General features: G+C 67.9%; 52 protein-coding genes and 2 riboswitches (2 of these 54 running past the window's edge). Of the genes, 22 read left to right on the top strand and 30 right to left on the bottom strand.

Going from position 1 to position 56,881, the window contains the following annotated elements; genetic code table 11:
- Both DX03_RS02155 and DX03_RS02150 read left to right on the top strand, forming a co-directional pair.
- Positions 1-628 carry the 3' portion of a DUF4124 domain-containing protein gene (locus DX03_RS02155; protein ID WP_244880167.1) on the top strand. 179 nt of this gene lie to the left of the window's left edge, so only the last 628 of its 807 coding nucleotides appear in the window; its start codon lies off the left edge, out of view; its stop codon occupies positions 626-628.
- A 53-nt stretch (positions 629-681) separates the two neighbouring features.
- Positions 682-1,449, top strand: a complete 768-nt coding sequence (locus DX03_RS02150; RefSeq protein WP_244880166.1) for a hypothetical protein — start codon at positions 682-684, stop codon at positions 1,447-1,449.
- 75 nt (positions 1,450-1,524) lie between these two features.
- Here DX03_RS02150 and DX03_RS02145 read toward each other — a convergent pair whose 3' ends face one another.
- Positions 1,525-2,301, bottom strand: a complete 777-nt coding sequence (locus DX03_RS02145; protein ID WP_038691757.1) for an SDR family oxidoreductase — start codon at positions 2,299-2,301, stop codon at positions 1,525-1,527.
- A gap of 161 nt (positions 2,302-2,462) precedes the next feature.
- On the opposite strand from DX03_RS02145, the gene DX03_RS02140 reads away from it, so the two are divergent.
- The gene (locus DX03_RS02140) at positions 2,463-2,693 is read left to right on the top strand and encodes a hypothetical protein (protein WP_038685968.1); all 231 of its coding nucleotides are present in this window, start codon (positions 2,463-2,465) and stop codon (positions 2,691-2,693) included.
- A gap of 222 nt (positions 2,694-2,915) precedes the next feature.
- Here the strand turns inward: DX03_RS02140 and sppA are convergent, their stop codons facing one another.
- From sppA to DX03_RS02120, 4 genes are all read right to left on the bottom strand, one after another.
- Complete coding sequence (sppA, locus tag DX03_RS02135; RefSeq protein ID WP_038685967.1) at positions 2,916-4,820, bottom strand: signal peptide peptidase SppA; 1,905 nt, start codon at positions 4,818-4,820, stop codon at positions 2,916-2,918.
- Positions 4,821-4,905: 85 nt separating this feature from the next.
- Positions 4,906-6,276: an MATE family efflux transporter gene (locus DX03_RS02130; RefSeq protein WP_038685965.1), complete on the bottom strand. Its 1,371-nt coding sequence runs from the start codon at positions 6,274-6,276 to the stop codon at positions 4,906-4,908.
- A gap of 176 nt (positions 6,277-6,452) precedes the next feature.
- The gene (locus tag DX03_RS02125) at positions 6,453-7,031 is read right to left on the bottom strand and encodes a DUF3106 domain-containing protein (protein ID WP_038685962.1); all 579 of its coding nucleotides are present in this window, start codon (positions 7,029-7,031) and stop codon (positions 6,453-6,455) included.
- Positions 7,024-8,028, bottom strand: coding sequence for a hypothetical protein (locus DX03_RS02120; protein ID WP_038685960.1), 1,005 nt, complete (start codon positions 8,026-8,028; stop codon positions 7,024-7,026). The genes DX03_RS02125 and DX03_RS02120 overlap by 8 nt, the downstream gene beginning before the upstream one ends.
- A 495-nt stretch (positions 8,029-8,523) precedes the next feature.
- Between DX03_RS02120 and DX03_RS02115 the strand changes: the two genes are divergently transcribed.
- On the top strand, positions 8,524-10,698 hold the full coding sequence (locus DX03_RS02115) for a primosomal protein N' (RefSeq protein WP_038691755.1): 2,175 nt from the start codon (positions 8,524-8,526) through the stop codon (positions 10,696-10,698).
- Between the two features lie 209 nt (positions 10,699-10,907).
- On the opposite strand, the gene DX03_RS02110 is transcribed toward DX03_RS02115, so the two are convergent.
- Positions 10,908-11,528 (bottom strand): glutathione S-transferase family protein, encoded by a 621-nt coding sequence (locus DX03_RS02110; RefSeq protein WP_038685958.1) that lies wholly within the window; start codon positions 11,526-11,528, stop codon positions 10,908-10,910.
- Positions 11,529-11,630: 102 nt separating this feature from the next.
- On the opposite strand from DX03_RS02110, the gene DX03_RS02105 reads away from it, so the two are divergent.
- Complete coding sequence (locus DX03_RS02105) at positions 11,631-11,840, top strand: hypothetical protein (RefSeq protein WP_038685955.1); 210 nt, start codon at positions 11,631-11,633, stop codon at positions 11,838-11,840.
- 18 nt (positions 11,841-11,858) lie between these two features.
- On the opposite strand, the gene DX03_RS02100 is transcribed toward DX03_RS02105, so the two are convergent.
- On the bottom strand, positions 11,859-12,620 hold the full coding sequence (locus tag DX03_RS02100) for an NYN domain-containing protein (protein WP_038685954.1): 762 nt from the start codon (positions 12,618-12,620) through the stop codon (positions 11,859-11,861).
- 162 nt (positions 12,621-12,782) lie between these two features.
- Here DX03_RS02100 and DX03_RS02095 point away from each other — a divergent pair, with 162 nt between their 5' ends.
- A complete protein-coding gene (locus tag DX03_RS02095) occupies positions 12,783-14,087 on the top strand; it encodes an NAD(P)/FAD-dependent oxidoreductase (RefSeq protein ID WP_038685952.1) in 1,305 nt (434 codons plus the stop codon).
- 13 nt (positions 14,088-14,100) lie between these two features.
- Here the strand turns inward: DX03_RS02095 and DX03_RS02090 are convergent, their stop codons facing one another.
- The 7 genes from DX03_RS02090 to DX03_RS02060 all read right to left on the bottom strand — a co-directional run bounded on the left by DX03_RS02090 (position 14,101) and on the right by DX03_RS02060 (position 17,383).
- Complete coding sequence (locus DX03_RS02090; protein ID WP_185753441.1) at positions 14,101-14,658, bottom strand: hypothetical protein; 558 nt, start codon at positions 14,656-14,658, stop codon at positions 14,101-14,103.
- A 110-nt stretch (positions 14,659-14,768) separates the two neighbouring features.
- The gene (locus DX03_RS02085) at positions 14,769-15,218 is read right to left on the bottom strand and encodes a hypothetical protein (protein WP_038685948.1); all 450 of its coding nucleotides are present in this window, start codon (positions 15,216-15,218) and stop codon (positions 14,769-14,771) included.
- Positions 15,218-15,541, bottom strand: a complete 324-nt coding sequence (locus DX03_RS02080) for a DUF2004 domain-containing protein (protein WP_038685946.1) — start codon at positions 15,539-15,541, stop codon at positions 15,218-15,220. The genes DX03_RS02085 and DX03_RS02080 overlap by 1 nt, the downstream gene beginning before the upstream one ends.
- An 89-nt stretch (positions 15,542-15,630) precedes the next feature.
- Complete coding sequence (locus DX03_RS02075; RefSeq protein WP_051598712.1) at positions 15,631-16,080, bottom strand: hypothetical protein; 450 nt, start codon at positions 16,078-16,080, stop codon at positions 15,631-15,633.
- Between the two features lie 3 nt (positions 16,081-16,083).
- On the bottom strand, positions 16,084-16,524 hold the full coding sequence (locus tag DX03_RS02070) for a nuclear transport factor 2 family protein (RefSeq protein ID WP_038685944.1): 441 nt from the start codon (positions 16,522-16,524) through the stop codon (positions 16,084-16,086).
- Positions 16,525-16,555: 31 nt separating this feature from the next.
- Positions 16,556-17,035 (bottom strand): hypothetical protein, encoded by a 480-nt coding sequence (locus DX03_RS20345; protein WP_051598711.1) that lies wholly within the window; start codon positions 17,033-17,035, stop codon positions 16,556-16,558.
- An 84-nt stretch (positions 17,036-17,119) separates the two neighbouring features.
- Positions 17,120-17,383: a GIY-YIG nuclease family protein gene (locus DX03_RS02060; protein ID WP_038685942.1), complete on the bottom strand. Its 264-nt coding sequence runs from the start codon at positions 17,381-17,383 to the stop codon at positions 17,120-17,122.
- Between the two features lie 44 nt (positions 17,384-17,427).
- A riboswitch (glycine riboswitch) is annotated at positions 17,428-17,522 on the top strand.
- 8 nt (positions 17,523-17,530) lie between these two features.
- A riboswitch (glycine riboswitch) is annotated at positions 17,531-17,622 on the top strand.
- A gap of 90 nt (positions 17,623-17,712) precedes the next feature.
- Between DX03_RS02060 and DX03_RS02055 the strand changes: the two genes are divergently transcribed.
- The 4 genes from DX03_RS02055 to DX03_RS02040 all read left to right on the top strand — a co-directional run bounded on the left by DX03_RS02055 (position 17,713) and on the right by DX03_RS02040 (position 25,958).
- Positions 17,713-18,330 carry a trimeric intracellular cation channel family protein gene (locus DX03_RS02055; RefSeq protein ID WP_038685940.1) on the top strand — a complete coding sequence of 206 codons (618 nt, stop codon included), beginning with the start codon at positions 17,713-17,715 and terminating at the stop codon, positions 18,328-18,330.
- 286 nt (positions 18,331-18,616) lie between these two features.
- The gene (locus tag DX03_RS02050) at positions 18,617-19,792 is read left to right on the top strand and encodes an MdtA/MuxA family multidrug efflux RND transporter periplasmic adaptor subunit (RefSeq protein WP_038685938.1); all 1,176 of its coding nucleotides are present in this window, start codon (positions 18,617-18,619) and stop codon (positions 19,790-19,792) included.
- Positions 19,789-22,896 (top strand): MdtB/MuxB family multidrug efflux RND transporter permease subunit, encoded by a 3,108-nt coding sequence (locus DX03_RS02045; RefSeq protein ID WP_038685937.1) that lies wholly within the window; start codon positions 19,789-19,791, stop codon positions 22,894-22,896. Before DX03_RS02050 ends, DX03_RS02045 begins: the two co-directional genes overlap by 4 nt.
- Positions 22,893-25,958, top strand: a complete 3,066-nt coding sequence (locus tag DX03_RS02040; protein ID WP_038685936.1) for an efflux RND transporter permease subunit — start codon at positions 22,893-22,895, stop codon at positions 25,956-25,958. The genes DX03_RS02045 and DX03_RS02040 overlap by 4 nt, the downstream gene beginning before the upstream one ends.
- Positions 25,959-26,282: 324 nt before the next feature.
- On the opposite strand, the gene DX03_RS21035 is transcribed toward DX03_RS02040, so the two are convergent.
- The 8 genes from DX03_RS21035 to DX03_RS02010 form a co-directional block, all read right to left on the bottom strand.
- A complete protein-coding gene (locus DX03_RS21035; protein ID WP_185753440.1) occupies positions 26,283-26,678 on the bottom strand; it encodes a hypothetical protein in 396 nt (131 codons plus the stop codon).
- 29 nt (positions 26,679-26,707) lie between these two features.
- A complete protein-coding gene (locus DX03_RS02035) occupies positions 26,708-27,226 on the bottom strand; it encodes a hypothetical protein (RefSeq protein WP_038685934.1) in 519 nt (172 codons plus the stop codon).
- Positions 27,227-27,261: 35 nt separating this feature from the next.
- A complete protein-coding gene (locus DX03_RS21030; RefSeq protein ID WP_185753439.1) occupies positions 27,262-27,780 on the bottom strand; it encodes a hypothetical protein in 519 nt (172 codons plus the stop codon).
- Positions 27,781-27,942: 162 nt separating this feature from the next.
- Positions 27,943-28,479, bottom strand: coding sequence for a hypothetical protein (locus tag DX03_RS02030; RefSeq protein ID WP_038685932.1), 537 nt, complete (start codon positions 28,477-28,479; stop codon positions 27,943-27,945).
- Between the two features lie 421 nt (positions 28,480-28,900).
- Positions 28,901-29,974, bottom strand: a complete 1,074-nt coding sequence (aroG, locus tag DX03_RS02025) for a 3-deoxy-7-phosphoheptulonate synthase AroG (RefSeq protein ID WP_038685930.1) — start codon at positions 29,972-29,974, stop codon at positions 28,901-28,903.
- Positions 29,975-30,242: 268 nt separating this feature from the next.
- Positions 30,243-30,590, bottom strand: a complete 348-nt coding sequence (locus DX03_RS02020) for a DUF6616 family protein (protein WP_038685928.1) — start codon at positions 30,588-30,590, stop codon at positions 30,243-30,245.
- A 13-nt stretch (positions 30,591-30,603) separates the two neighbouring features.
- Positions 30,604-31,344, bottom strand: coding sequence for a DNA alkylation repair protein (locus DX03_RS02015; protein WP_038685926.1), 741 nt, complete (start codon positions 31,342-31,344; stop codon positions 30,604-30,606).
- On the bottom strand, positions 31,341-31,835 hold the full coding sequence (locus DX03_RS02010) for a MarR family winged helix-turn-helix transcriptional regulator (protein ID WP_038685925.1): 495 nt from the start codon (positions 31,833-31,835) through the stop codon (positions 31,341-31,343). The genes DX03_RS02015 and DX03_RS02010 overlap by 4 nt, the downstream gene beginning before the upstream one ends.
- A gap of 130 nt (positions 31,836-31,965) precedes the next feature.
- Between DX03_RS02010 and DX03_RS02005 the strand changes: the two genes are divergently transcribed.
- Positions 31,966-32,250, top strand: coding sequence for a hypothetical protein (locus DX03_RS02005; protein WP_038685924.1), 285 nt, complete (start codon positions 31,966-31,968; stop codon positions 32,248-32,250).
- Between the two features lie 41 nt (positions 32,251-32,291).
- Here DX03_RS02005 and DX03_RS02000 read toward each other — a convergent pair whose 3' ends face one another.
- Both DX03_RS02000 and DX03_RS01995 read right to left on the bottom strand, forming a co-directional pair.
- On the bottom strand, positions 32,292-33,341 hold the full coding sequence (locus DX03_RS02000) for an LLM class oxidoreductase (protein ID WP_102100595.1): 1,050 nt from the start codon (positions 33,339-33,341) through the stop codon (positions 32,292-32,294).
- 16 nt (positions 33,342-33,357) lie between these two features.
- Positions 33,358-33,993, bottom strand: a complete 636-nt coding sequence (locus DX03_RS01995) for a glutathione S-transferase family protein (protein WP_038685922.1) — start codon at positions 33,991-33,993, stop codon at positions 33,358-33,360.
- Positions 33,994-34,087: 94 nt separating this feature from the next.
- Here DX03_RS01995 and DX03_RS01990 point away from each other — a divergent pair, with 94 nt between their 5' ends.
- The gene (locus DX03_RS01990; RefSeq protein WP_244880165.1) at positions 34,088-35,065 is read left to right on the top strand and encodes a LysR substrate-binding domain-containing protein; all 978 of its coding nucleotides are present in this window, start codon (positions 34,088-34,090) and stop codon (positions 35,063-35,065) included.
- Positions 35,066-35,197: 132 nt separating this feature from the next.
- Here the strand turns inward: DX03_RS01990 and groL are convergent, their stop codons facing one another.
- Both groL and DX03_RS01980 read right to left on the bottom strand, forming a co-directional pair.
- The gene (groL, locus tag DX03_RS01985; protein ID WP_038685920.1) at positions 35,198-36,847 is read right to left on the bottom strand and encodes a chaperonin GroEL; all 1,650 of its coding nucleotides are present in this window, start codon (positions 36,845-36,847) and stop codon (positions 35,198-35,200) included.
- Between the two features lie 111 nt (positions 36,848-36,958).
- A complete protein-coding gene (locus DX03_RS01980) occupies positions 36,959-37,243 on the bottom strand; it encodes a co-chaperone GroES (protein ID WP_038685917.1) in 285 nt (94 codons plus the stop codon).
- Positions 37,244-38,009: 766 nt separating this feature from the next.
- Here DX03_RS01980 and DX03_RS01975 point away from each other — a divergent pair.
- From DX03_RS01975 to DX03_RS01960, 4 genes are all read left to right on the top strand, one after another.
- The gene (locus tag DX03_RS01975) at positions 38,010-39,803 is read left to right on the top strand and encodes an endonuclease (protein WP_038685916.1); all 1,794 of its coding nucleotides are present in this window, start codon (positions 38,010-38,012) and stop codon (positions 39,801-39,803) included.
- A gap of 70 nt (positions 39,804-39,873) precedes the next feature.
- On the top strand, positions 39,874-40,212 hold the full coding sequence (gene cutA / locus DX03_RS01970) for a divalent-cation tolerance protein CutA (RefSeq protein ID WP_038685914.1): 339 nt from the start codon (positions 39,874-39,876) through the stop codon (positions 40,210-40,212).
- Entirely contained in the window at positions 40,212-42,584 is a 2,373-nt protein-coding gene (locus tag DX03_RS01965) for a protein-disulfide reductase DsbD family protein (protein ID WP_185753438.1), read from the top strand. Before cutA ends, DX03_RS01965 begins: the two co-directional genes overlap by 1 nt.
- Complete coding sequence (locus tag DX03_RS01960; RefSeq protein WP_038685911.1) at positions 42,581-43,138, top strand: TlpA family protein disulfide reductase; 558 nt, start codon at positions 42,581-42,583, stop codon at positions 43,136-43,138. The genes DX03_RS01965 and DX03_RS01960 overlap by 4 nt, the downstream gene beginning before the upstream one ends.
- Before the next feature lie 54 nt (positions 43,139-43,192).
- Here the strand turns inward: DX03_RS01960 and DX03_RS01955 are convergent, their stop codons facing one another.
- Positions 43,193-45,826 carry an excinuclease ABC subunit UvrA gene (locus DX03_RS01955; RefSeq protein ID WP_038685909.1) on the bottom strand — a complete coding sequence of 878 codons (2,634 nt, stop codon included), beginning with the start codon at positions 45,824-45,826 and terminating at the stop codon, positions 43,193-43,195.
- Positions 45,827-45,897: 71 nt separating this feature from the next.
- Positions 45,898-48,465 carry a methyl-accepting chemotaxis protein gene (locus tag DX03_RS01950; RefSeq protein WP_425598319.1) on the bottom strand — a complete coding sequence of 856 codons (2,568 nt, stop codon included), beginning with the start codon at positions 48,463-48,465 and terminating at the stop codon, positions 45,898-45,900.
- 236 nt (positions 48,466-48,701) lie between these two features.
- Here DX03_RS01950 and DX03_RS01945 point away from each other — a divergent pair, with 236 nt between their 5' ends.
- The 4 genes from DX03_RS01945 to DX03_RS01930 all read left to right on the top strand — a co-directional run bounded on the left by DX03_RS01945 (position 48,702) and on the right by DX03_RS01930 (position 53,755).
- Positions 48,702-49,523, top strand: coding sequence for an arylamine N-acetyltransferase family protein (locus DX03_RS01945; protein ID WP_038685907.1), 822 nt, complete (start codon positions 48,702-48,704; stop codon positions 49,521-49,523).
- 161 nt (positions 49,524-49,684) lie between these two features.
- On the top strand, positions 49,685-51,736 hold the full coding sequence (locus tag DX03_RS01940; protein ID WP_038685905.1) for a TonB-dependent receptor: 2,052 nt from the start codon (positions 49,685-49,687) through the stop codon (positions 51,734-51,736).
- A gap of 68 nt (positions 51,737-51,804) precedes the next feature.
- Entirely contained in the window at positions 51,805-52,635 is an 831-nt protein-coding gene (locus DX03_RS01935) for an AraC family transcriptional regulator (protein ID WP_038685903.1), read from the top strand.
- A 10-nt stretch (positions 52,636-52,645) separates the two neighbouring features.
- Positions 52,646-53,755, top strand: a complete 1,110-nt coding sequence (locus DX03_RS01930; protein WP_038685901.1) for an alpha/beta hydrolase family protein — start codon at positions 52,646-52,648, stop codon at positions 53,753-53,755.
- A gap of 11 nt (positions 53,756-53,766) precedes the next feature.
- Here the strand turns inward: DX03_RS01930 and DX03_RS01925 are convergent, their stop codons facing one another.
- Entirely contained in the window at positions 53,767-54,369 is a 603-nt protein-coding gene (locus DX03_RS01925) for a M23 family metallopeptidase (protein WP_051598710.1), read from the bottom strand.
- Between the two features lie 368 nt (positions 54,370-54,737).
- On the opposite strand from DX03_RS01925, the gene DX03_RS21025 reads away from it, so the two are divergent.
- Complete coding sequence (locus DX03_RS21025) at positions 54,738-54,911, top strand: hypothetical protein (protein WP_185753437.1); 174 nt, start codon at positions 54,738-54,740, stop codon at positions 54,909-54,911.
- 28 nt (positions 54,912-54,939) lie between these two features.
- Here the strand turns inward: DX03_RS21025 and DX03_RS01920 are convergent, their stop codons facing one another.
- A complete protein-coding gene (locus DX03_RS01920; RefSeq protein WP_038685897.1) occupies positions 54,940-55,827 on the bottom strand; it encodes a LysR family transcriptional regulator in 888 nt (295 codons plus the stop codon).
- 184 nt (positions 55,828-56,011) lie between these two features.
- Here DX03_RS01920 and DX03_RS01915 point away from each other — a divergent pair, with 184 nt between their 5' ends.
- Positions 56,012-56,881, top strand: the 5' portion of a protein-coding gene (locus DX03_RS01915; protein ID WP_244880164.1) for an alpha/beta hydrolase. Its footprint extends 102 nt past the window's final position; 870 of the gene's 972 nt are visible here — the first part of the coding sequence; its start codon is at positions 56,012-56,014; the stop codon falls past the right edge of the window.

The following is a 56,881-nucleotide window of genomic DNA, read 5'->3' as shown; positions in this document are numbered from 1 at the left end:
GCGCGACCCCGCCCCGCGCGTGGTGCGCAGCGACCGCGATCCTACTGCCACGCCTGCACCAGCCGCGCCGCAGCGCGAGGTGCGCCACGTCTACGTGCAGCCGCCACAGCCGTTGTACGAGTGCGTGCGCGACGACGGCAGCCGCTATACCAGCGACAGCGGCGAGGGCAATCCGCGCTGGGTCCCGATCTGGACCAGCGTGTACCTGCCGTATGGCGGCGGCCATCGCCCCCCCGGGGGCGGCCGTCCGCCCCGTCCCCTGCCGCCGATCGCCCCGATGGGGGCCGGCACGGGATCGGGCTCGGTGAGCGCCAGCGGCGGCTCGCTGTCGATCTCCGGCGGCGGCCCGCACGTGGGCGGCAGCCTCAGCGTGGGCAGTGGCAGCACGCACTGGGAAGGCAACCGCGAGGCCTACCCCGGCACCTACACCGACACCGTGGTGCCCACCGGCAACGTGCTGGTGCGCGACGCGTGCAACGCCCTGCCGCAGCAGGAGGTCTGTGCGCGCCTGCAGGACCGTCACTGGGAACTGGTGCGCCAGTACAACAGTGCGCTGCAGGGCCAACGCGACGCGCTCAACCGTGAGCAGCGCAGCGTGGATGCGCGACTGGAACGCGACTGCCGCTAGCACGTGCTTCAATGCGCACTTCGCTACGCCTTGCCGCTTGCTGCCACGACCTGATGCACATCGATTCCCTGCCCCTTTCGTCCTTGATGCGCCGTGTCGCGCCGCGCGGCGGCGTGGCACTGCTAGCGGTGTGGCTGTGCCTGCCCGCCCCGGCGCACGCCGAGGACGTGGTGCTGTTCCGGTGCACCGCCGCCGATGGCGGCCTCACCGTGCAGAACGCACCCTGCCCGCCGGGCACCCAGCAGCGCATCCAGCGCTTCGTCGCGCCGGCCAGCAACGCCGTACCGGCGGCCCCGCCCCCCGCCCCGGTGGCGGCCGCAGTGCCAGCCAGCGCCGATCCGGCCATTGCCACCGGCACCCTGGCACACGCGCCGCTGCCAGTGCTGCAGGCCGGCGATGTGCAGACCTCGGTGGAGGCCGAGGGCACGGCCATCCTGGACAGCGACGTGGTACGCCGCCAGGCCGAGCAGCAGGCCGAAGCAGACGCCGTGGCCAAACAGCCGCTGCCGGAGATCTACGCCTGCCAGGGCCGTGACGGCGGCGGCTACCTGCACGAACGCGAACCGGCGCCGCCGCACTGCGAACTGATGACCGTCACCGGCCTGGGCGGCAACACACCGCTCAACGCGGCCGGTTGCGAAGTGATCCGCGACACGTGCGAGCCCATCGCCGACGCACAGCGCTGCAACAGCTGGCAGCAGCGCTTCCGCGATGCGCGCGGACGGGAGCGCTTCGCCACGCCGGCAAACGCGGCCCTGGCAGCGGCCGAACGCGAACGCCTGCAGGCCATCCTCGCCAGCAGCGAGTGCCCCATCCCGTAACCGTTGGTCGGCTGCGCTATCCCATCCCGGTAGAGCCGACCGTTGGTCGGCTGCGCTATCCCACGTGGGTCGGCCTCAGAACCCGTACCGCAGGAACCCGCCGTCCACCGCGATGCATTCGCCGGTGACATAACTGGACGCCGGCAGACACAGGAACCCCACCGCGGCCGCCACTTCCTCGGGCTCGCCGATGCGCCGCATCGGGGTGCGGTCGATCACTTCTTCGTAGTAGTCCGGGTCGGACAGGGGGCCCGACGTGCGCCGGGTGCGGATGTACCACGGCGCCACCGCGTTGACCCGGATACCGTCTTCGGCCCATTCCACGGCCAGGTTGCGGGTCATCTGGTGCATGGCCGCCTTGGTCATGCCGTACACCGCGCCGCTGCGCACGTGGGTCAGACCGGACACGCTGCCCACGTTGACGATCGCCGAGGCGGCGTGCCGGGCCAGCAGCGGGTGCGCGTAGCGCGACAGCTCGAAAGCCGAGAACAGGTTGGTCTCGAAGATGCCGCGCCATTCGTCTTCGGTGTATTCGGTGGCCGGCTTGGTGATGTTGCCGCCGGCGTTGTTGATCAGCAGGTGCAGGCCATCGCTGTGGTCTTCGACCCAGTCGAGGATCTCGCGGCGGTCTTCGTCGTCGGAGACGTCGGCGGCCAATCCATGGATCTCGCGGTCGGGGAAGGCATCCACCAGTTCATCGCGGGCCATTTCCAGCGCGTCGGGATCGCGCCCGACGATCAACAGGTCCGCGCCGAAACCGGCCAGCTCCCGGGCAATCGCCAGTCCGATGCCGGCACTTGCACCGGTAATCAACGCGGTCTGCCCATCCAATCGCCAACGTTGCGCGCTCACCTGTTTCTCCTGCGGGGGACCCTGCCCCGTGATGCTGCGCACTGCACCATGCGGTGCGCTGGACGCAGGATAGCGCAGCCCCTGCACGCGGTCCGCCCTGCATGCACGCCGGCGGCGACGGTGCGACACTGTCCTCCCCGGCCCATCAAGGTGCGCTTGCCATGAACATCCGTGTCGTCCTGCCGCTGACCGCGCTGCTGGCCCTGGCCGGCTGCAACCGACCGGTTCCACCGGCGCCGGACAAACCCCCGGAGCCGCAGGCCACTGCACTGCGCGACACCATCCAGCAGCCGCTGGACAAGGCCAAGGCCGCACGCGACCTGCTGGAAAAGGCGCCGGACACCCGCGCCGCCGACGAAGCCGCCAGCGACGACACCCCCGCCGACCGGTAGAGCCACCCCACGGGTGGCTGCCCATGGCGCTGCATCACACCGGTAGAGCCACCCCATGGGTGGCTGCGCGTGGCGCTGCATCAGACCGGTAGAGCCACCCCATGGGTGGCTGCGCGTGGCGCCGGATCGGAGAGCAGCCACCCATGGGGTGGCTCTACCGGGTCTGGAACCAAAAAAAACCCGGCCTTGGCCGGGTTTTTTCATCGCGTGCGCGTCAGCGCATCAGAAGCCGCAGAAGCAGTACGCCAGTGCCTTCACCGGTGCGCTGCCGCGCGGATCGCGGGCCGCGTCTTCGACGAAGCGCAGCTGGGTATCCAGCTCCGGCATCGAACGGGCCAGCATCAGCCGCGCCATGCCCGACTCGCCCAGCATCCACGCACCGGCGTGGCTGCCGGCAAAGCCGCTCATGAACTGTGCGAACGGCGTGGCGCCCTTCTCGATGTAGCGCACGCGGACCTTGTCCACCTCGCCCAGCTTGGCGCGCTTGGCCGCATCGGCGACGGCAGCCTTGAGCCCACCGAATTCGTCGACCAGACCGCGTTCCTTGGCCTGCGCACCGCTCCACACGCGACCGCGGGCGACTTCATCGACCGCCTCGACCGGCTTGTTGCGTGCATCGGCCACCTTGCCGGTGAAATCGGCGTAGCCCTTGTTGATCACCGACTGGATCACCTGGCCCACGGCCGGGTCCATCGGACGGGTCATGTCGAACGCGCCGGCGAAGCGCGTGGTGCCCACGCCATCGGTGTGCACGCCGATCTTGTCCAGCGAACGGGCCACGTTCGGGATCATGCCGAAGATGCCGATCGACCCGGTGATGGTCGACGGATCGGCGTAGATCCGATCGGCGTTCATGCTGATCCAGTAACCACCGGAGGCAGCCAGGTCGCCCATCGACACCACCACCGGCTTGCCGGCCGCCTTCAGCGCCACCACTTCGCGACGGATCTGCTCGGAGGCGAACACTTCACCGCCGGGCGAATCCACGCGCAGCACCACCGCCTTCACGTCCTTGTCGTCGCGGGCTTCGCGCAGCAGGGCCGAGGTCGACACGCCACCCACGCGACCGGCCGGCAGGTCGCCACCGGCGATTTCACCGGCGGCCACGATCACCGCTACCTGCGGACGCGAATCCACCGGCGAGCGGCGGCTGTCCAGCGCGGACAGATAGGCATCGAGGTTCACGCTGCGGAAGCCGCCGTCGGCGTCTTCGTCAGCAACGCCGCGATCGGTAAGCAGGTCGTCCACTTCCTCGCGCGTTTTCAGCCCGTCCACCAGCTTCTGCTGCAGGGCGAACTTGGCCAGGTCGCCACCGGCGGCGGCGATCCCTTCGGGCATGGTGTCGATGCCGGCGGCCAGCTGCGCGGCGTCAAGCTTGCGCGCCTTGGCGATGTCGGCCAGGTAGCGCTGCCACACATCGTTCATCCAGAACAGGTCGGCTTCCTTGGCCTGCGGCGAGGCGGCGTCGAGCACGTACGGCTCGGCGGCGGACTTGTATTCGCCCACCTTGAACAGGTGCACGTCCACGCCCAGCTTGTCCTGCAGGCCGGTGCGGAAATACTGGCGGTAACGGCCAAGGCCTTCCAGCACCACGCCGCCCATCGGGTCCAGGTAGACCTCGTCGGCCTGCGCGGCCAGCAGGTACTGCGACTGGCTCATGTTCTCGCTGAAGGCCACCACCTGCTTGCCGGCGGCGCGCAGTTCCTGCAGTGCGCCAGCCACTTCACGCATCGAGGCAAAGCCGCTGGGCTGCAGCTTGTCCAGCTCCAGCACCACGCGCTCGATCTTCTTGTCGGTGCGGGCCGCGTCGAGGGCGCGGATCAGGTCGCGCAGCTGCACTTCCTCGGCGCTGTTGTCACCGATCGCCTTGGACAGCGCGCGGCTGACCGGGTCGGCGCTGAACTGCTCGACCAGCCGGCCTTCCGGCGCGATCACCAGGGTGGTGCGGTCCTGCAATGCATTGCCAGAGCTGGCGCCCTTGCCCATCGCCACGACGAACAGGATCAGGATCAACAACAGCAGGCCGAAGAAGACCAGGTTGAGGATCAGCCTGCGGGTAAAGTTCATCACATCCCACAGCCCGATGAAGAAGCTGGCGACGGGATTGCGACGCGCGGGTTGGTTCATGGGGAAAACTCCAGTTGGCTTCTTGCCGTAATGCCAGCATAGCCGGTGCCGGGCAGACCGGCATCGGACACAAGTAAGGGGGTCGTCAGGCGACGGGCGGCAACGCCAGGCCGACCCGGCGGCTGCTGACGCGCAGGCGCCAGGCCATCAGGATGGCGGCGGCGGTCAGGCCCAGGATCAGGCCCAGCCACATGCCCTGCGGTCCCATGCCCAGGCCAAGGCCCAGACCGGCACCGAGCGGCATGCCCAGGCCCCAGTACGAGAACATGGCGATGAACATCGGCACGCGGGTGTCCTTGAGCCCGCGCAGCGCGCCGGCCGAGAGCACCTGCACGCCATCGGGGAACTGGAACGCCGCGGCGTACAGCAGCAGCGTGGAGGCCAGCGCGGCCACGCCCATGTCGGCGGTGTACACCCCGACGATGGCGTCATGGCCGAACAGCAGCACCAGGGCCGACAGCGTCTGGGTGCCCAGGATGATCACCAGCCCGGCAATCGCCGCCCGGCGCACGCCCAGCCCGTTGCCGCTGCCCACCGCATGGCCCACGCGCACGGTGGTGGCTTCGGCCACGCCCATCGGGATCATGAAGCACAGCTGCGCCACGTTGATGGCGATCTGGTGCGAGGCCGCTTCGGTGGCCCCCAGGCGACCGATCAGCAGCGCGGTGACGATGAACAGCCCGCCTTCCATCAGCACGGTGATGCCGATCGGCAGGCCGGTGCGCAGCAGGTCCCAGATCGCGGCCCAGCGCGGCGGCTCGAAGTGCGAGAACAGCTGCAGGTGCGCGAACCGCTTGGTTTTCCACAGGTAGCCGGCAAAGCACAGCGCCTGGATCCACATCATGGTTGCCGAGGCGATACCCAGCCCTTCGGCGCCCATTTCCGGGAAGCCGAACTTGCCGTAGCAGAGGATGTAACCCAGCGGCGCCAGGATCACCAGGCCGCCGAAGCCCAGGATCATGGTCGGTAGCGTCCAGTGCATACCCTCGCTGAGGTAGCGCATGCAGAAGTACAGCGTCAGCGCCGGACCGCCCCAACGCACGGCATGCAGGAACGCGGTGGCACCGGGCACGATGTCCGGGGCGATGCCGAAGGCCGGCAGCAGCGGCGGCACCACCGTGAGGAAGGTGAACATGATCAGGCCCAGGCCGAGCGCCAGCCACAGTGCCTGGCGGAACAGCGGGCCGATCTCGCGCTCACGCCCAGCGCCATGCAGCTGCGACACCGAGGCGGTGAGCGAGATCAGGGTGCCGATCGGGATCAGCATCGGCAGCCACAGCAGCGCGGTGCCGATGGTGACGGCAGCCAGCGTCTGGGTGCCGTGGTGGCCGGCGATGACGTTGTCGACGAAGGAGATCAGGCCGGTGGAAACATGGCCCAGCACCAGCGGCAGCGCGAGCAGGCCGGTGGCGCGCACTTCCTGGGAAAGGCGCGGCGTAGGAGAAGCGATGGACATGGGGATCACGTACGGCAACTGCGGCAGCGCGCGGAGGGCACAGGCACCGGGTTGCGGCCGGTCATCTTACGCGCGTGGCACGGCAAAACCCACGACCGGGGGTGAATGTGCGGTTTGCGACACGATGGCGCCGCCGCCACGCTCGCACCTGGCGATGCGCGGCGGCGGGAATGCGCTCAATGCCCGACGTTCTGCTTCAACCACGCGTCGCGGGCGCCGGGGGCGAGCGCGAGGAACTGGCTGCGGACCTGGTCGCGCTCCTGCGGCGGCGTGCGCTGGGCCACCAGGCTGAGCTGGGCCAGCTGGTCCAGGCTGAGCTGGCGCAGGATGGCCAACGCCGGTTCGCGCTGCTCGGCCGGCAGGTAGCCGAACAATCCCTGCAGCTTGGGGAAGGCCTGGCCCAGTTGCGGTCCCAGCAGCCAGCCGTCGCGGAAGCGCTGGTCCTGCGCGTCGAAACGCGCGCGCAACGCCTGTTGCTGGGCCGGTGGCAAGGCGGCCATGCGCTGCGCGGCATCGCGGATGCGCGCCCGCTCCGCCGCCGGCAGGCCCTGCCAGGCGGCGTAGCGACGGCGCAGCTCCTGCAGCTGGGCCGGGTCGAGCGCGGCGCGGGTGGTCGGAATGGCCGCCGCGGTGGCTGGCGTGGCGACGGCCGGCGCCGCCGTGTCGCGGTCGGGCAACGGCAGCGGTTGCGAGGCGGCGTTGGCCAACGCGGGCAAGGCCAGCAGCAGCGCCACGCGCAGGAGGAGTTTATTCATCGGTGCTGGTCTCCAACCCGGCCGCCGCCGCTTCCGGGCGGCTGGGCTGCGGCTGTGATTCATCCACCGGCACCGGGCCGCCAGCGGCCGACCAGGCATACAGGTCGGCATCGCGCGCCAGCGGCAGGTCCGGGTCGGCCAGCATGGCCGCGTCGGTGGCGGCATGGGCCGGGTCGGCCGGCGCGGTCACGGGCACGTCGTCGGCCGGCAGGGCTTCCACCTGCACCGGGCCGGTGTCTGCAACGGCGCCGTCGGGTGCGCTGGCGGCCGGGTCGGTCGCGGTGCGGGCATGTTTCCACCAGGCTGCCCCGCCCAGCAGTACGCCGGCGGTGACCGCCACGATCAACAGCCCCTTCCAGGGGAGCCGGCGCCCGCCCTTGCGGCGCGCACGGGCACGGGCCGGCGTGGCGTCGGCCTTGTGCGGGGTGCGCCAGGAGGCGGCATCGTGGTTGGCTGGGGGCGGCGCGGCCACCGGCTGCTGCAGCTTCTGCAGGCGTGACAGCGGCAGGTCGCGCAGGCGCTGCTGCACCTGTTCGGCCAACGCGCGCCAGCCGGCCGCATCAGGATGGCCGTGCGCATCGCGCGGGCAGGCGTCGGCCAGTGCCTGCTGGTAGTCGGCCACGGGCAGGTCGAGGATCTGCGCGGCAGCCGCTTCGTCCAGCCCACCGCCGATGCGCAGCAGCAGCGCAAGCCGTGCTGGCGGCGGCAGGGCCTGCAGGTGGCCAAGCCCTGCCTCCCAGCGCCCGCCCTCGGCCGGCATGCGGATGGGGGTGCGGTGGGCCAGCAGGATCCAGAAACGGTCGGGCCATTGCGCCATCGGCACGTCGCTGGCGATACCGGCGAACGCCCGCATCACGGCCACCAGGGCCTGTTCGGCCACGGCCGGGTCACCGCACTGCAGCTCGGCCACCACCAGGGCACGGCGTTCAACGCCGCGCAGGAACGCCGACAGCGCGCCGGCTGCGGTAGAAGAAAGGGGGGCCGTCGCAGCCGTCATAGCAACTCCATCATTTGCGGAAATGATAGCGATTGCGCGGCCGATCCGGCGTGCCGATATGGGCAGCGTGTGAAGACGGGGCAGCCAGATTGCCGCTCTCATGGGCGCAGGTTGTGCACAGCATCAAGGAAAACCCGGGTACAACAGGGTGTGATAGCTATGAGATGCATGTTTCAGCTTTGTTTCACAGCTATCTTGTTGAATTAAATGAATATTGTTGTGTGGCTATTTTTTGACCAAGTTGAGGGAGAGGTCGGAACTTCCTGACGCACGGCCCGGAGATCAAGAGTGGCACACAGACTTATCCACAGAAGATGTGGATAAGCCTGAATCTCTCGACAGGACAGATATTTAGCCGCTATTTAGATTCGCGCAGAGAGATCCGCACGCGTGTTCATGGTCGCTGCCGAGGCGTGGGCGGGCCGCTACACTGCTGCGATGCCCAGTTCCGATCCGGCCCCCATCCTGTCGCTGACCCGTGGCCCCGCGCCCCAGCTGAATGCGCCGACCGTGCAGGTTGCGCTGCCACTGCCCCTGCCCCAGTGGTTCGATTACGCCCCGCCGCCGGGCGAGCCGCCGCATGCCGGCATGGTCGGGCGCCGGGTGCGGGTGCCGTTCGGTTCGCGCGAGCTGGTCGGGGTAGTCGCGGGCATCGGCGTGGTGGCCGATGGCGGCACGCTGCGCACCACGCTGGACTGGATCGATGCCGAACCGCTGCTGGGCGGCGAGGTGTGGACCTCGTTGCAGTGGCTGGCGCGCTACACCCATGCCCCGCTCGGCGAGGTGGTCAGCACCGCCCTGCCGGCACCGCTGCGGCGTGGCGAGGCGGTGCCCGCCACCCACCGCTGGGGCTGGCAGCTGACCGCCGACGGCCACGCGCAGCGCGCGCGCCTGCGTGCCGGCACCCGGCCGCAGCGGTTGGGCGCGCTGCTGGCCGAGGGCGTGGTGGATGAAGACGTGCTGGACGCCCGCATGGAGGACTGGCGCAGCGCGGCCCGTGCCCTGGCCAAGCGCGGCGTGGTCGAACGAATCGCACTGGACCATCAGGTGCCCGTTGCGCAGGCCAGCGACGGACCGCCGCCCAACCCCGAGCAGGCAGCCGCGATTGCGGCGATCACCGGTGCCCGTGGCTTCGGCGCCTATCTGCTGGACGGGGTGACCGGCAGCGGCAAGACCGAGGTGTACCTGCAGGCGATCGTGGACTGCCTGGCACGCGGCCGACAGGCGCTGGTGCTGGTGCCGGAAATCGGCCTGACCCCGCAGACCCTGTCGCGCTTCCGCACCCGCCTGGGCATTCCGGTACACGTGCTGCATTCCGGATTGAACGACAACGAACGCGCACGCGTGTGGGCCGCGGCCACACGCGGCGAGGCGCAGGTGATCGTGGGTACGCGCTCGGCGATCTTCACCCCGTTGCCCAACGCCGGGCTGATCGTGGTGGATGAAGAACACGACGGCAGCTACAAGCAGCAGGATGGCATCCGCTACCACGCGCGCGATTTCGCCTTGGTGCGGGCCAAGGCGCTGGATGTGCCGGTGGTGCTGGGCAGCGCCACGCCGTCGCTGGAATCGCTGCACAACGCGCAGGCCGGCCGCTACACCCACCTGCGCCTGAAGGTACGCGCCGGCGATGCGCGCCCGCCGCGGGTGCGCGTGCTGGACGTGCGCAAGCGGCCGCTGCGTGATGGGCTGTCGCCGGAGGTGCTGCAGGGCATTGCCGAGCACCTGCAGGCCGGCCACCAGGTGCTGGTGTTCAAGAACCGCCGCGGCTATGCGCCGGTGCTGCTGTGCCACGACTGTGGCTGGACCGCGCCGTGCCAGCGCTGCGACGCGCCGATGACGGTGCACGCCGGCGGCCGGCGCCTGCAGTGCCACCACTGCGGCGCGCGCCAGTCCGCGCCGTTGGCCTGCCCCGATTGCGGCAGCCTGGCGCTGCAGCCGCAGGGCATTGGCACCGAGCGCCTGGAAGAACATCTGGTCGAGGCCTTCGCCGATTACCCGGTGATCCGCATCGACCGCGGCACCACCAGCCGCCGCGACGCGCTGGAAACCCAACTGGCGGCGCTGGGCGACCGCGCCGGGATCCTGGTGGGCACGCAGATATTGGCCAAGGGCCACGACCTGCCCAAGCTGACGCTGGTGGTGGTGGTGGGTATCGATGAGGGCCTGTTTTCGGCCGATTTCCGCGCCAGCGAGAAGCTGGCCCAGCAGTTGATCCAGGTGGCCGGGCGCGCCGGGCGCGCCACCGATCCGGGCGAGGTATGGCTGCAGACCCACCACCCCGGGCACCCGTTGTTGGAAACGCTGGTCAATGGTGGCTACCACGCCTTTGCCGAAGCGGAGTTGCAGCAGCGCGAAGCGGCCGGCTTTCCGCCGTTCGCGCACCTGGCGCTGCTGCGCGCCGAGTCGCAGCAGGTGGAGCATGCCAACGCGATGCTCAGCGCGGTGCGCGGGTTGATTCCCGACGATGCCGCGGTGGAGCGTTACGGCCCGATGCCGGCCCCCATGCCGCGCCGCGCCGGGTACCAGCGCACGCAGCTGTTGTTGTCAGCGCCCGCACGCCGACCGCTGCACGGCGTACTGGACCTGATCACCCCGCAGATCCACGCGCTGCCGCAGGCACGCAAGGTGCGCTGGTCGCTGGATGTGGATCCGACGGATCTCTACTAGGTAGGTGCCGACCGCTGGTGGGCACGGCGCGTTCGCCATCGCGCATGCGACGGCCATGTGCGGACCAACGGTCCACACCTATCACGTACCGCCTCCGACCGGGTCGGTGCGCCGTGTCCGCCTTCGTTGCATCGCATGCGCGGGCCACGTGCGGACCAACGGTCCGCACCTACCACTTACCGCCGCCGACCGCTGGTCGGCATGGTGCGTCAGGTCAACGCGGTCATGACGCCGCGCTGGTACGCCGGGCGCTGCTTGAGGCGCTCGTACCAGGCCGCCAGGTGCGGCAACTGCGGGCGCTGGATCGGCATTTCGAACCAGGCATAGATGAAGGCGCCCAGCGGGATATCGCCCATGGCGAAGTCATCGCCGGACAGCCACGGCTGCCGCGACAACGCGTCGTCAGCCATGGCCAGCAGGTCGCCCGAGCGCACCAGCGCGGTAGCGATGCGCGCTTCATCGCGGTCGGCCGGGGCGGTACGCAGGGTGCCCCAGAACAGGTCGCGGAATACGCCGGAGAAGGCGGAGGTGGTCCAGTCCATCCACTTCTCCGACTGCGCGCGCGCCACCACGTCTTCGGGGTACAGCGTGCCCAGCGCATAGCGCGCGGCCAGGTAACGCACGATGGTGTTGGATTCCCACAGCGGCAGGCCATGGTCTTCGATCAACGGGACCAGGCCGTTGGGATTCATCGCCCGGTACTCCGGCGACTGGGTGCCGCCAAACGCACCGCCGACCTGGATCGACTCGTAGGGCACGGCGATTTCCTCGGCACACCAGAGGACTTTGCGCACGTTGCTCGAATTGTGGCGGCCCCAGATCTTCAGCATGGTTGGTTTCCCGGTTCGGACAGAAGCGGTGCCACAGCACCGCGCAGTGGCGCTACGATACGCCGGTCGGCGGCGTGGCCGTCACCTCATGGACGAAATGCAATGTTTGCGCAGATCCTCGAAATCAGTCTGTTGTGCCTGGGTATCGTGCTGCTGGTCGTGGGCTACCGCCGTCATCATCGCAACCTGATGCTGGCCGCCGCGCTGGTGCTGATGTCGTTCGGCACGCTGCAGGATTTTGGCCGCGGCGTCATCGACGGCTACCAGCAGTCCGACGCGCGCACGCTGTCAGTGGTGCACGCCACGCACTGACCGGCACCTCGCCCGGCATCACTTGGCCGCCTTGGCCGCGCCCTTCTTCGGCAGCGCGCGCACGTAGGTGGATTTGCCGTCCTTCTTCATCTCGAACAAGCCGGTGGCGGCCAGCAGTTCACTGAGCTTGCCGTAGCCGTAGTTGCGCGAATCGAACGAAGCCTGGTTGCCGATCTGGCTGCCCACCGGGCCCAGGTGCGACCAGCCATCGTCGGCTTCGGCCGAGGCCACCGCGCTGCGCAGCATCTGCACCAGACGGGTGTCGCTGCGCAGCTCGGGGCCACTCTTGCGCGGCCGGGTTTCCTCGTTGCCGTGCTCCACCTCGGGGTCGGCGGCCAGGTCCTGTCCCAGCGCTTCCAGGTAGGTGAACTTGGAGCAGGCATTGACGAAGGGCTCGGGGGTTTTCTTCTCTCCGAATCCGTACACCTTGACCCCGTCGGTAAGCAGGCGCATCACCAGCGGGGTGAAGTCGGCATCGCTGGATACGATCGCAAACCCATCCAGGTTGCGTGCGTACAGCAGGTCCATGCCATCGATGACCATGGCCATGTCCGAGGCGTTCTTGCCCCGGCTGTAGGCGAACTGCTGGATCGGGCGGATCGCGTAGGCATGCAGCACCGATTCCCAGCCTTTCAGCGCCGGGCTCTTCCAGTTGCCATAGGCACGGCGCACGTTGGCCACGCCATAGCGCGCCACCTCGGCCAGCACCACGTCGATCTTCGACGACGGCGCGTTGTCGGCATCGATCAGCAGGGCGATGCGCTTTTCCGGTTCGGTCATGTCAGCCTCCACAGCGATGCGACCACGGCCATGCGCCAGCGCGACGGCCCCTGAACCCAGTATCTGTCATCCGCGTGAACATCGTGCTTCACGTGCGACGATATGCCGCGTCGACCATGAACCCATGGGCCGGACGGCCGGCCCCCGCCAAGGAGTCCCTGCATGACCCGCGATACCCTGCCCCACCTGGTGATCATCGGTGGAGGCTTCGCCGGCCTCTGGGCCACCCGGGCATTGGCCAGCGCGCGCGTGCGCATCACCCTGGTAGACCGTCGCAACCACCATCTGTTCCAGCCGCTGCTGTACCAGGTGGCCACCGCCGGGCTGTCGGCACCGGATATCGCCGCGCCCCTGCGCCACATCCTGGGCGACCAACGCAACGTGGAAGTGCGCCTGGGCGAAGTGACCTCGATCGACAAGCAGGCCCGGCAGATCACCCTCGCCGATGGCAGCGCGCTGGGCTATGACACGCTGATGCTGTGCACGGGCGCCACCCACGCCTACTTCGGCCACGACGAATGGGCCGCCGATGCGCCCGGGCTGAAGACCCTGGACGATGCCATCGCACTCCGCCGCAAGCTGCTGCTCGCCTTCGAGCGCGCCGAGGCCGAGCCCGATCCGGCCCGCAAGGCCGCCTGGCTCAGCTTTGCGGTGGTCGGTGGCGGCCCCACCGGGGTGGAACTGGCCGGCACCCTGGCCGAGATCGCCCGGCACACGCTGCGCAACGAATTCCGCCACATCGACCCGGCCAGCGCCAAGGTGCGCCTGGTGGAAGCCGGCCCGCGCGTGCTGTCGACCTTCCCCGAGGTGCTGTCGTTGAAGGCGCGCCGCCAGCTGGAAAAACTGGGCGTGGAAGTGCTCACCGGTACGCCGGTCAGTGACATCAACGGCGACGGCTTCCAGCTGGGCAACCAGTTCGTGCCGGCGCGCACCGTGGTGTGGGCCGCCGGCGTGGCCGCCTCGCCGCTGGCACGCACGCTCGAGGTGCCGCTGGACCGCGCCGGCCGCGTGCCGGTACAGCCCGACCTGACCATCGAAGGCCACCCGGAGATCTTCGTTGCCGGCGACCTGGCCGCGCTCAGCCAGGCCGACGGCCGGCCGGTGCCCGGCGTGGCACCGGCGGCCAAGCAGATGGGCAAGCATGTGGCGGCGATCATCCGCGCGCGGTTGGACGACAAACCGGCGCCGGTCGCGTTCAAGTACCAGGACTTCGGCAACCTGGCCACGATCGGGCGCATGGCGGCCATCGTGCACCTGGGCAAGCTGCAGTTGTCCGGCGTGCTGGCCTGGTGGTTCTGGCTGGCCGCGCACGTGTTCTTCCTGATCGGCTTCCGCAACCGCATCGTGGTGCTGCTCAACTGGGCGGTGGCGTATTGGAGCTACCAGCGCAGTGCGCGGATCATCTTCGGGGATGACCGTGAGGACCGCAGGCCGAAGCTGCCCAGCGACACCTCGCCGCCGCCCTGACCCTGGCCGATGCTCACCCCGCCGGCAGACGGGAAACGGAGATGGGCGGCTTGCGAAGGCGGCGCAGGCTGGCGGCGATGGCGTCCGGTTCCGTACACGGCATGCCCGCGTCAACCAGCTCCCCGCGCCAGATCGCCAGGCTGTCGAACAGACGCTGCAGCAGGAAGGCGCAGGCCTTGGGCGCGTCGAAACGGCCGTTCACGTCGTGTTCGTCGAAGCCACTCGTGTCCGCTGCCAGAAGCGCGTCCACGCTGATGCGCGAACCGCGTAGGGCTGCGTATTCACGGAAGAAGCCCTCCACCTGGCGCTGGATGGTACGTGCCCACAGCGTGCGGTGCAGGGTGTGCTCACCGTCGCCGACCAGCGCCGCCGTCAGTGGCTGCATGTACGGCACGCAGTTGCCGCTGGTCCAGTTGCCCAGGATTGCTTTCACCAGCGCGGTGTATTCCTTGCTTGCCAACCAGGCGTCCCTGACGGCCTCGTAAGCCATCTGCATGCGCTGGGCGTGGTCATGTTCGTCGCCGTCGCGCATCACTGCGCCCATTTCTTTATAGAATCTCGCTGTTCCCACTCCCGCCTCCCTGGCGCGTCGTCATTGGATTGCCACACGCATGGTGTGGCGGCGAAGCGACGGTGAGCCACCGCTGGCTGCGCCAGGATGTTGCCTGCACGCAGCGTCACTCAGGAATCGATGCTCCCCAGCTCGGCCACCCCATTGCAGAACGCCACGGTGAAGATCGGCCCCTGTTCCGATACCAGCTGGATGTCCCATGGGTTGCCGGGGTCGGCGTCCAGCGGCACGCTCACCGAGCAAAGCTGCATCACCAGCGGCCACGCACGGGGCAAGGGTTCTCCGAAGTACTGCGCATAGGCCGGACCGATCACCGCCTGCACATCGTCCAGTATCCACGTTGGCTCGTCGATGAGCCGGCGCAGGAACGCGATCTGCGCCTCACTGGGGGGCGCCTTGCCGATGACCTGGAAACTGGCCAGTACGACCCCGTCCTCCTCCTCTTCGGGCGCCTGTATCCAATGGTGGCTGTCATTGGAACCGGTCAGCAGTTCAAGCCGGCCCAGTTGAGGGTGCTCGAGGAATTCGGGGCCGCGGAACAGGCGCGAGAACAGGCCCATCAGCTTTCCATCGCGATCGTGTCGACCTCGCCGGCTTCATCGAAGTGCACCGACACCACGTAGTTGGTGACGTCGCCCGGCAGGGTGAAATCGAAATACTCGCTCTCGTTTTCGCCCCAGGCCGACTTGAATTCCAGCAGGCCGATGATGGCGGCCGACGTCGGCGCAACATCGCCGAGGTGCTGCTGCCAATAGCTGGCCGGCAGCGCGTCGCGGTGATGGTCAGCGAACAGATCCACGCCGTCTTCGCCGGCTTCGGTGCCCACGGCCTGCTGGATGGCGGCCAGTGCCTGCGCCTGTCGTTGTGCGGTTGTATCGGTCATGTGGCGTCCTTGTCTGTAGGGTGCAATGCGGGCTTGCATTGTGGAAACGCGCGGGGCGCAGGGCATGATCGCGGTGATGCCACGGGCGGTCAATCGCGCGGCGTTCTCAGGCTATTTGGAACAGCAATGCGGTCCCGACAATAGTGCTCTGCATGCGCGGTGGCTGCGATCTGGGTTGCGCTCCAGTGCCGGGTAATCCAGATCGTCAACGCGGCATTGGCAAGGTGCCAGCTGACCATGCCGCCGCGTCGCTCGCGCAACAAATGCCTGGCCGCCACCCACGACGCTTGACGATGCGCCAATACATCCTGCCCAAGCGGCGCGATGAAGAGCGCGGCGGTGAAGCGCCAGGGGTCCAGCCGCGCGACCGGTTCAAGCGGCTCACCATCGCACACCGCCTGGGGACTTTTCGGCACTGCTGCCGGCAGCGGCACCGCCTGAATGCTGGCCAAGCCCAGCAGGTAGAGCACACCCGGTAGCGCACCCACCAGAACAGCCAACAGCAGCAGAGACGTCCACGCCTTGGCGGAGGTGCTCATGTGTCACGCCCCCTTCGGCTTGCTGTACCACAGCGCATTGACGATGACCCAGCGCTCCCCGAACCGACCCATGTGGAAGTAGTCCACGAACCACGGTGTTTCCAATCGCACCGAGGCGGCGTTGCCGGTGACGTCGAGCACCTTGCAGCTGCGGTTCCACTGCGCCTTCGGGGTTTTCAACGCGCCCTGCCGGGTGAGCTCCACCAGCTCTTCCTTCGACATCCGGCGCAGGCCGAGGCGCTCGTCCGGGGTGTCACCCAGGATCGCGCGTTTGGCCAGGTCCGGGTGCAGCGAGCGTGCCACGCGGGCCGGATCGCCCTCGAGCTGACCGTCCACGTAGTCCAGGCAGGTGGCTTCGATCGCGGCACGCGTGGCGGGATCGATGGCGGGGGCGGCAGGTGTAGTAGCGCCGGCAAGGGCGAGCAACAGGGCAAGCGGGGTCATCGCAGGGTTTCCCTCGGGTAGGTGGCGCAGCTCATTCCTCGCGGTACAGCTCCAATTCGGTCAGGCCCAGCTGCATGTACATGAAGGCGGCCGCCTCGTCGCTCATCGGCTCAGCCGTGCGAAGACCGTCCAGCCAGGCCGTGATTGCCGCATTGTGCGGGGTGACCGCATCGGCCATTGCCTTCTTCTTCGCCGGGCTCTCCCCCTCCTGCATCATCTCGCGGAGGACGTCGTCGCCGATGCCCCAGTATTCGGCCAGCGGCACCAGGCCACGCAGGCTGGCGGGCACCTTGGCCGGGTCGAGCGGCGTGCGCGCGGCCGCGATGGCATCGGGGGCGTAGGCGGCGCGGAAGGCGTCGGCCGGGGCGATGTCGCCATGACGCAGTGCGTTCACGGGCCTGGCCGCCGATGCGGGCGCGGCGATCACCAGGCCAACCAGCAGCAGCGCGGGGAGCGACAGGAGCCACGTCGTGCGCGTCCGTGTCAGCGGCTTTCGTTGGAGATCGAACATCCTGGTTCCCTCCCGGTGGTCGGCTGATTGTGGCCTACGCCGTGACGGCGAGCCAGCGTCACGCGCAGCCGGGCAGATCCGGCGCTACGGGGTGGCCTGCAGCCACGCCAGCTTGCGCGCCCGCGGCTGGCGCTTGAGCTGCCATTCGGCCTTGGAGGCGGTCGCACGGTCCGGGTAGGCGCGCATGGCCAGCAGCTTCACCGGCGGGTGGGCGCGGGTGTACTTGGCGCCCCTGCCGGCCAGATGGGCCTGGAAGCGGGCGTCCACGTCGTTGCTGATGCCGGCGTAATAACTGCCGTTGCGGCATTCCAGCAGGTACACATACCAGGGGGCGGGTTCAGCGGGCATACCGGGATTATCCACCGGAGAGCGCCCGGCGGCTGCTAGAATCCGCCCCGGATGCAGGAGAGAGGTGCCACGCTGGCACCCGCCGAAGGCGCAGGCTCCCATAATCGCTCAGGCCGGTGGCTCGGAACGCCACCAACCATGCATCCAGCACGCCGATCTGGAGAGAGGTCTTCAATGACCCGCCGAAGGGGCACGTGGCCTTGGCCACCGAACTCTCAGGCAAAAGGACAGCGGGAGCGGCAACGGAATCCCACCCTCACGACAGTGCCCCGCGCTGGCGTGCGATGTGCGTGCTTCCGTCCCCGCCTGACGTCCCCGGAGCCTCCCCCATGCTGCTCTCCCTGATCTACCTCATCGCCATTTCCGCCGAAGCCATGACCGGCGCGCTGTCCGCCGGACGGCGGCGCATGGACCTGTTCGGCGTGGTCATCATTGCCTGCGTCACCGCGCTGGGCGGTGGCTCGCTGCGCGACATCGTGCTGGGCCACTACCCGCTGGGCTGGGTGAAGCACCCCGAGTACCTGGGCTTCACCATCTGCGCGGCGTTGATCGCCACCTGGGTGGCGCGCTGGATGCACCACTTCCGCCGCACCTTCCTGGTGCTGGATGGGCTGGGGCTGATCTGCTTCACCCTCATCGGCTGCGCGGTGGCGCGCGATGCCGGCCACGCCGCGCCGATCGTGCTGATCTCGGGCATGTTGACCGGTGCCTTCGGCGGCGTGCTGCGCGACGTGCTGTGCAACGAGGTCCCGCTGATCTTCCAGAAGGAACTGTATGCGGTGATCACGCTGTTCACCGGTGCGGCCTACCTGGGCCTGCTGGAGCTGGGCGTGTCGATCAACGCGGCCACGCTGTGGTGCCTGGGCGGCGGCTTCCTGCTGCGCCTGCTGGCGATCCACTTCAAATGGGAAATGCCCAAGTTCGTCTACCGCGACGAGGTGCATTGAACGGAACGTTCAATGCACCGGTAGCACCCGACCGTTGGTCGGGTGGCCTGACACACGTTCAATGCACCGGTAGCACCCAACCGTCCCCGCCCCATGACCAAGGGCATGTGAGTGCAGGCACCCACACGCGGTACCATGACGCCCCCGCCCCTCCCGGGTCGGTATCCAGCCACGCTGCGGCATTCGACCAGCGGCCCCGCCAGACAACCCCACTTCGCCTCGCCTGCCCCCACGGGCCGGTAAACCATGGACGCGTTCGCCGTGTGGCGCACGCGCAGGATGCCCCATGTCTGCCCCGCTCCCCTCGCGTTCCCGTCGTCTGTTCAAACCGCTGTTGGTCGTGGCCGTGCTGGCCGCCGCCGTGATCGCCTGGCGCGTGTTGTCGCCCGCGCCGGCCGCCGAAGCCGCACCCGCGAGCACCGCAACGCCGGTGCGCGTGGCCACGGTGGTGCGCGAAGACCTGGTGGTGCGCCTGAAGGCGCTGGGCACGGTGACGCCGTTGCATACCGTGAGCCTGCGCAGCCGCGTGGACGGCGAACTGCTGCGGCTGTCGTTCCGCGAGGGCGAGCACGTCAAGGCCGGCGACCTGATCGCTGAGATCGACCCGCGCCCCTACCAGGTGGCGTTGGCGCGTGCGCTGGGCACCCAGCAGCAGAACCTGGCCGAACTGGACAACGCGCAGACCCAGCTCAACCGCTACAGCGAACTGCAGGCCAAGCACTTCGTGTCGGCCCAGGACCTGAGCGACCAGCAGAGCAAGGTGCGCCAGCTGCAGGGCCGGCGCCAGACCGACCAGGCTGCGGTGGATGAAGCACGCTTGCAGTTGCAGTACACCCGCATCACCGCGCCGGTGGCCGGGCGCATGGGCCTGCGCAACGTGGACGTGGGCAACCTGGTGCGCAGTGGCGATACCGAGCCGCTGGCCACCATCACCCAGACCACACCGATCAGCGTGCTGTTCACCGTGCCCGAGCCGGACCTGCCGGCGGTGGTGGCCGCCGTGCGCGCCGCGCCCGACCTCACGGTGGAAGCATGGGATCGCGAAGAGCGCCAGGCACTCGGCAGCGGCGTGCTGTCCAGCCTGGACAACCGTATCGACACCGCCACCGGCACGCTGAAGCTGCGCGCGCAGTTCGCCAATGCCGACGAGGCGCTGTTCCCCAACCAGTTCGTCAACATCCGCCTGCAGGTCAGCAGTGCCGATGCGGTGGTGATTCCCAACGCCGCCGTGCAGTTCGGCAGCAAGGGCAGCTATGTGTATGTGATTGCCCCGGACAACACCTCGCACCTGCGCAACGTGGTGCTGGGCCCGGCTGATGGCGAGCGCGTCTCGGTGCGCGAAGGCCTCAAGGCCGGCGAGCGGGTGGTGGTGGAAGGCATCGACGGCCTGCGCGAAGGTGCGCCGGTGGAGGTGGTGCCCACGCCGGGCACGCAGGTGGACGCGCCGCGGACCGGCGCATGAACCTCTCGCGGCCCTTCATCGAGCGCCCGGTAGCCACCACGCTGCTGATGGTGGCGCTGCTGCTGTCCGGCATCCTGGCCTACCGGCTGCTGCCGGTGGCGGCGCTGCCGCAGGTGGACTACCCGATCATCCAGGTCACCACGCTGTACCCGGGCGCCAGCCCGGGGGTGACCACCAGTGCGGTGACTGCGCCGCTGGAGCGCCAGCTCGGCCAGATTCCCGGGCTGAAGCAGATGTCCTCCACCAGCTCGGGGGGCGCGTCGGTGATCACCCTGCAGTTTTCGCTGGAGGTGGCCCTGGGCGTAGCCGAGCAGGAAGTGCAGGCGGCCATCAATGCCGCCGACAGCTTCCTGCCCGACGACCTGCCGGTGCCGCCGGTGTACCGCAAGGTCAACCCGGCCGACACCCCGATCCTCACCCTGGCGGTGACCTCGCAGGGCCTGTCGCTGCCGCAGGTGCACGACCTGGTGGATACGCGCATGGCCCAGCGCCTGTCGCAGCTGCCGGGCGTGGGCCTGGTCAGCCTGGCCGGTGGGCAGCGCCCGGCGGTGCGCATCCAGGTGAATCCGTCGGCGCTGGCCGCCAACGGGCTGAGCATGGCCAGCATCCGCACCGCGATCGGCGCGGCCAACGTCAACATGCCCAAGGGCAGCTTCGACGGCCCCACCCGCGCGATCATGCTCGATGCCAACGACCAGATGCGCTCGGTGGCCGAATACCAGGCACTGATCCTGGCCTACAAGGACGGCGCGCCGCTGCGCCTGGGCGATGTGGCCACGATCGAAGACGGCGCGGAGAACCGCCAGCTGGCCGCGTGGTCGGGCACCACGCCGGCGGTGCTGATCAACATCCAGCGCCAGCCCGGTGCCAACGTGATCGCCGTGGTGGACCAGGTGCGGGCGCTGCTGCCGCAGCTGCAGGCGTCGCTGCCCAAGGGCGTGGACGTGGCGGTACTGAGCGACCGCACCGAATCGATCCGCGCCTCCATCCGCGGCGTGCAGCACGAACTGCTGATCGCCATCGCGCTGGTGGTGATGGTCACCTTCGTGTTCCTGCGCAACATTCCGGCCACGATCATTCCCAGCATCGCGGTGCCGCTGTCGCTGGTGGGCACCTTCGGGGTGATGCTGCTGGCGGGGTTCTCGCTCAACAACCTCACCCTGATGGCGCTCACCATCGCCACCGGCTTCGTGGTCGACGATGCGATCGTGATGCTGGAGAACATCGCCCGCCACCTGGAACGCGGCGCCACGCCGATGCAGGCGGCACTGAAGGGCGCCCGGCAGATCGGCTTCACCCTGATCTCGCTGACCCTGTCGCTGATCGCGGTGCTGATCCCGCTGCTGTTCATGGCCGACGTGGTGGGCAAGCTGTTCCACGAGTTCGCGATCACCCTGGCGGTGGCGATCGGCATCTCGCTGCTGGTGTCGCTGACGTTGACCCCGATGATGTGCGCGCGTCTGCTCAAGGCCGGGCATGCCACCCGCCGTGATGCTGACGGCCAGGAATCGGCGCAGCAGGGCGACCCGTTCGACCGCGTGGTGGCGATCTACGACCGCCAACTGCACTGGGTGCTGCAGCGCCAGCCGCTGATGCTGGGCGCCACCGTGGCCACCCTGCTGCTTACCGCCGCGCTGTACGTCTGGGTGCCCAAGGGCTTCTTCCCGGTGCAGGACGCCGGCCTGATCCAGGGCATCAGCGAAGCGCCGCAGTCGATCTCGTTCCAGGCCATGGCACAGCGCCAGCAGGCGCTTGCCGCGGCGCTGCTGGACGATGAGGACGTGGCCAGCCTGTCCTCGTTCATCGGCGTGGACGGCAACAACGCCACGCTCAACAGTGGCCGGCTGCTGATCGAGCTGAAACCGCATGCGCAGCGCGATGCCGACGCGCAGGCGATCATCGCGCGGCTGCAGCAGCGCGTGGCGCACGTGCCCGGCATCACGCTGTACCTGCAGCCGGTGCAGGAACTGGGCATCGAGGACCGGATCAGCCGCACCCAGTACCAGTTCACCCTGACCAGCCCCGACAGCGACCAGCTCGCGCAGTGGACGCCCCGGTTGCTGGCCCACCTGCAGCAGTCCGCAGCCCTGGCCGACGTGGCCAGCGACCTGCAGGACCAGGGCCTGCAGGCACACGTGCTGATCGACCGGGTGGCCGCCGCGCGCCTGGGCATCAGCGTGGACGCAGTGGCCGATGCGCTGTACGACGCGTTCGGCCAGCGCCAGATCTCCACCATCTTCACCCAGGCCAATCAGTACCGCGTGGTGCTGGAAGCGCGCCCGGACGTGGCCTTCGGGCCGGACGCCATCGCGCGCCTGCACGTGGCCGGGCCGGAGGGCAAACAGGTGCCGTTGAATGGCATCGCGCGCATCGAGCAGCGCCCGGCGCACCTGTTGATCAACCACGTGGGCCAGTTCCCGGCGGTAACGTTCTCGTTCAACCTGGCACGCGGCGCGTCGCTGGGCGAAGCGGTGCAGGCCATTGAAGGCGCGCGTTCGGCGATCGGCCTGCCCACCGGGGTGGAGCTGCGCCTGCAGGGCGCGGCCGATGCGTTCCGCGCCTCACTGTCGAGCACGCTGTGGCTGGTGCTGGCCGCGGTGGTGGTGATGTACCTGGTGCTGGGCGTGCTGTATGAGAGTTTCATCCACCCCATCACCATCCTCTCCACCCTGCCCTCGGCCACGGTGGGCGCGCTGCTGGCGCTGCTGCTGAGCGGGCGCAGCCTGGACCTGATTGCGGTGATCGGCATCGTGCTGCTGATCGGGCTGGTGAAGAAGAACGCGATCATGATGATCGACTTCGCGCTGGAGGCCGAGCGTGAGTTCGGCCTGGGCCCGCACCAGGCGATCCACCAGGCCGCGCTGCTGCGCTTCCGTCCGATCCTGATGACCACCCTGGCCGCGCTGTTCGGCGCCATTCCGTTGATGTTCGCCAGCGGCTCGGGCGCGGAACTGCGGCAGCCGCTGGGCGTGGTGATGGTGGGCGGGCTGATCGTCAGCCAGGTGCTCACTCTGTTCACCACGCCGGTGATCTACCTGTTCTTCGACCGCTTCCGCCGGCGCCCGGCCGAACGTGCCGACGACGCGGCCGAGGCCCACGCGTGAGTCCGCTGGCGCGGGCGATCGGCTGGTTCGTGCAGCATCCGGTGGCCACCCTGCTGCTGTCGGTGGCGGTGGTGCTGGCCGGCCTGCTCGGTCTGCGGCTGCTGCCGGTGGCACCGCTGCCGCAGGTGGACTACCCGGCCATCAACGTCAGCGCCAGCCTGCCCGGGGCCAGCCCCGAATCGATGGCGGCCAACGTGGCCACGCCGCTGGAACGGGCGCTGGGCACGATTCCGGGATTGAGCCGGATCGACTCGGCCAGTACCCAGGGCTCCACCCAGATCGAGCTGCAGTTCGAACTGGGGCGCGACGTGGACAGCGCCGCGCGCGACGTGCAGGCAGCGATCAACGCCGCCCGCGCGCAGCTGCCCAGCGGCATGCCGGGCATGCCCCAGTACAACAAGGTCAATCCCTCGCAGGCACCGATCCTGGCGCTGGCGCTGAGTTCGGACAGCCTCTCGCCCGGGCAGATCTTCGATGTGGCCTCCACGGTGATCGCGCAGAAGCTGGCGCAGATTCCGGGCGTAGGCGAAGTGCAGGTGGGCGGCAGTTCGCTGCCGGCGGTGCGGGTGTCGCTGGACCCCAATGCGCTCAACCAGCAGCGCATCGCGCTCGATGACGTGGCCGCGGCCATCCGCACCGCCAACGCGCTCAAGCCGCTGGGCACCGTGGCCAGCCAGAGCCGGCAATGGCAGCTGGAGGCCAGCCTGCAGCTGCGCACCGCCGCCGAGTACCGCGACCTGATCATCGCCATGCGCGAGGGCCGCCCGGTGCACCTGCGCGACGTGGCCCAGGTCAGCGAGGGCGTGGAAGACCGCTATGCCAGCGGCTTCCACAACCAGCGCCCGGCGGTGCTGTTGATCGTCAGCCGGCAGCCGGACGCCAACATCATCGAAACCGTCGACGCCATCAACGCGCAGATGGACACGCTGCAGGCGCTGCTGCCGGCCAGCATCGACATGCAGGTGGTGATGGACCGCTCGCCGGTCATCCGCGCCACCCTGCACGAGGCCGAGCTGACCCTGCTGTTGGCCATTGCCCTGGTGGTGCTGGTGGTCCTGGCCTTCCTGGGTCACTGGCGCGCCGCGCTGGTGCCCACCCTGGCCATTCCGGTGTCGCTGCTGGGCGCACTGGCGGTGATCGCGCTGCTCGGCTTCTCGCTCAACACGCTGTCGCTGATGGCGCTGATCGTGGCCGCGGTGCTGGTGGTGGACGATGCCATCGTGGTGCTGGAGAACATCGCCCGCCATCGCGAGAACGGTACGTCGCCGATGGACGCGGCCCTGCGTGGTGCCGGTGAAGTGGGCGCCACCCTGTTGTCGATGAACATCGCACTGGCGGTGGTGTTCGTGTCGATCCTGTTCCTGGACGACTTCGTGGAGAAGCTGTTCCGCGAGTTCTCGCTGACCCTGGTGGCGGCAATGGGCGTGTCGCTGCTGGTCTCGCTGAGCCTGACCCCGATGCTGTGCGCACGTCTGCTGGGCCGTGAGCGGCCCGGTGCGGGCAACGTGCTGCAGCGGAGCGGCACGGCGTTGTTCGAGCGGCTGCGCGGCGGCTACGTGGCCAGCCTGCAGACGATGCTGCGCTGGCTGGCCGTGCCGTTGCTGCTGTTCGGCGCGGTGATCGGTCTGAACGTGTGGCTGTTCCAGCAGGTGCCCAAGGGCATCGTGCCCAAGCAGGACACTGCGCAGCTGCGTGGCTTCGCGCGCGGCGACGACGGGCTGTCGTTCCAGGTGATGCAGCCCAAGATCGATGCGTATCGGAAGTTGCTGCTGGCCGACCCGGCCATCAGCGACATCATCGGGTACATCGGCGGGCGCAGCGGGGTCAACAACGCCTTCATCATGATCAAGATGAAGCCGCTGGCCGAGCGCAAGGTATCCAGCCAGCAGGTGATCGACCGCCTGCGCAGCAACATGCCGAAGATTCCCGGCGGCGGCATGTTCCTGTGGGTGGACCAGGACATCAAGCTGGAAGGCAGCGGCGACAGCGGCCAGTACGAGTTCCAGCTGCTGTCCGGCGAGCTGGAACCCCTACGGCAATGGGCCCCCAAGGTGGCCGACGCACTGCGCGCCCTGCCTGAGCTGGTGGACGTGGAATCCAAGGGCGACGAGGGCATGCGCCAGGTGGTGCTGGACATCGACCGCGACGCCGCCGCACGGCTGGGCGTGGACATGCGCATGATCGCCTCGGTGCTCAACAACGCCTTCAGCCAGCGCCAGGTGGCCACGCTGTACGACACGCTCAACCAGTACCGCGTGGTGATGGAACTGGACCCCCGCTACACCCAGGACCCGTCCACGCTGGACCAGATCCACGTGATCGGCAAGGACGGTCAGCGCCTGCCGCTGTCCTCCATTGCCAGCTGGTCCTACGGCATGGCACCGGACCGCATTTACCACAGCCAGCAGTTCGCCTCGGTCTGGATCGAGTTCGCGCTCGCACCCGGCGTGACCCTGGACCAGGCGGTGAAAGCCGTGGACCGCGCCATGGCCGGCATCATGCTGCCCACCCATGTGCAGGCCAAGCTGAGTGGCGAGGCCGGTGGCTTCGAGAAACTGCGCGAGCGGCAGCTGTGGCTGATCGTCGGCGCGATGCTGGCGGTGTACCTGGTGCTGGGCGTGCTGTACGAGAGCTTCGTGCAGCCGCTGGCGATCCTGTCCACCTTGCCCTCGGCCGGCGTGGGCGCACTGCTGGCGCTGATGGCGTTCGGCAACGAATTGAACCTGATCTCGCTGCTGGGATTGTTCCTGCTGGTAGGCGTGGTGATGAAGAACACCATCCTGATGATCGACTTCGCGCTGTCGGCCGAACGCGAGCGCGGGTTGTCGTCGTACGACGCCATCTGCGAGGCGGCGCGGCTGCGTTTCCGGCCGATCCTGATGACTAGCGTGGCGGCGTTGCTGGGCACGTTGCCGTTGATGCTGGCTACTGGCGAAGGGTGGGAGATGCGCCAGCCGCTGGGGATCGCGATCGTGGGTGGGTTGCTGGTGAGCCAGTGGTTGACGTTGTATACGACGCCGGCGATCTATCTGGCGTTGGCGCGCTTGCGGCGCACCGCGTGATCAACGGGCAGGCGACCCACTGCCGTTAGAGCCACCCCTTGGGTGGCTGTTCTTCGCCATGGCCTACGGTGCAGCCACCCATGGGGTGGCTCTACCTTGCCAGCGTGGCCGCGTTGCGGCATCTCTTGAGCTGGCGCGGGTTGGGATGGTCGCAATGCATCATGCACCGCAGATTCTGCGTCACCGCCACCTCTCAACCACGGCTGGCATCACTCACATCGCCCACCGGCTGCAAGAGCCGAGCTTTACCCCTTCCCTCAGGTATAAATCCTTCCCTTTGGCATGACTCAATTTCCAGCCCAGGAGATCAAACGACGCGCTCACCTAAAACTCAAAGCGCCCATGGAAATGTTCCGAGGCAACTTCAAATCCGTTCGCATTGCCAGTCGGAGACATGAAAACACACTCCCGAACAACACTGAAGCGAAATGATTCATAAGCCCATTGCCGATCAACTTCCAGAGCAACAAGAGGATCGAGGTGAAGAGTAAAATACTTGGAATTAATACAACCCACTGACGGAGAGAGCTTGCCACAATCACCAAGGACAAACGAGTCACTCGACATGATCAATGACCCTGATTCGGCATCAATGATCGCAACCATTCCGTCGCCTTTTCTTACTCCATCAATAGAGTAGACGCTCCAGGCGCCAGCACCGCTTGCACCGCATGAAATCATCATGATCAGAACAACACCAATGCACTGCATCTTGCGCATCTGAGCACCCTTCCATCCGAAGCTGGCAGCTACTTCCGCGCGTTGGCTGGTGATATGAGCAACTGGGACATCGCCCAACTAGCGGTTTGCAAGCGGTCGTCTGCGATACCCAGCCTTTGCTGGATTGCAGTCATTGCACCTGCAGCGAAGGCGCCTGGCGTATCGATCAAAGCGCCTTGCACCCAGAACTGGTAAGCACAACGCTCGGGCACTACCTTTCTGGAAAGAAGCACTTCAGAGAAAGCGCTTGACCGGTCCCCATCCGTTCCCGCTGCGTCCTGCCTCTTCCAAACCTCGCGGATGAGCGACGCAAACAGGGTGGCCCGGTCATCTACGACTCTATCCCGGGTAGCGGCTATATCATCACTGATGCTGCCGCCGTGCGCTACCCATTCGTCAACGACGGGCTCCCACGCAGCATTGCATACATTGTTTTCCTCAAAATAGGCATCAAGTATTTGGTGATAATCCTCCGGATCACTCCTCCCCTTTGCCAAGGAGCATCCGGCGACCAGCGCCAAGATAATAAATGCTGAAATCAATTTCATAATCCGTCACCTGAAATTCGCGTCCGCCGGTGCACTCAATCCACCTGATGGTCGATGTGATCATAAGCGCAAGTTTCAGCTCGCACACCTTCCTTGAAGTACCGGTACTTTCCATCGGGATATGCGATTTCCCAACCCAACAAGCCTCCGGAACGGGCTACATAGAACGTCAGCACCTTTCCAGCCTGTGGCGACCTGATCACATAAGTGGACACCGTTTGGGCGCCTGTCGAAAGCGCGCACTGGCCCACCAGCGCAAAATTTACGCCCTCACTCTCCCACTGCGGCGCCAAGGATGAAGGCATATAGAAATAGAAGTAAGAAGAATTCACACACGCCCTGGAGGGGGGATTGTCACCGCAGGCAGAAAGCGAATTACGCTCTCCCAGCACCCTCATAGTCGCGCCCGAGTAATTAATGAACGAACTCATCCCATCGCCATCATCAACACCATCCTTGAAAAAAACGTCCCCTTGGACGTCCTTGGCAATTACCGAACAAGATAACGATCCAAGAAGAATCAGCAGGAAGCACCCTACTTGCATGTTGCGCATTTTATTGACCTTTTCTCGAATGAGGAAAGCTTTCTGTACGCAAGGCCATTCCCCATGGGCTCACGCTGATCGGGCCCACTGCCTTGTCCACGTATCCAGTTCCAGATCGTCGGCCATGACCTCCGACCAACCATGATGCAGCCCATGAAGGGCCATCCAGGTCTACGGTGTCCGCTGCGGGTGCCTCGGCGCATTCGCCGGTGAAATCAGCAGCTGGGACATCGCCCAACTGGTCGCTCTCACTCGGTCATCCTCAATACCCAGCTTCTTCTGAAGGGACGTGATCGTGTCAGGAGAGATCGCCGCTGGTGAACTGGCCAGGACCTCTTCCGCCCAAACCAGAGGTGTGCAACTTTCTGGCACGACATTTCTTGATTCGAGCGCCTCCATGAACGTATACGATCGGTCTAGATCCGTTCCAGCCGCGACCTGCCTGCTCCAGACACTCCGGATCAGTGCCGCGAAGGTGCTGACGCGGTCACCGGCGATTCGTTCGCGGGTCGAATCAATGTCCTCGTCAATGCGGCCACCTTGCTCGACCCAGTCGTCAACGATGGGCTGCCATGCGCCTACGCAGAGATCGATCTGGTCGGAATAGGCGCGGAGTGCCGTTTCAACGTCCTGCTGCGGCGCCTTGACCTGCCTTGATGAGCAGCCGACAGTCAGAATCAGGATGACGGAGAGAAAAAGACATCTCATAGCGCACCTCCAAAGATATGGATGCTGTCGGATCGGGGGACGTTCCTGGTCCAGGTGCTGGTGCAGGCGCTCGGGCACTCGTGGAGGACATGCATTGTCGCCACACGCCACACCCACGCACCCAGCCCCACCGCCCCTCCCAAGTTACTTCCAGCCAACTTTACTGCTGGGCGGCCAGCGTGTCCGCGTTGTATCAACGGATTTCACTGGCTGTAACACAGCTGGCTCAGCCACACGGGACCATGCGCCCCTTACTTGACCACCTACCGGGCCGCCCTCTATTGAACGTCACAACGAAACTGAATCACTGTCAAAAACAACGCATTGCAACAGAGGGGCCAGGTCCGCGTGCGGCCACCCATGGGGTGGCTCTACCGGGACAGGCCGGGTGTACCGGCGTGCCGTGGGCGCGTCAACCGCGTTACGCCGCTTCGCGCACCCGCGCTGCGCGGCGCGCGCGCACCGCTTCGGCCAGGCTTTCCAGCACGGCCAGCGAGCTGTCCCAGCCGATGCAGCCATCGGTGATGCTCTGGCCGTAGGTCAGCGGCTGCCCTTCGACAAGGTCCTGGCGACCGGCCACCAGGTGGCTTTCCACCATCACCCCGACGATGCGCTCTTCGCCGTTGGCCAGCTGCGCGTTGATGTCGGCGATGACCTTGGGCTGGTTCTCCGGGTTCTTGCTGCTGTTGGCGTGGCTGGCATCGATCATGATGCGCGCGGCCAGGTGCGACTTGGCCAGGGTCTGGCTGGTCGCTTCCACATGGGTGGCGTCGTAGTTGGGCGTCTTGCCGCCGCGCAGGATGACGTGGCAATCCGGGTTGCCGGCGGTGGCGACGATGGCGGTGCCGCCTTCCTTGGTCACCGACAGGAAGTGATGCGGATTCGACGCAGCACCAATCGCGTCGGCAGCGATCTTGATGTTGCCGTCGGTGCCGTTCTTGAAGCCCACCGGGCACGACAGGCCCGAGGCGAGCTCGCGGTGCACCTGGCTCTCAGTGGTGCGCGCGCCAATCGCGCCCCAGGCCACCAGGTCGGCGATGTACTGCGGCGAGATCACGTCGAGGAATTCCACGCCGGCCGGCAGGCCGAGCTTGTTGATGTCGCGCAGCAGGCCGCGCGCCACGCGCAGGCCCTTGTTGATGTTGAAGCTGCCGTCCAGGTCCGGGTCGTTGATCAGGCCCTTCCAGCCCACCGTGGTGCGCGGCTTTTCGAAGTACACGCGCATGACGATTTCCAGTTCGTCAGCAAAGGCGTCACGCAGCGGCTTGAGGCGCTGGGCGTATTCGATGGCGGCCACCGGGTCGTGGATCGAGCACGGGCCGATCACCACCGCCAGGCGGTCATCGCGGCCGTGCAGGATTTCGTGCAGGGCCGCGCGCGAGGCACTGACCGTGTCGGAGGCTTCATCGTCGCAGGGCAGCATGGCCAGCAGCTGGGCCGGCGGGGTCAACGGTTCGATCTTGCGGATGCGCAGGTCGTCGGTGTGCGGGGGCATGGGGGAAACTCCTTGGAAGTGGGGGTCCCCAGCGCGGCGGCAACAAAAAAGCCGCCAGGTGCGCTGGCGGCTTTCGGGAATGCGTCTGAAGGTTTCTTCAGGGTGAGCGCATGCCTTCCTCCGCCGGTGGCTTCGGAAAGTAATACCAAAAGTAGGAATTGGCGGGGCGTGCGTTCATTGGGGAGTATTGATAGCACAGCTTTTGTGCGGCGCAAAATGTTTCATTCGCAACTGCGACGGCGGTGTTCAGCCACCGTGAGCGCGGGCCTCATGCCTTCGGCAGCGCCGCCAGTTCGGCCAGATGCTGCTGCAGCCCACCCGATGCGCCCGCGATGTGGGTGGTGGTGAAGTAGGTGTGCCAGCCGGTGCCATCAATGGCGGCCAGCAGCGCATCAGCGTCCGTGCGGTCGCTGCATTGCCACACGGCGTAGAACTGCTCTGCGCTGCTGCGCGGCACGTCCGTATCCAGCGGGCCCATGGCCAGCGGTTTGATCCGCGCCGGATCGACATGCTGCATGCCCGCGCCGATGCGGGCGAAGAGCGCCCCCCGCGATACCGGGTCCAGCGCGGTCCAGGCGGGGGTGGCGGTGTAGAGCTCGATCAGCATGTAAGACATGGCATTCCTTGGGTCAGAGCGAGCGCAGGGCGCGCTTGCGGATGTAGCTATTGGCCGGATCATCGGCATGGCGCTGCTGCCATTGGCTGCACAGCGCGCGGACCCAGTCGGGCTGGCTTTTGCCGGCGTCGTTGAGCCAGTTGCCTACCGAATCCTGCACGTAGCGCGCTTCATCGCAGCACAGTGCGTCCAGCAGGTCCCGTGCATGGTGGGGTTCCTGCTTGAACAAGGTGATATGCGCGGCCCATACCCCGCGTGGGCGCAGCGCTTCGCAGGCGAAGCGGCGCACGTTCGGCGACGCATCCTGGACCCAAGCCTGCAGGTGCGCGAGCACCCGCAGCGGCTCGGCGGCGATGTGGGGGCGCACGGCCAGCCAGGCCCATTCGCGTACGCCAAAGTGCGGGTCGTCGGCCAAGGCGCGCAGGGCATCCAGCTTGCGCTCCAGGGTCAGCGCCGGATCGCTGCCGATCAGGTAGCAGGCCCAGCCGCGTACGGTGTCGCTGGCGTGTCGTGACCAGTGGGCATGATCGCCGTGCCCATGCGCGCGCAGCAGCGTGGCGGCGCCCTGCATGCGCAGGGTGATGCCCAGCTTGGCGGCGTTGCGCATCGGGGCCAGCGCCGAGGCCGGCAAGGTCGGCGCGACATGGGCCATCAGCCGGGCAAAATCGACGGCCAGCACTTCGGCCAGGTGGGCCGCTTCGGCCTCGCCCCGATCCAGCTGGCCGCGCCGCTCGCGGGTGATCGGCTTTTTCATGAGGTGCGCCCCGCATCGGTGCGCGACCACACGCGCTGCAGCAGCGTGCCAAGCACCTGGCGTTCGGCGGTGCTGATGTCGGCAAACAGCGAGGCGATCCACTGCGTCTGCTGGTCGAACAGGCGCGCCGACAGTGTCTGTCCCGACCGGGTCAGGCGCACGTGGATGCGCCGCTTGTCATCGGGATCGCTGTGACGGCTCACCAGCTGCTCGCGCTCCAAGCCATCCAGCAGGCCGGTCACGGTGGCACGGGTGACGCCGGCGCGTTCGGCCAACTGGTGGGGCGACAGCACTGTATCTGCCCCGCGCAGCAGGAACAGCAGCACAAAACGCCCTTCGCTCAAGCCCAGCGGTGCCAGACGACTGGCGCAGTCCTGGTCGATCGCGCTGGCCAGCGACAGCACCTGGAAACACAGCGCCAATTCCCCCGCGTCCGGCTGGCCACGTCGCGCCAGTTCGGTCAGGAAGGCCTGATGTTTGATTTCCAGCATGCAGGCGGATCCGGAATAGTACGGCGGCTAACTATATCATTACTGCGACGCATCTGGAACCCCGCCGCACTTTACATACCCCAGGTGACAGGCAAAGATCCGGGACAGGATCACCCACAAGGACGCGTAGATGACCCCTTCCCAAGCTGACGCGATTGCTCAGGCCATCCTGCAACCGGACAACAAGCGCGAGGCCATCCAGCACCGTCAGCGCGCGCAGGCGCAGTACCTGGCGCGGCAACGCGTTGCCGTCGCCGCCGGCCTGGCTGGCATGGCGCTGGGTGCGGCGGCAGCGATATGGCTGCCCATGGCGTACTCGCAGGGAATGATGGTGGGCGGCGCGCTGTGCTTCCTGCTTGCGCATCTGGGCCTGGCGTGGCGCGACCGTCGGCGGGCAGCGCGTTCTCGGGCCTGACAGGTGCCGCGCCGCCACTCATGACGGAGCGGTGGGCATGCCTACCAGCGCATCTCGGCCGGTAAAGGCCCCGCATGCGACGGAAACAGCGGCAGCACATACTCGGCCAGTTCCTGCAGTACCTCGGCGGCCGGCCGTTGCGAGAACTGGATACCGAGCGCGGCGTGGTTGACTCCGGCCTGCTGCCACTGCCCAAGCAGATCGATCAGCCCGTTGCGGCCGGTCCTCAACGTGTAACCGCCATTGAGCGGCGTGCGCGGATGGTTCGGATCGTCGACCAGATCCAGCCATTCGTTGGTGACGTGCGGACGGAAGCCACCGTCGGGAATCGAACGACGCCACGCCTGGATCTTGGCCGCCAGTCGCTTCGGCCCGGCCGCATCGTGGGTAGCCTCGGGATAGGTCAGCCAGCCATCGGCATGCTGCCCCACCCAGTCCAGCGTCTGCCGCGAGGTGCCGGTGACCAGCAGCGGGATCGCGCCGGCCACCGGCTTGGGCAGCAGCTCCACGCCCTGCAGTGCGCCCAGTGCCGAGTCGATCTGCAGGGGCCCGTGCTGCATCAGCTGGCGCACGTACGCCACCGATGCGGCGAAGCGCTCCCCGCGGTCTGCATGCTCCAAGCCATAGGCCGGGAACTCCACTGGGCGATCACCGGACGCGATGCCCAGCACCAGGCGTCCGCCGGAGAGCTGGTCGATGGTGGCAGCCGATTTGGCCAGGTCGATCGGGTGTCGCAACGAGAAGATCGCGGCGCCGGTGGCCAACGCCAGCCGCTCGGTGCGCGCGGCCAGGTAGGCCAGGTAGGTGAACGGATCGAACACCTGCCCGGCATCGCCGAACAACGGGTCATACAGCGGCACATCGCGCACCCAGGTGGCGGCGAAGCCGTCGCGGTCGAGCTGGCTCACCAGGTCGGCCTGGCCGGCCAGCACCTGCATGTCGCCGTGATAGAAGCGCAGGGGCAGGAACACACCCAGCGTCAGCGCCCCCTCGCGGAACATGCGCTGGTAGCCGGCGTGGCGGGCGAACATCGGTGCGGATGCGCCCGTCAGCGGCGCCTGCATCGGGGTGATATCAGTCAACAGGGTCATCGTGGTCGTTCCTGGGTCAGGGGCCGGTGGCCGGTTCGGGGAGCAGCACGCCGCGCTGCACCGCAGGCCGCTGCGACATGCGCAGGTGCCATGCACTCAAGTTCGGGTACGCGCTGAAATCGAAGCCGATGAGTCGTGCGATATGCATCCACCCATAGCCGGCGATATCGGCGATGGAGTACGCCTCGCCGGCCAGCCACGGTCGGTCGGCCAGGCGCTGGTCGAGCGTGGCGAAAAACTCTGTGCTCAAGCGGCGGTAGCGTGCGATGGAAGGCGCATGCGGCGCGTCAGCGAACATCTCCGCATGGACGCGCTGGCCCAGGATCGGGCCGACACTGGCAGAGTGGAACATCAACCAGGTGATGGCGTCCCAGCGCGCGCGTGACGCGTGGGGCAACAGCCGCCCGCTCTGCTCGGCGAGGTACAGCAGGATGGCGGCCGATTCGAACACCGTGATGCCACGTGGCGCATCCACCAGCACCGGAATGCGGCCATGGGGATGCAGCTTGAGAAAATCAGGGTGGCGATGCGCGCCATCGTCGATGCGGACGTGGTGCAGCACATAAGGAAGGCCCAGCTCTTCCAGCGCAATGGTGATCTTGAAGCCGTTGGGCGAGCTGTCGGTGTACAGGTGCAGCGAAGCTGGGGACACATCGGTCTCCTTGGCGGGCGATGGATAACGAGAGGGATGTGGTCGCGGTATCGGGGTCCGCTGATACAGCTGGACTAAACACCCCCGACTCAACATGATCACGATGCTACGCAGCGCCGTACGCCGTGTAGAACGATTATTCCTTCGCTACCAAGAGAGAAAAACTAAGGTCATGGGTGCTGTTCTTCCCCTGCTCGCCCTGCGCGCCTTCGTTGAAACCGGCCGCCATGGCAGCCTCAAGGCGGCCGCCGATGTCATGGGCGTCACCCCCGGCGCGATCAGCCAGCAACTCAAGCTGCTGCAGGCGCGTACCGGGGTGAGCCTGTTCACCCGCAGCCGCCACGGGGTGTCGCTCACACCAGAGGGCGCACAGGTACACCCGGCACTGGCGCGCGCCTTCGACCAGATCCAGGACAGCATGGCCACGCTGGAGGCGATCCACGCGCGGCAGACGTTGACCATCAGCACCGTGCCCAGCTTTGCCGCGTCATGGCTGGTGCCGCGGCTGGGGCGGTTCAGCGAACGTCACCCGGCGATCGAAGTGCGCGTAGAGGCGTCATCGGCCTTGGTGGATCTGCGTCGCGACCGCATCGACATCGCGATCCGCCACGGTCTGGGCCAGTACCGTGGGCTCACCGCCCGTCACCTCGCCGCGCCCGTGCTGCTGCCGGTCGCGTGCCCGGGATTGCTTGCCAGCGGTCCGCCGATCCGAACGGCGGCCGACTGCCTGCGGTACCCGCTTTTGCAGGATTCCGATCGCAGCGATTGGACGCTGTGGTTGCGTGCGCTCGGCCTGCCCGCCGACGAACGCAGCGAACGGGGCGCGGCCTTCGACGATGACGTGTTGTTGATCCGCGCCGCCGAAGCCGGCCAGGGCATCGCGCTGGTGCGCGATATCTACGTGCAGGCCGAGATTGCCAGCGGGCGCTTGGCCATCGCGTTCGACCAACCGTGGCCCGCCCGGTTTGCGTACTACGCCGTAACCCTGCCGCAGGCCGAGGGGAACCCGGCCATCCACGCCTTTCTGCACTGGTTGCAGGAGGAAGCGGACGCAGCGACGCACGTGCTGTGAGGCGGTGATGCGCGCACAAAAAAACCCCGCCTTCCGGCGGGGTTTTTTGTCGTACGTTGGCGGGTGGCGGGTACCGACCAACGGTCGGTACCTACCGCTCCGATGTGTGCCGACCGATGGCCGGCATCTACATCAGAAGTCCATGCCGCCCATGCCGCCCATGCCACCCATGCCGCCGCCAGCTGCGCCAGCGCCGTCATCCTTCTTCGGGGCTTCGGCAACCATCGCTTCGGTGGTGATCATCAGGCCAGCGATCGAGGCAGCGTTCTGCAGCGCCGAACGGGTCACCTTGGTCGGGTCCAGGATGCCGAATTCCAGCATGTCGCCGAATTCGCCGGTGGCCGCGTTGTAGCCGAAGCTGCCGGTGCCTTCCTTGACGCGGTTGACGATGACCGACGGCTCTTCGCCGGCGTTGGCCACGATTTCGCGCAGCGGGGCTTCCATGGCGCGCAGGGCGATCTGGATGCCGTGGTTCTGGTCTTCGTTGGCACCCTTCAGGCCGCTCAGCGCGGTGACTGCACGGACCAGCGCAACGCCGCCGCCCGGGACCACGCCTTCTTCAACGGCTGCACGGGTAGCGTGCAGGGCGTCGTCGACGCGATCCTTCTTTTCCTTCATTTCGATTTCGGTCGAGGCACCGACCTTGATCACGGCAACGCCGCCGGCCAGCTTGGCCACGCGTTCCTGCAGCTTTTCACGGTCGTAATCGGACGAGGTGTCTTCGATCTGGGTCTTGATCTGGGTGACACGCGCTTCGATGTTGGCCTTCTCGCCGGCGCCATCGATGATGGTGGTGTTTTCCTTGGAGACCTGCACCTTCTTGGCGCGGCCCAGATCCTTGATCGTCGCCTTTTCCAGCGACAGACCAATTTCCTCGGAGATCACGGTGCCGCCGGTCAGCACGGCCATGTCTTCCAGCATCGCCTTGCGACGATCACCGAAGCCCGGTGCCTTGACGGCCACGACCTTGACGATGCCACGGATGGTGTTGACCACCAGGGTGGCCAGCGCTTCGCCTTCGATGTCTTCGGCGATGATCAGCAGCGGCTTGCCGGCCTTGGCGACGCCTTCCAGCACGGGCAGCAGGTCGCGCACGTTGGAGATCTTCTTGTCGTGCAGCAGCACGTACGGATCGTCCAGGTCAGCGGTCTGCGACTGCTGGTTGTTGATGAAGTACGGGGACAGGTAGCCACGGTCGAACTGCATGCCTTCGACGACGTCCAGCTCGTTGTCCAGGCCCGAGCCTTCTTCAACGGTGATGACGCCTTCCTTGGTCACGCGGCGCATGGCTTCGGCGATGATGTTGCCGATCGACTCGTCCGAGTTGGCCGAGATCGTGCCGACCTGGGCAATGGCCTTGTCGTCAGCGGTCGGCTTGGAGATGTTCTTCAGCTCGGCGACGGCGGCGATGACGGCCTTGTCGATACCGCGCTTGAGGTCCATCGGGTTCATGCCGGCAGCAACGGCCTTGGCGCCTTCGCGGATCAGGGCCTGGGCCAGCACGGTGGCGGTGGTGGTGCCGTCGCCGGCGTCGTCGTTGGTGCGGGAAGCAACTTCCTTCACCATCTGCGCGCCCATGTTCTCGAACTTGTCAGCCAGTTCGATTTCCTTGGCAACGGACACGCCATCCTTGGTGATGGTCGGGGCGCCGAAGCTCTTTTCGAGCACGACGTTGCGGCCCTTCGGGCCCAGGGTTGCCTTGACGGCATTGGCGAGAATGTTGACGCCGCGCACCATGCGCGAACGAGCGTCTTCACCGAAACGAATATCTTTGGCAGCCATTGCGATTACCTTTTATATAGAGCCGGGCCATGCCCGGCTGCTGGAATGGGGGGTACGGTCGGCCGGTCAGTCCGGCTACCGCGCAGCGGGGCAGAGCCCCGCTCTACGTCATCAGATGATGGCGAGGATGTCGTCTTCGCGCAGGACCTTGTACTCGACGCCTTCGGACTTGTAGCTGCTGCCGGCGTACTGGCCGTAGATGACCTTGTCACCGACCTTCAGCGACGGCGCGCGCACGCTGCCGTTGTCCAGGGGCTTGCCCGGGCCGACGGCCACGACTTCACCCTTGGTGGACTTTTCCTTGGCGGAATCCGGAATCACGATGCCGCCGGACGAGATTTCGTCGGCTTCGATCGGCTTGACTACGACGCGGTCATGAAGCGGCTTGATGCTCATGTGAGACCCTTTTAAGTTGTTGATTGGTCTGGAAAAGTCTGGCGATGTTAGCACTCGCACAGGGCGACTGCCAGCCACGCTCACGAAAAAACCCGACGGTGCGGGTACAGAGCAGAGATGGTGCTGGGCACTTCCCTTTCAAGGGGCGAAGACGAAATTTTTCCGGCCGGCGGCCGGTGGGGCCCGAGGCAAGATCAAGGGCAACTGCGAAGCGAAGCCTGCGGGCGTGGCGCGCTGGGCTGGTGGGGGCGGGGGTGCGGGACACGCCGTAAACCCATCCCTGGGGGCTCCGCGGCGCCATCCATGGCGCCGAGGGTCCCGCACCCCCACCCCCACCACCCCTAAGACACTCTGCCGTTGCTCACGGAAGAGCAGAGCCAAGAGCCTTTGCCGCCAGGCGTGGCTGGGCATTGCACCCGCTCTCCCCAGGCCCCCAGCCAAGTGTCTGGGGTGGGGGTGTGAGGGTTCACGGGACCCTCCACCGCATGGATGCGGTGGCGGAGCTTACAGGGACGTACTTGCAGCGTGTCCCGTGAGCCCTCACACCCCCGCCCAGCCTGGAGGACCGGCCAACCGAGGCTCTGGCTTCACGGCTCCAGCTCTGGCTCCTGCTTTTGCCCCGGCTTTTCAGCTTCTAAAAAAAAAGAACCCCCGCCAATTCCTTGACGCACGTCCCACTGCGGAACCTAAGTCCCGACATATCGATAGATGTGTCATCTGGATTGATTAGATTCGGCCAGCAATAACCAATCACAAGGAGACGTAGATGAGGTTGCTCACACCGCTGTCCCTGGCGTGCCTGCTGGCATTGGCCGGCACCGCCCAGGCGGATGTATTCATCAATGAACTGCACTACGACGACAGCACGCCCGCCGGCGACGTCGGCGAAGCCATCGAAGTCGTTGCCACCGGCGGTGAAGACCTCAGCACCTACCGCCTCTACCTGTACAACGGCAGCAGCCCCTCGGCCGCCACCGTGTATGCCAACAACCCGGTCCCCGCCGGCACCGCCGCCGCGTGCGGCAAGGCCACCCTCGCCACCGTCACCTACCCCACCAACGGCCTCCAGAACGGCGCCAACGACGGCATCGCCCTCGTCGACGCCAGCGGCAAAGTCGTCCAGTTCATCAGCTACGAAGGCACCATCACCGCCAGCGGCGGCCCGGCCGCCGGCCTGACCAGCCAGAACATCCCCGTCAGCGAAAGCAACAGCACCGCCCCCGGCACCTCCCTCCAGCTCACCGGCAGCGGCAGCCAGTACGCCCACTTCACCTGGGCCGAATCGGCCAAACAGACCTTCGGCGCCTGCAACAACGGCCAGACCTTCAGCGGCACCGGCGGCACCGGCCCCAACACCCCGCCGTCGGTACGCACCACCACCCCCGAACAAGGCGCCAGCACCTTCCCGGCCGCCGCCGACCTCACCGTCACCTTCAGCGAAACCGTCACCCTGGCCACCGGCGCATTCGTGCTGAGCTGCGGCCAGTCCGGCACCGTGCCGCTCAGCCACGCCAGCAGCGGCAGCACCTTCACCGTCTCCACCAACACCGCCCTCGTCGCCGGCGAAGCCTGCCGGTTCGACATCCGCGCCACCAAGGTCAGCGATGCCCAGGGCGCCCGCCCCGCCGCCGACACCCGCATCGCCTTCACCGTGGCCAGCAGCACCGGCAACCCGGACCCGGGCAATCCCGATCCCGGCACCCCCGGCGAGTACTACTCGCGCGTCAACACCGCCAACCCCAGCCAGCTGCGCTGCTCGCTGCATGAAACCATCAAGGGCCACACCGCCTACCCGTACAGCGGCTCGGGCACCAGCACCTGGACCATCCTGGAAATCGCCGACGAAGATCCCAACAACAGCGGCAAGATCCTGGACGCCTACCGCAACCGCAGCTACACCAAGGTCAGCGGCCGCGCGGGCACCGGCAGCGGCTTGACCTACAACCGCGAACACACCTGGCCCAACTCGCTGGGCTTTGCCAACACCACCGGCGACAAGGGCCTGCCGTATGCGCCCTACACCGACACCCACATGCTGTACCTGACCGACGCACAGTGGAACGCCGACCGCGGCAACAAGCCGTTCGGCAAGTGCGACAGCAACTGCGGCGAACGCGCCACCGAGTCCAACAACGGCTTCGGCGGCGGCAGCGGCGGCTATCCCGGCAACTCCAACTGGGTGCGCACGCCGGACGGCAATACCGGCACCTTTGAAGTGTGGGGCCACCGCAAGGGCGACATGGCGCGGGCCGTGATGTACATGGCCATCCGCTATGAAGGGGGCAAAGACGCCAAGACCGGCCAGTCCGAACCCGACCTGGAGCTGACCGACGACCGGGCCAAAATCGTCAAGACCTCGGCCTCGCCGGCGTACATGGGCCTGCTCTCGACCCTGATCGAATGGCACCTGTCCGACCCGCCGGATGCCGCCGAACGCGCCCGCAATGAAGTGATCTACAGCTTCCAGGGCAACCGCAACCCGTTCATCGACCACCCCGAATGGGCCACCCCGGCCCTGTTCACCTCGGCCAAGCCGACCAGCTGCCAGCTGCTCAACTGAGCCCCGCCGGCCGGCGCCGCAACGGCGCCGGCCGGACCATTCGGGTCTGGCAGTCCTATACTCGGCGGTCATGTCGACCGTCGATCCCGTATTCATGCTGTTCACCACCTGCCCCGACGCGGCCTGCGCCACGCGGCTGGCACGTGCGTTGGTGGAAGAACGCCTGGCCGCGTGTGTTACCCGCCTGGACGGGGCGCACTCCACCTACCGCTGGCACGGGGAGATCAGCGAGGACCACGAGGTCCAGCTGCTGATCAAGACCACCGGCAGCCGCCTGGACGCGGCCATCGCACGGGTGCATGCGCTACATCCGTATGAACTCCCGGAGTGCATCGCGGTCGAAACCCGCGCCGGCCTGCCGGCGTACCTGGACTGGATTCGGGCGCAGACCCGTGAGGAAAGTGATTGATGACGCTGTTTCGTCGTGTTGCCGCGCTGTGCGCGTTGTTCGTGGTGTCCCTGCCGGCGTGGGCCGTCAGCGAGAAAGATCTGCTGCCGGTGGACGAGGCGTTCGGGCTGACCGCGCAGGCGCGTGATCGCGACCGCGTCGAGATCAGCTGGAAGATCGCGCCGGGCTATTACCTGTACCGCCACCGCACCACGGTCAAGGCCGATGCCGGCTTTGCCGCCGAGGCATTGCAGATGCCGGCCGGCAAGAAGCACCACGACGACTTCTTCGGCGAGGTGGAAACCTACCGCGAGCGGCTCACCGCCGTGCTGCCGGGCAAGGCCGACGACGGCACCGACACGGTGACCCTGGAAGTGCGTTACCAGGGCTGTGCCGATGCCGGGGTGTGCTACCCGCCGCAGAAGCGCAGCATCAAAGTGAAGCTGCCCGCCGGCAGCGGCGCCGCTGCGGGGGTGGCCCCGGCCACCGCCGCGCCTGCGGCCCTCGGCGCCTCGCCGTTCAACAATCCGCTGGCCGGCAACGGCGGCGGCCTGCGCCTGCCGGGCGCCGCCAACACCCAGGCCCTGCCGCTGCCGTCCGAGCGCGCGTTCGGCTTCGACGCCATTGTCGATGACGGCAATACCGTGCTGCTGCGTTTCAGCCCGGCACCGGGCTACTACCTCTACCGCGACCGCACCTCGCTGAAGCTGGAAGGTGCCGCCGGAATCCGCGCCGACAAGCCGGCATGGCCGGCGGCCAAGTCGCACCGCGATGAACATTTCGGCGATGTGGCCGTGTATTTCGACCAGGTCGACGTCAAGCTGCCGCTGCGCCGCAGCCGTGCCGACGCCGACGAAGCCACCCTGGTGATCACCTTCCAGGGCTGCCAGACCGATGGCATCTGCTACCCGCCGATGACGCGCCGCGTGAAGCTGGCGCTGCCGGCCGGCAAGGTCAACGCACGCGCTGACGAAGCCGCGCACCAGAACGAAGTGATTGCCCCGCTGCCCGGCAAGGACAAGCGCGCGCCGGCGCGTGAGCGCGACGCCGCCGGCATCGCCACCCAGCCGATGCTGATCCGCCCCAACGACACGGCCGCCGCCGCGACCGACGCGTCGAGCGTGCCCGATGCCAGCGCCGACAACGCGCAGCGCACCCGCCCGCCGGGCGACGATGCCGCGCCCACCACGCTGATCGGCGCGCTGCTGCTGGCCCTGCTGGGTGGCCTGATCCTCAACCTGATGCCGTGCGTGCTGCCGATCCTGTCGCTGAAGGTGCTGGGCGTGGCGCAGAGCGGCGAAAGCCGCCAGCGCGCACGCAGCCATGCGCTCTGGTACACCGCTGGCGTGCTGGTGGCCTTCGCCGCGATCGGTGCCCTGGTGCTGGCCCTGCGTGCCGCCGGCCAAGCCGCGGGCTGGGGCTTCCAGCTGCAGCACCCGTGGTTCATCGCCGCGCTGGTGTACCTGATGTTCACCGTGGGCCTGAGCCTGTCGGGCGTGTTCACGCTGGGCGGCAGCCTGGGCGGTGTGGGCCAGTCGCTGGCCGCGCGCAGTGGCCCGGTGGGGGACTTCTTCACCGGCGTGCTGGCCTGCGTGGTGGCCAGCCCGTGCGTGGCGCCCTTCATGGGCCTGCCGCTGGCGTATGCGTTCACCGCCAGCACCGTGCCGGCGATCCTGGTGTTCATGGCACTGGGCCTGGGCCTGGCGCTGCCGTTCCTGTTGATCGGCTTCATTCCGTCGCTGGCCAAGCGCCTGCCGCGCCCGGGCGCCTGGATGGAAACGCTCAAGCACGTGCTGGCCTTCCCGATGTACGGCACCGCGATCTGGCTGCTGTGGGTGCTGGGCAAGCAGCGCGGCGTGGATGCCATGACGCTGGTGCTGGGTGGCCTGGTGGTGCTGGCACTGGCGCTGTGGTGGTACGAACGCAGCCGCTGGCGCAGCCAGCGCGTGGGCGGGCTGTTGGCCCTCCTGCTGCTGCTTGCCGCGCTGGTGCCGGTGTGGGGCGTGACCCGGCTGGTGCCGCCGGCCAAGGCGGCCGCGGCCGCCGCCGACAACGTGGTGGCCTACTCCCCGCAGATGCTCGACCGCCTGCGCCAGGACAACCGCGTGGTGTTCGTCAACATGACCGCCGACTGGTGCGTGACCTGCAAGGCCAACGAACGCACGGTGCTGGGCACCAACGCCTTCCACGACACCCTGCGCCGTACCAACGCGGTGTACATGCGCGGCGACTACACCAACGTCGACCCGGACATCACCGCGTTCCTGGATGAGCACAAGGCCGTGGGCGTGCCGCTGTACGTGGTGTATGGCCCGGGCGCCCCGCCGACCGTGCTGCCCACGGTGCTCACCCAGGCCATCGTCGAAGAAGCGCTGCTGCGGACCGCGCGATGAGCCCGCGGCCACCCCGCCAACTTGCGGTGGTGGCCGTTCTGGCGGCGCTACTGGGCGTGGCCGCCGGGGCGTGGTTCTTCAACCGTCCCGGTGCGGCAACACCGCCCCCGCCACCGCGCGCGGTCACCCCGGGCGCCGGGATCGGCGATGCGATGCCCGCCATTACCCTGCCCGATGTGTCGGGCACGCCCGTGGACCTGGCCCGCTTCCGCGGGCGCCCGCTGTTGATCAACGTGTGGGCCAGCTGGTGCGGCCCGTGCGTGGAGGAAATGCCGGCGCTGGCCGCCTTTGCCGCCGCCCAGCCGGCCGACGGCGTGCAGGTGCTGGGGCTGGCGCTGGATACCCCCGAAGGCGTGCGCGATTTCCTGGCCCAGGTGCCGGTGGGCTACCCGATCGTGCTGGACACACCCGGGCCGGCCGATGCCAGCGTGCGGCTGGGCAACGCGCAGGGGCTGTTGCCTTACTCGGTGCTGGTGGATGCGCGCGGGCGCATCGTCAAGCAGAAGCTGGGGCCGTTTCAGGCGGGCGAGATTGAGGCGTGGGCGACGCCGTGACCCGGGGGGTTGGTTGGGGTAGCGACGCATGGCGTCGCTCTACCGTCGACCGGCTCAGGGGAACCAGCGGCGCAGGTAGGGCGCGGTTGCGCCTGCCGTGGCGCGGCTGACCTGTGCTGGCGTGCCCGCGGCGACGATCTCGCCGCCCTGCTCGCCCGCCCCCGGGCCGACGTCGATCACCCAGTCCGCATCGGCCACCACGCGCAGGTCGTGTTCCACCACCACCACGGTGTTGCCCGCGTCCACCAGCCCCTGCAGCTGCGCCATCAGTTTGTCGACGTCGGCCGGGTGCAGGCCGGTGGTCGGCTCATCCAGCACGTACAGGCTGCTGCCGTGCTGGCTGCGCTGCAGTTCGGTGGCCAGTTTGATCCGCTGCGCCTCGCCCCCGGACAACTCGGTGGCCGGCTGGCCCAACCGCAGGTAGCCCAGGCCGATGTCACGCAGCAGCTGCAGCGGACGCTGCACCGGCGCCTCGTCGGCGAAGAAGGCCAAGGCCTCCTCCACGGTCATGCCCAGCACCTGGGCGATGTTGCGCCCGTTCCATTCCACTTCCAGCGTCTTGGCGTTGTAGCGCTGGCCATGGCAGGTGGGGCATGGCGCGTACACGCTGGGCATGAACAGCAGTTCCACGTGCACGAAGCCTTCGCCTTCGCAGGTGTCACAGCGGCCCTGTGCCACGTTGAAGGAAAAACGCCCGGCGCTGTAGCGGCGTGCCTTGGCGGTGCGGGTGGCGGCGAACAGGCGGCGCACGTGGTCGAACAGGCCGGTATAGGTGGCCAGGTTGGAACGCGGGGTGCGCCCGATCGGCTTCTGGTCAACGTTGACCAGCCGCGTGATGTGCCTGGCGCCGGCATGCAGGCGGCCACGGGTGCGTTCGATGCTGCTGGGCACCGGCAGCTCGCTGTCGGGCTCCTCGCGCACCGGCTCGTGGCCGAGATGCTCGCTGACCAGTTCCACCAGCGCCTGGCTGACCAGGCTGGACTTGCCCGAACCGGACACGCCGGTGACTGCCGTGAACGCACCGATGGGAAAGCGCGCGTCCAGCCCATGCAGATTGTTGCGGTGGATCCCGCGCAGTTCCAGCCAAGCCGCGGGCGTACGCGGGGTGCGACGCGTGCCGTCGCCGCTATCGAACAGATACGGCGCGGTCACCGATGCCTTGACCGTGCGCAGCCCCGCTGGCGGCCCGCTGTACAGCACCTGCCCGCCATGCTCGCCGGCGCCCGGGCCCACATCGACCAGCCAGTCGGCACGGCGCAGCATCTCCAGGTCGTGCTCGACCACGAACAACGTGTTGCCGCTGGCCTTGAGCTGGTCCAGCGCGTGGTACAGCGCCTGCCCGTCGGCCGGGTGCAGGCCGGCGGTCGGCTCGTCGAGCACGTACACCACACCGAACAGGCTGGAGCGGATCTGCGTGGCCAGCCGCAGCCGCTGCAGTTCGCCGGGCGACAGCGTCGGGGTGGCACGGTCCATCGACAGATAACCCAGGCCCAGTGCTTCGAGCGTACCGATGCGCTCCACCAGGTCCTGCGCGATCCGCTGCGCGGCAATGCGTTTTTCTTCGGACAGGTCCGGCGTGCGGCGCACGTCGCTGCTGCCCACGTGCGATGGCCCACCGGCGGCCGCACGCGCCTGTTGCGCCTTGCGACCGGCCGCACGACTGCGCGTGCCGGACGCAGCGGGCGCCTGGAAGCGCCCTTCGGCGGCCGGGCGCAACGCATCGCCCATGGCACTGAGCGAGAGCTGCGACAGCGCGCCGATATCCAGCCCGGCGAAGGTGACCGACAGCGCTTCGCGCTTGAGCCGCTTGCCGTCGCAGACCGGGCATACAGTGCCCACCATGTAGCGCGCCACGCGCTTTTTCATCATCGCGCTCTGCGTGGTGGCGAAGGTATGCAGCACGTAGCGGCGCGCGCCGCTGAAGGTGCCCATGTAACTGGGTTCTTCCTTGCGACGCAGCGCGGCGCGGGTTTCGGCCGGGGTGAAGCCGGCATACACCGGCGCCACCGGTTGTTCTTCGGTGAACAGGATCCAGTCCCGCTGCTTCTTGGGCAGGTCGCGCCAGGGAATATCCACGTCATAGCCGAGGGTGACCAGGATGTCGCGCTGGTTCTGCCCGTGCCAGGCCGGCGGCCACGCCGCAATGGCGCGCTCGCGGATGCTCAACGACGGGTCGGGCACCATCGACTGCTCGGTGACCTCGAAGATGTGGCCGAGCCCATGGCAGTTCGGGCAGGCGCCTTGCGGGGTGTTGGGCGAGAAGTCTTCGGCAAACAGCATCGGCTGCTTCGGCGGGTAGCTGCCCGCACGCGAGTACAGCATGCGCAGCAGGCTGGACAGCGTGGTGACGCTGCCCACGCTGGAGCGCACGCTGGCGGTGCCACGCTGCTGTTGCAGCGCCACGGCCGGCGGCAGCCCTTCGATGGCGTCCACGTCGGGCACGCCCACCTGGTCGATCAGCCGGCGCGCGTAAGGCGACAGCGACTCCAGGTAACGCCGCTGCGCTTCGGCGTACAAGGTGCCGAAGGCCAGCGAGGACTTGCCCGAACCGGAGATGCCGGAGAACACCACCAGGGCGTCGCGTGGGATCTCCACGTCGACGTTTTTCAGGTTGTGTTCGCGGGCGCCGCGGACGCGGACAAAGGCGTTGCGTGCGGAAGCTGCGGGAGGCGTGCGACGGGTGCTCATGCGTGCAGGATAATGAGCGCCCGTCGAAGCAGCCAGTGAAGACGCGTGAGGGCTGCGTATCGGTCGCGCGGTCAGCCCACCGCGCGCGCCGCCACCGGCCGCACCGCCGGCACCTCCAGCACGAAGGCGGCCACCGCGTCGGACAGCAACGCGGCCTGGCGCTCCATCGCCTGCGCCGACGCCGACGCTTCCTCCACCAGCGCGGCGTTCTGCTGGGTGCTGCCATCCATCTGCAGCAGCGTATGCCCCACCTGCTCGATACCGGCGCTCTGCTGCTGCGAGGCGGCCGAGATGCTGGCCATGATGGCGCTGACCTGCTGCACGCTGCCGACGATCTGGCCCATCGTTGCACCGGCCTGGTCCACCTGGCGGCTGCCGGCGGCCACGGTGTCCACCGAGGCCTCGATCAGGCCCTTGATCTGGCGTGCGGCGTCGGCACTGCGCTGGGCCAACAGGCGCACTTCGCTGGCCACCACGGCGAAGCTGCGGCCCTGCTCGCCGGCCCGCGCCGCCTCCACCGCCGCGTTCAAGGCCAGGATGTTGGTCTGGAAGGCGATGCCGTCGATGACCCCGGTGATGTCGGCGATACGCCGCGACGCGTCGGCGATGTCGCGCATGCTGGCCACCACCTGCGCCACCGAGGCGCCGCCCTGCTGGGCAACGCCGGTGGCCTGCAGCGCCAGCTGGTTGGCCTGCTGGGCGGCGTCGGCGTTCTGGCGCACGGTGGCGGTAAGTTCTTCCATCGACGAGGCGGTTTCTTCCAGGTGCGCGGCCTGGCGCTCGGTACGCCCGGCCAGCTCCTGGTTGCCGGCCACGATTTCGCCGGCGGCGTGGTCGATGGCCGATGACGCGTGCTGGATGCGCGCCACGATGTCGGTCAACTGCTGCACGGTGGCGTTGGCATCATCGCGCAGGTGGGCAAACACGCCCTGGAACTGGCCCTGCATGCGCACGCGCAGGTCGCCCTGGGCCAACCCGGACAGCACCGCCTGCACGCCGGACAGATTGCCCTGGAAGGTATCCAGCAGGCGGTTGATGCTGACCGCCAGCGTGTGCACGAAGCCCTGCTTGCCGGTGGTGTCGATGCGACCGTGCAGCTCGCCCTGCGCGGCGGCATCGACCAGTGCGGCCACCTCGGTTTCCACGGTGGTTTCCAGCGCGCGGCTGCGCCACTCCACGGCCGCGCCGAGCAGCTGGTCGTGGTCGAGGATGGGATTGACCACCAGTTGGTAGCCGATGCCGGCATGCAGGATCTCGTGACTGGACGCCGCGTTGCCGTGCAGCTGGGCCACGATGCGTTGGAACACCGGGTGCAGCGCCGCGGCGGGCTGGCCGCGCCATTGGGTTTCCTGCGTGGCCAGTTCGGCCAGCAGCGCGCGGTTGAGCAGGCCGATGCGCCCGTCCGGGTCGAGCACCATCACGCAGGCCTGGGCGCTGTCCAATGCCTGGCGGGCGCGGGTGTTGTCCTGGGCGCTGGCGCGCTCGGCCTGGATGCGCTCGCGCAGCCGCTGCTGCATGTGGATCAGCCGCTGCGCCAACTGGCCGATCTCGTCGTGCGGGTTGTGCACGGCAAGCACGCTGTCGAGCCGGTCCTCGGCGATGTCCTCGGCAAACCGCAGGGTGTCGGCGATGGGCTGGCGGACGGCCCGCATCACCAGCACCAGGCTGGCGATCAGCACCAGTGCCACCAGCGCCAGCGTCGCGGCGAACAGCACGGTCATCGCCCGTGCCTGGGCCTGCTGGCGTGCGCGTGCTGCGGCAAGCGCGGCCGCCTGCGCCTGCTGCAGGTGCTGCAGCGCGGGCGCGACCTGCGCGGCGGTATCGGTGAGCGCCATCGCGTCCACGTCCAGCCCCACCCGTGCGGCGGTATAGGCCAGCAACGCGCCTTGGTAATCGTCCATTGCGGCACGCAGCGCGTTCTGGGTGGGACCGGCCAGGCCCGAGGCCGACACCGCCAGGTCGAAGGGCAGCTTGGCTTCGCTGGCCTGGTCGGTGTGCACCGCATCACCGGTGAGCAGCAGCAGCGCTTCCTGCCGCCGCATGCGCTGCCACTGCAGCGCCAATGGCAGGTAGGCGGCGTCGGTGAGCAGGGTATCGAGCGCTGCGGCGCTGGCGTCCAGCTGCGCGCGCAGTCCGGCGTCGCCGCGCCCCATCTCGTCGGCGCGGTCGTTCAGCGCCGCAATGCCCGCGCTGAATTCCTGGGCGCGCGCCGCCAGTGCGGTCAACGCAGCTGCGGTACCGCGGTCGTGCGGGGCGCGCTGCAACGCCTGCAGCGACTGCTGCAGCTGCTGCTGGGCCTGCTGCAGGGCGCCGCGGTCGGCAGCGTCGAAGTGGATGGCATAGCGGGTCTGCAGGCGGCGGGCTTCGGCCACCTGGGTGGCCAGTGCGCTGGCCAGCGCGGCGTTCTGCTGGTGGGCGGCGAACGTGGCGGCGGCACGCTCGCTGCTGTAGCGGGTACCTGCGTAGACCAGCGCCACGACCAGCAGGCCGCTGCCACAGACCAGCAGCGCGGCCTTGAGCTTGCGTGCCACACTGAGCCGGCGCAGCGCGCCGATGGCGCGGCTGAAACCGGGACGTGGAAGGTGTTCACCCAAGCGGGCGAACCGGGACAACGGGCGGCGGGGGACGACCGACATCAGATGCTCCAGGCGGATTGACGCATCGGTATCGGCCGGAAACAGGCGGTCTTTAGGCTGCATTTTTCGAACCGGTCGCAGCGCGCTGCCACCCCCGCCCCTTGTAGCGGCGGCAAGCGACGGCAAGATGACGGTGGCGGACATTCCGCGGGTGCGATTCAGCGTTCGATCGCCCGTGCTTGACCTCAACCACGGTTGAGCCGCCACAGTGGCGTCACCTTCCCGCATGGCCCCTGCCCATGGACCCGCAAACCTGTCGCGACTACCTGGCCCGCCTCGGCGTGGCGGCGCCACCGCCCCCTACCCTGGCCACGCTGGCGCTGCTGCAGGAACGTCACAACGCCACGTTCCCGTTCGAGACGCTCACCACGCTGCTGCGCGATGCGGTGGCCATCGACCTGCCCAGCGTGGCGCACAAGCTGCTGCGCGAAGGACGCGGCGGGTACTGCTACGAGCTCAACGGGCTGTTCCTGGCGCTGCTGCAGCACCTGGGCTTCGACGCCCGCGCCGTTGCCGCGCGCGTGGTCATGGGGCGCACCGATGACGCCCCCACCGCGCGCACCCACATGCTGGTGCTGGTGCGGATCGACGCGGTGGACTACATCGCCGACGTCGGCTTCGGTGGCAACACGCCGACCGGTCCGCTGCGGCTGGACCATCGGTTCGCCCAGGCCACGCCGCACGAGCACTATCGGCTGGACCAGCAGCACGACCAGTTCCTGCTGCGGGTGGACATCGCCGGCGAGTGGCGGCCGCTCTACCACTTCGACCTGCAGGTGCAGGCCCCCATCGACCATGAGGTGGGCAACTGGTATGTGTGCACGCACCCGCACTCCTCCTTCCCCGGACAGCTGCGGGTCGCCCTGGCCGGGCCGGACGGGCGCCGCACGATCGGCGCCGGGGCCTACACCGTGCACCGCCGCGGGCAGCCCAGCGAGCGCCGCATGCTCAACGGCGCCGACGATGTGCTGACCGTGCTGCACGAGGGGTTCGGCATCACCGTGCCCGCGCATCCACGGTTGCGCGAGGCGATCACGGCGTGGTTGCGCGGGGTGGCGTGAGCCCGCTCACGCAAGCCGGCACGGGATGACTTCGCCCTGCAGGCGCGTCGCGGTTCCGTAGCGAGGGCTCACAGATGGCCTACGGCTGGCAGCGGGGATGGGTCACCACTGTTGCAATGTTATATCATTGCTATATCGAGACTGCCTGACGCCGCTTCCCCATGAAAACCCCTGCTCTTGCCTCAGCCCTGCTGGCGGCCCTGTTCCCCCTCGATGTCGGTGCCGCCCCCGCGCCAGATCCAACCGTCACCCTCGGCAGCGTGGACGCCCGCAAGGGCAACACCGGCCCCCTGGCGTCGCGCCAGGTGTTGACCTCGGTGGATGTGATGGGCGCCGACCAGATCGCGCACAAGAACGTCGGCAACAGCTGGGAACTGCTGGGGCAGATGCCGGGCATCCAGCTCACCGAAACCCGCCAGGGCGCCGAGTCCGGCAAGGCCAGCTTCCGTGCGTTCAACGGCGAGGGCTACATCAACGGCATCAAGATCCTGATCGACGGCATTCCCAGCAACGTCAACAGCGGCAACCAGCGCTTCGTGGACATGATCTTCCCGCTGGACATCGACTACATCGAAGTGGTGCGCGGCACCAACGACCCGCGCTACGGCCTGCACAACATCGGCGGCAACATCAACATCGGCACCCGCCAGGGCGGCACCTACACCGATGCCCGGCTCAGCGTCGGCAGTTTCGACAGCCGCGAAGTGCAGGTCGCGCTCGGTCGCGAGGCCAACGGTGTGGCACAGAACTACTTCATCGGCACCCAGGCCTCGGATGGCTATCGCGACCACGACCGGTCGCGCAAGTATTCGCTGGGCGGCAAATGGTTCATCGGCAGCGACGAGGACGTGCTCAAGGCCGGCCTGGTCGCACGCGTGTACCACCACGTTGCCGACGAACCCGGCTTCCTCACCGCCACCGAACTGGCCAACGCACGCCGCGCATCGCCGCGCAAGAATGCCAACGATGGCGATGTGCGCGACATGCACACCCTCGGCGCGCACCTCGACCTGCGCCTCACCGACACCCTGCAGCTCAGCAACCGGCTGTACTACAACCGGTACGAGGACGACCGCCAGGTGACCTTCACCGACTACCAACCCGGCAACGCGCCGCGCCAGCGCCGGCAGTGGGACGAACGGCAGACGGGGCTGCTGAGCACCCTGACCTGGCGCGCCAGCGAGCGGCTCACCGTGGCTGGCGGCATCAACGCCGAACAGCAGGACAACGCGTACCGGCGACTGCGCTACGCCTACGGCATCCCGACCGACTTCGATGCCGTACCGGCGCGCATCCAGAACGATGACCGCTATTCCCTGGACAACGTCGGCGGCTACCTGCAGGCCGTGATCCAGCCGACACCGGCGCTGAAGATCGTCCCGGCGTGGCGCGTGGATCGGTTCTCGGGCGACACCCACCTGCCCGGCGGCGTCCGCGCGCCGTTGCAGCGCTCCGGCTGGATAGACCAACCCAAGCTCAGCGTGGCGTACGCGTTCACCCCCTCGCTCAACGTGTATGCCAACTGGGGCCGCACCTTCCAGGTGCTGACCGGGTCCACCGCCCCGGCCTACCTGACCAGCGGGCAGGCCGCCTTCCGCCCGTCGATCAACACCGGCAAGGAACTGGGCATCAGCTTCAGCCCCGCCGACGGCATCCAGGCCCGTGTCGCCGCCTGGCAGCAGGACGCCACCGATGAAGTGGCCAACATGCCCGCCACCGGCACCACCGTCGGCCTGGGCCAGACCCGGCGACGCGGCGTGGACCTGCAGTTCAATGCACGCGTGAGCGCGCGCTGGACGCTCTGGGCATCGCACGCCATCCAGCAGGCCAAGGTGATCAGCGCGTTCACCGCCGACGGCCGCTCGCTGGCCGGCAACGAGGTGCTGGCCACGCCGCGCCACATCACCAACATCGGGGCCGACTACCGCCCCGATGCGCGATGGCGCTTCGGCATGCAGGGCCGCCGGCAAGGCGACTACTACATCGAAGAGCGCAACCAGCACGGTCGCTTTGGCGGCTTCGCGGTGCTGGACGCCAGCGCCGGCTACGCGGTGTCGGAGCGGCTCAGCGTGGACGTGCAGGTGAAAAACCTCACCGGCCGCACCTACGCCTACGCGTGGTACGACAATTTCTTCTGGGGCGGCAATGACCAGCCGATGTTCTCGCCGGCTCCGGGACGCAGCCTGTTCGTGTCGTTGAACCTCACGCTGTAGCAAGAACGGCCAAGCGGCCCTGGCGATGCTGGGCTACGCTGCGTGCCTGTCCCGATCCGGAAGGCGGCATGAGCGCGGCACGCAGGGCCCTGTGGTACATCGAAAGCCACCACGCCGCGCCGATCGCCCTGGCCGACGTGGCGCGCGTGGTGGGGGTATCGCCATTCCACCTGTCCCGCGTGTTCCAGGCCAGCACCGGCACCTCGCTGGTGCGCTACCTGCGCGGGCGACGCCTGAGCGAAGCGGCGCGGCAACTGGCCGGCGGCGCGCGCGACATCCTGCAGGTCGCGCTGGACGCAGGCTATGCCTCACATCCCACCTTCACCCGTGCATTCTCCGAGCAGTTCGGCCGCCCGCCGGAACAGGTGCGCGCGCAAGGATTGGACAGCATCGCGCTGGTGGAGGCGATCAAGCTGCACGACGATGCCCTGCCCTGCGCGCAGCCACCACGCATCGTCAACGCCGACACCCTGCTGGTAGCCGGAATCGGTGCGCGCCACCACGGCGCGTCGGTGGCCGCCATTCCCTCGCAATGGCAACGGCTGGCACTGCACTGCCCCACCGCACCGGAGGTGAGCTACGGCGTGTGCTGCAACAGCGACGATGACGGCAGCTTCGACTATATCGCCGGCATCGGCGTGGCCGGCTTCGCGGCGCTGCCGGACGGCTGGCAGACCGTGCGCATTCCCGCCCACCGTTACGTGGTGGCGTGGCACGCCGGCCACATCTCGGCGATCCGCTCCACCTGGTACTGGCTGTTGAACCACTACCTGCCCGCATCCGGGCTGAGCCTGGCCGATGCGCCGGAGCTGGAACGCTACGACGCACGGTTTGACGCCCACAGCGGCCACGGCGGCGTGGAAATCTGGCTGCCCCTGGCCGACACCGACCCTACCTGAGAGAACGCCGATGCGAGTGCCTGCCCGTTGCCTGACCCTGCTGCTCTGCCTGGCCAGTGCCCCCTCGCTGGCAGCGCCCGCGCCGGCCGTTGTCGGCGAGCGCCATGGCCAGACCCGCAGCGCCAGCGCCGCGGTGCGCGATGCCGCAAAGCACGACGGCCTGCGCTACACCGTGTGGTACCCGGCTGCGCCCGGTGCCCGCGAGCAGCCCATCACCATCGGACCCCCGGATGCACCCTTGTTCAACGTGGGCAGCGCCGCCGTCGACGCGCCCATTGCGCCGGGTGCCCTGCCCACCCTGCTGCTCTCGCACGGCAATGGCGGCAGCGCGCGGATGATGGGCTGGTTCGGCATTGCCATGGCGCGGGCCGGCTACCTGGTGATCGCGGTGGACCACCCGGGCAACAACGGCATGGAGCCGATGACGCTGGCCGGCAGCATCCTGATCTGGGAACGGGCCGAGGACCTCAAGGCCGCGCTGGCCGCGGTGCAGGCCGACCCCCAGCTCGGCGCGCACCTGGATGCCGCGCGCCTGGGGGTGGCCGGTTTCTCCGCCGGCGGCTTCACCGCGCTGGCCGCCGCCGGTGCGCGCGTGGATATGGCCCATCTGTTGGCGTTCTGCCGCGCCACCCCGGATGACGGGGTGTGCCAGCCGCAACTGGAAATGCCCGCCTCCACGCTGCAGGCCCGCATCGACGCAGCGGCGACGCCCGCGTTGGCGCCTTACATGGCGCAGGCAGGCGATGACCACGGCGTGCCCGGTGTGCGTGCCGCCTTCCTGATGGCACCGGCCATCGTGCAGGCGTTTACGCCGGCGCAGCTGCGCGCACTGCCGCAGCCGGTGTCGATTCTGCTTGGCGACGCCGATGCGGTAGCGCCGCCATCCACCAATGGCAAGGTGCTTGCAGCGCTCGCACCGCAGGCGACGCTGCGCGCGTTGCCCGGCGTAGGCCACTACGACTTCCTGGCCGCCTGCACTCCGCTCGGCCGCCAACGCCTGGCCACCCTGTGCCCGCCGGAGGCGCCACAAGCCGCGGCCCACGCAGCGGCCATCGCGCAGGCGCTGCAGGTGTTTGGCCAAGCGCTGGCACCGGTATCGGGCACGCCCGCTACCCGCTAGCGCGCGCGCCGTCATCGCCGCGCTGCCGGCGTTGCGCCTGGGGCCGGCGTCCACGCGCGCAGCAACGGCAGCGGGTCGTACGCGCCTTCGCTCCCGTAGATGCCCCAATGCAGGTGCGGTGGCGTGCCCTTGGCATTGCCGCTGTCGCCCACATAGCCCAGCACGGTACCGGCCGCCACCACCTCGCCGCGCGCCAAGCCGTCGCGCCAGCCTTCCAGGTGGGCGTAGTAGTAGCGCTCGCGGGCCGGGCCCAGCACCCACACCTGCCGCCCACCCAGCCCGCCCTCGCGGACATCGGCCACGATCCCGTTGCCCACGCTGCGTACCGGCGTGCCGCGCTTGGCGAAGATGTCGATGCCGGCATGGGTGCGGTCGCGGCCACGGGGCGCGCCGAACGTATCGGCAATGCGCCGGGCCGTCACCCCGTCCACGGGCACCGGCAGTGCGGTGGGCGGCGGCATCCGTGCCAGTGTCCACATCGCCCGCGGCACCTCTGCCCAGCGGCTGTTCCACAGGGCGCCCACCGCCACCACGCAGGCGGCCAACAACAGCAGGCGGACCAGCCAGCGGCGCAGCAGACGTGCCGGTGAGGGCGTAGCGGCAGAAGAAGACATCGGTGTATCCGGGCGCATCGTTGCTCCAGTGGGGCGCAGGCAACGAGGGTACAAAGCGTGTGTGGGCTGGGCATGAAGTGCACAGGCGTTGTGGTCCGCGTCACGGCATTGCCGCGCCGGATGGACAGCGGCTTCACGTGGCATCTGCTGAACTGCAGCTGTCGCCTGGGAAATTCATTCCGGTTTCCCTCCGCTGGACGCCCGGCAGGCTGCTATCGAAGGCACCCCATGAACACCGCATTCAAGATATTTCTGTTGGTCGGCGCCCTGTTGTATGGGCTGCCCGGGTTGGTGTGGTGGGTGAACCACCGCCGTGCCATCCGTGCCAGACAGGGCGGGGCCGCGATCGGGTCCAGCGGGCCGACCACGTGAGCCTGACCGCCGAGCAGCGCCGCATCCTGGATGACATCAACGCCACCCGCCCGGTATCGGACGCGGACGCGAACTGGGCCGTGGCAGCCGGTTACGCCGCGCAGGCCGAAGACGGCGACATCGACCTGACCCAGGCCGGACGCCAACTGGTGGACAGCACCACGATGTAAGCGGCACTGACAAACACGGCCGCCCGCTTCAGCGCCGCAACGCCTCCACCACCAGCGCGAACGCCGGCGAATGCTGCCGGCGGCTGGGGTAATACAGGTGATAGCCCGGGAACGGCGGGCACCAGTCCGCCAGCACCCGCACCAGCCGGCCATCTTCCAGGTGCGGCGCAAACTCGTCCTCGGGCAGGAAGGCAATGCCCAGCCCGTCCAGCGCAGCCAGCACCATGTGCGGCGAGGTGTTGAAGGTCAGCTGGCCGTCCACGCGCACGTTCACTGCACGCCCCCGACGCTCGAACTCCCAGGCGTACAGCCCGCCTCGTGTCGGGAAGCGCATGTTGATGCAACGGTGCCCGGTCAGGTCCGCCGGCACCTTCGGCGGCGGCACGCGGGCGAAGTAGGCCGGTGAGGCCACCGCCGCCATGCGCAGCGGTGGGCCGATCGGCACGGCCACCATGTCCTTGTCGATGCTTTCGCCCAGCCGGATGCCCGCGTCGAAGCGGTCGGCCACGATATCGCGCAGGCCGTAGCTCACATCGAACTCGATGTTGATGTCCGGGTAGCGGTGCATCAGGGGCATCAACCGCGGCAGCAGCAGCGTGCGCAGCGGGAAGTCGCCACTGGTCAGGCGCACGGTGCCGGCCGGTTTGTCGCGCAGTGCGGTCAGCGCGTCCAGTTCCGCTTCGATCTCATCGAAGCGATTGCCAATGGCCGCCAGCAGGCGCTCGCCGGCCTGGGTGGGCGAAACGCTGCGCGTGGTGCGGGTCAGCAGGCGGATCTCCAGCCGCTCTTCCAGCGCCTTCAAGGCCTGGCTCAACGCGGACGGGGTCACCCCGAGCACGCTGGCGGCACGGGTGAAGCTGCCTTCGCGGGCAACGGTGACGAAGGCCAGAAGGTCGTTGAGATTGCGGCGTGCCATGGGGCAAGTCTGGCACGCCACATTGATTAGCGCACCTAACAGCGTCATTCCCGATTGGTTAGCTAATCAAATGGTGCCCGCGCGACCACACTGGGCTGGCCCACTCACCGATGGATCGCCCATGCCCAGGTTGCTCGCGCTGATTGCGCTGTTGACCCTTCCCCTCTTTGCCTCAGGAGCCGATATGAGCCACGGCGCAGACAACTTCTATTCCAGCCCCCGGGTGACCGTGCAGAAGGTCACCTTCAAGAACCAGTACCAGATGCAGGTGGCCGGCAACCTGTTCGTGCCCAAGGATCTGGACCGCAGCGTGCCGCACGCGGCCATCGTGGTTGGCCACCCCATGGGTGCGGTGAAGGAGCAGAGCGCCAACCTGTATGCCACGCGCATGGCCGAGCAGGGCTTTGTCACCCTGTCGCTGGATCTGTCGTTCTGGGGCGAAAGCGAAGGTCAGCCGCGCAACGCCGTCTCGCCGGACATCTACGCCGAGGACTTCAGCGCGGCAGTCGATTTCCTGCGCACGCAGCCGTTCGTGGACAAGGACCGCATCGGTGCCATTGGCATCTGTGGCAGCGGCAGCTTCGTCATCAGCGCGGCGAAGATCGACCCGCGCATCCAGGCCATCGCCACGGTGAGCATGTACGACATGGGCGCGGCCAACCGCAACGGTCTTGGCCACGCGGTGAGCGTGGCGCAACGCAAGGCCGCCATCGCCGCCGCAGTGGCCCAGCGCGATGTGGAATTCGCCGGCGGGCCGGTGCAGTACACCAGCGGTTCGGTGCACAGCATCGATGAAACGTCCTCGCCGATTGAACGCGAGTTCTACGATTTCTATCGCACCCCGCGCGGGGCGTACACCCCGGCCGGATCCTCGCCGGCGCTGACCACCCATCCCACGCTGACCAGCAACCTGAAGTTCCTCAACTTCTATCCGTTGGCCGACATCGAGACCATCTCGCCGCGCCCGATGCTGTTCATCACCGGCGAGACCGCCCACTCGCGTGAGTTCAGCGAAGAGGCCTACCGCCTGGCCGGCCAGCCCAAGCAGCTGCTG

This window comes from Stenotrophomonas rhizophila (genome assembly GCF_000661955.1).
Lineage (GTDB): Bacteria > Pseudomonadota > Gammaproteobacteria > Xanthomonadales > Xanthomonadaceae > Stenotrophomonas > Stenotrophomonas rhizophila.
This window is presented reverse-complemented; position numbering and strand designations above follow the sequence as displayed.

Coding starts and splice junctions, on each gene's coding strand:
- DX03_RS01990 (WP_244880165.1), top strand. CDS start 34,088: ATGATCACGATGCTACGCAGCGCCGTACGCCGTGTAGAACGATTATTC.
- DX03_RS02015 (WP_038685926.1), bottom strand. CDS start 31,344: ATGAAAAAGCCGATCACCCGCGAGCGGCGCGGCCAGCTGGATCGGGGC.
- DX03_RS01960 (WP_038685911.1), top strand. CDS start 42,581: ATGAGCCCGCGGCCACCCCGCCAACTTGCGGTGGTGGCCGTTCTGGCG.
- DX03_RS02030 (WP_038685932.1), bottom strand. CDS start 28,479: ATGAGATGTCTTTTTCTCTCCGTCATCCTGATTCTGACTGTCGGCTGC.
- DX03_RS02005 (WP_038685924.1), top strand. CDS start 31,966: ATGACCCCTTCCCAAGCTGACGCGATTGCTCAGGCCATCCTGCAACCG.
- DX03_RS01955 (WP_038685909.1), bottom strand. CDS start 45,826: ATGAGCACCCGTCGCACGCCTCCCGCAGCTTCCGCACGCAACGCCTTT.
- DX03_RS21030 (WP_185753439.1), bottom strand. CDS start 27,780: ATGCGCAACATGCAAGTAGGGTGCTTCCTGCTGATTCTTCTTGGATCG.
- DX03_RS02150 (WP_244880166.1), top strand. CDS start 682: ATGCACATCGATTCCCTGCCCCTTTCGTCCTTGATGCGCCGTGTCGCG.
- DX03_RS02100 (WP_038685954.1), bottom strand. CDS start 12,620: ATGACCGAACCGGAAAAGCGCATCGCCCTGCTGATCGATGCCGACAAC.
- DX03_RS02060 (WP_038685942.1), bottom strand. CDS start 17,383: ATGCCCGCTGAACCCGCCCCCTGGTATGTGTACCTGCTGGAATGCCGC.
- DX03_RS02000 (WP_102100595.1), bottom strand. CDS start 33,341: ATGACCCTGTTGACTGATATCACCCCGATGCAGGCGCCGCTGACGGGC.
- groL (WP_038685920.1), bottom strand. CDS start 36,847: ATGGCTGCCAAAGATATTCGTTTCGGTGAAGACGCTCGTTCGCGCATG.
- DX03_RS01945 (WP_038685907.1), top strand. CDS start 48,702: ATGGACCCGCAAACCTGTCGCGACTACCTGGCCCGCCTCGGCGTGGCG.
- DX03_RS20345 (WP_051598711.1), bottom strand. CDS start 17,035: ATGTTCGATCTCCAACGAAAGCCGCTGACACGGACGCGCACGACGTGG.
- DX03_RS02130 (WP_038685965.1), bottom strand. CDS start 6,276: ATGTCCATCGCTTCTCCTACGCCGCGCCTTTCCCAGGAAGTGCGCGCC.
- DX03_RS02010 (WP_038685925.1), bottom strand. CDS start 31,835: ATGCTGGAAATCAAACATCAGGCCTTCCTGACCGAACTGGCGCGACGT.
- DX03_RS02070 (WP_038685944.1), bottom strand. CDS start 16,524: ATGACCCCGCTTGCCCTGTTGCTCGCCCTTGCCGGCGCTACTACACCT.
- DX03_RS01940 (WP_038685905.1), top strand. CDS start 49,685: ATGAAAACCCCTGCTCTTGCCTCAGCCCTGCTGGCGGCCCTGTTCCCC.
- cutA (WP_038685914.1), top strand. CDS start 39,874: ATGTCGACCGTCGATCCCGTATTCATGCTGTTCACCACCTGCCCCGAC.
- DX03_RS01930 (WP_038685901.1), top strand. CDS start 52,646: ATGCGAGTGCCTGCCCGTTGCCTGACCCTGCTGCTCTGCCTGGCCAGT.
- DX03_RS02035 (WP_038685934.1), bottom strand. CDS start 27,226: ATGAAATTGATTTCAGCATTTATTATCTTGGCGCTGGTCGCCGGATGC.
- DX03_RS01920 (WP_038685897.1), bottom strand. CDS start 55,827: ATGGCACGCCGCAATCTCAACGACCTTCTGGCCTTCGTCACCGTTGCC.
- DX03_RS01925 (WP_051598710.1), bottom strand. CDS start 54,369: ATGTCTTCTTCTGCCGCTACGCCCTCACCGGCACGTCTGCTGCGCCGC.
- DX03_RS02120 (WP_038685960.1), bottom strand. CDS start 8,028: ATGACGGCTGCGACGGCCCCCCTTTCTTCTACCGCAGCCGGCGCGCTG.
- DX03_RS01935 (WP_038685903.1), top strand. CDS start 51,805: ATGAGCGCGGCACGCAGGGCCCTGTGGTACATCGAAAGCCACCACGCC.
- DX03_RS02050 (WP_038685938.1), top strand. CDS start 18,617: ATGTCTGCCCCGCTCCCCTCGCGTTCCCGTCGTCTGTTCAAACCGCTG.
- DX03_RS02080 (WP_038685946.1), bottom strand. CDS start 15,541: ATGACCGATACAACCGCACAACGACAGGCGCAGGCACTGGCCGCCATC.
- DX03_RS02095 (WP_038685952.1), top strand. CDS start 12,783: ATGACCCGCGATACCCTGCCCCACCTGGTGATCATCGGTGGAGGCTTC.
- DX03_RS02105 (WP_038685955.1), top strand. CDS start 11,631: ATGTTTGCGCAGATCCTCGAAATCAGTCTGTTGTGCCTGGGTATCGTG.
- DX03_RS01965 (WP_185753438.1), top strand. CDS start 40,212: ATGACGCTGTTTCGTCGTGTTGCCGCGCTGTGCGCGTTGTTCGTGGTG.
- DX03_RS02075 (WP_051598712.1), bottom strand. CDS start 16,080: ATGAGCACCTCCGCCAAGGCGTGGACGTCTCTGCTGCTGTTGGCTGTT.
- DX03_RS02110 (WP_038685958.1), bottom strand. CDS start 11,528: ATGCTGAAGATCTGGGGCCGCCACAATTCGAGCAACGTGCGCAAAGTC.
- DX03_RS01975 (WP_038685916.1), top strand. CDS start 38,010: ATGAGGTTGCTCACACCGCTGTCCCTGGCGTGCCTGCTGGCATTGGCC.
- DX03_RS02020 (WP_038685928.1), bottom strand. CDS start 30,590: ATGTCTTACATGCTGATCGAGCTCTACACCGCCACCCCCGCCTGGACC.
- sppA (WP_038685967.1), bottom strand. CDS start 4,820: ATGAACCAACCCGCGCGTCGCAATCCCGTCGCCAGCTTCTTCATCGGG.
- DX03_RS02055 (WP_038685940.1), top strand. CDS start 17,713: ATGCTGCTCTCCCTGATCTACCTCATCGCCATTTCCGCCGAAGCCATG.
- DX03_RS02085 (WP_038685948.1), bottom strand. CDS start 15,218: ATGGGCCTGTTCTCGCGCCTGTTCCGCGGCCCCGAATTCCTCGAGCAC.
- DX03_RS01980 (WP_038685917.1), bottom strand. CDS start 37,243: ATGAGCATCAAGCCGCTTCATGACCGCGTCGTAGTCAAGCCGATCGAA.
- DX03_RS02140 (WP_038685968.1), top strand. CDS start 2,463: ATGAACATCCGTGTCGTCCTGCCGCTGACCGCGCTGCTGGCCCTGGCC.
- DX03_RS21035 (WP_185753440.1), bottom strand. CDS start 26,678: ATGCGCAAGATGCAGTGCATTGGTGTTGTTCTGATCATGATGATTTCA.
- DX03_RS02125 (WP_038685962.1), bottom strand. CDS start 7,031: ATGAATAAACTCCTCCTGCGCGTGGCGCTGCTGCTGGCCTTGCCCGCG.
- aroG (WP_038685930.1), bottom strand. CDS start 29,974: ATGCCCCCGCACACCGACGACCTGCGCATCCGCAAGATCGAACCGTTG.
- DX03_RS02045 (WP_038685937.1), top strand. CDS start 19,789: ATGAACCTCTCGCGGCCCTTCATCGAGCGCCCGGTAGCCACCACGCTG.